This is a genomic window from Collimonas fungivorans Ter331 (assembly GCF_000221045.1).
GTDB lineage: Bacteria > Pseudomonadota > Gammaproteobacteria > Burkholderiales > Burkholderiaceae_D > Collimonas > Collimonas fungivorans_A.
Genome location: NC_015856.1, coordinates 4,411,857 through 4,469,527 on the forward strand (window position 1 = coordinate 4,411,857; position 57,671 = coordinate 4,469,527).

Here is a 57,671-nt window from a genome sequence, read left to right on the forward strand (position 1 = left end):
CGGGTGGTGCCGTTAGCCAAGGCCGCCAGCAGCAAAGTGCGGTTGGAAATGCTCTTGGAACCGGGCAGGCGGACCGTACCTTGCACCCGTGTTACCGGATGCAGGTCTAGGTATTTTGGATAGTGCAGCTTGCGTTGCGTAGTCATTAGTCACCGCCTTCTTTGTTCTGTTGTTCCGCCGCCTCGATGGCGCTGATCCAGCTGTGCCTTGCTTGCTGCGCATTGCTGTAGACAGCTTCCAGCGCCGGGCCGTCGCCGGCCGCCAGCAAGCCGCGCAAGCGGGTCAGCTGCAGCAGGTAGGCATCTAGCTCGCCCAGCAAGGCTGCCTGGTTTGCCAGTGAAATATCGCGCCACATTTCCGGCGACGAGCCGGCGATGCGGGTGAAATCGCGAAAGCCGCTGGCTGCGTACTGGAACAGCGACGCCGCATGCGGCTTGTTGGCGATATCGTCCACCAGCGCATACGCCAGCACATGCGGCAAATGGCTGACCGCGGCAAACACGGCGTCGTGCTGCTGCGGCGACAGGCGATGGATCAAGGCGCCGCACTGCTGCCAAGCGGCGGCAACCCGGGCGATATCCTGCTCGCCATTTTCCGGCAGCGGCGCCAGCACTACCTTCTTGCCGACATACAGCTCGGCCAGCGCCGCTTCGGGACCATTCTGTTCACGGCCGGCGATCGGATGTCCCGGTACAAACTGGGCAATCTTGCCGCCCAGCGTTGCGCGCGCCGCCAGCACCACATCGGATTTTGTGCTGCCGGCGTCGGTAACGATAGTGCCGGCTTGCAGATGCGGCGCGATGCTGGCCAGGATAGCGCCAGTCTGCGCCACCGGCGCTGCGATCAGGATCAGCTCGGCGCCGGCGACGGCATCGGCCACCGAACCGGCGATGGCGTCGATGATTCCCAGTTCCTGCGCGCGCTGCAAGGTCTCAAGCTGACGACCTACCCCGACCACCTGCTCCACCGCCCCGGCTTTTTTCAAAGCCAGGGCAAATGAACCACCGATCAGCCCCACGCCAAATATTGCGATTTTCTTGAACACGAATGATGCTTTAATAAAAATTAGTCGAAGCTAAGAGTCAACGTCGATGTCAGCTCAGCAGTTTTTTCAATGCATCGATGAAGGCTGCGTTCTCATCCGGCAAGCCGATAGTGACGCGCAACCACTGCGGCAAGCCATAGTTGGCGACCGGGCGCACGATGATGCCCTGCTTCAGCAGCGCCAGGTTGACGCGGGCGCCGGCAGCCTCGTCGGCGCCGACCTTGACCATGACGAAATTGCCGAACGAAGGCACGTACTCCAGGCCCAGCTCATCGAAAGTCTGCGTCAGCTGGCGATAGCCGTCACGGTTCAGCTGCGCGCTGCGCTGCAGGAAAGCGGTGTCGTTCAAGGCCGCCACTGCGGCGGCCTGCGCCAGCGAGTTGACGTTGAACGGCTGGCGGATGCGGTTCAGCAGGTCGGTGATCACCGGCTGGGCGATGCCGAAACCGATGCGCAAGCCGGCCAGGCCGTAGGCTTTCGACATGGTGCGCGAGACCAGCAGGTTGGGATATTTGCGTACCCAGGAAATCGATTCGTATTGCAGTTCCGGCGGCAAGTATTCATTGTAGGCTTCATCCAGCACCACCACGATTTGCGGCGGTACGCGCGCCAGGAATGCTTCCAGTTCGGCTGCCGGGATGAAACTGCCGGTAGGATTGTTCGGGTTGGCGATGAAGATCAGCTTAGTGTCGTCGGTAATGGCGGCAGCCATGGCGTCCAGGTCATGGCCGTAATCCTTGGCCTTGACCACGATGGCGCGGGCGCCGACAGCCTGGGTCGCCAAGGCATACACCACAAAAGAATATTCCGCATACATCGCGGCTTGCCCGGCCTGCACAAAAGCGTGGGTAGCCAGCTCAAGGATGTCGTTGCTGCCGTTGCCCAGCGTGATCCACTCCGACGGCACATCGTATTTGGCGGTGATCGCAGCCTTCAGGTCGAAGCCGTTGGCGTCCGGATAACGGCCGATATCGGCGACGGCCTTTTGCATCGCAACCTTGGCCGATTCCGGCATGCCCAGCGGATTTTCATTGGAGGCCAGCTTGATGATCTTGGCTTCGTCCAGGCCGAATTCGCGCGCCACTTCGGCAATCGGCTTGCCGCCCTGGTAAGGGGCGATAGCGCGTACATATTCCGGACCAAATTTAATTGACATTGTCTGCTTTCGAAACGTGTTGTTGACTGCTTATCGGCTATTTTTCAGAAACTGCGCGGATACGATCCCAGCAGCTTGTAGAACGCCGCATTCTGTTGCAGCTCGTCCAGTGCCTTGGCGACCTTGTCGTCGGCTGCGTGGCCTTCGACGTCGACATAGAAATAGTATTCCCACGCACCCATGCGCGCCGGCCGCGACTCAAAGCGGGTCATCGACACGCCATGCTTGGCGAGCGGCGCCAGCAGCTTGTAGACAGCGCCAGCCTTGTTCGCCACCGACAGCACCAACGACGTCTGGTCCTTGCCGCTGGCGCCGTTCTGCAGGCGGCCCACCACGGCAAACCGGGTACGGTTGTGCGGATCGTCCTGGATATTCGCGCTGACGACCTGCAGGTCGTATTTCTGCGCAGCCATCTCGCCGGCAATCGCGGCCACCGCTTCATTCTCGCTGGCCATGCGTGCCGCTTCGGCGTTCGACGCTACCGCCTGCCGTTCAATACTCGGGTAGTGCTGGTTGAGCCAGGCATTGCATTGCGCCAGCGCTTGCGAGTGGGCGCAGATGCGGGCGATGCCGGTCATCGTGCCTTCCTTGGTCATCAGGCTGTGATGCACCGGGATCGAGACTTCTCCGCTGATGTTGAGCGTGGTTTGCAGCAGCAGATCGAGGGTGCGGTTGATCACCCCTTCCGAAGAATTTTCGATCGGCGCGACACCGAAATCGGCAGTGCCGGCTTCGGTGGCACGGAACACTTCGTCAATCGACACGCAAGGCAGACCTTCCACTGCGTGGCCGAACTGCTGGTACACCGCTTGTTCGCTGAAGGTGCCGGCCGGGCCCAGATAGGCCACCGTCACGCGCTTTTCCAGCGCGCGGCAAGCCGACATCACTTCGCGGAAAATGGTTTGTACATCGGCGCCCTGCAGCGGTCCCGGATTGCGTTCGGCGACTTTTTGCAAGACTTGCGCCTCGCGCTCAGGGCGGAACACCGGCGCATTGGTCTCAGCCTTGACGTGACCGACCTCTTGCGCGATTTTCGCGCGGCGGTTCAGCAAGGCCAGGATTTCGGCGTCAATCGCGTCGATCTGCTGACGCAAGGGTAGGAGTTTGTCTTCGCTCATGTTGTTTCTATCTCTGGTTCTGCTAATTAGCCTGGCGCAAAGCGTTAGCCGCGCTGTTTTTCAAATTCCTGCAGATACGCCACCAGCGCCTGCACACCTTCCAAAGGCATGGCGTTATAGATCGAAGCACGCATGCCGCCCACCGATTTATGGCCCTTCAGCTGCAGCAAACCCCGTTCCTTGGCGCCGCTCAAGAAAGCATCGTTGAGCGCGTCATCGGCCAGGAAGAAAGGCACGTTCATGCGCGAGCGGCAATTGCTAGCGATCTTGGTGCGGTAGAAGTCGCTGGAATCGAGGTAGTCGTACAGCAGCGTCGCCTTGGCGATATTGCGCTGTTCCATCGCCGCCACGCCGCCCTGCTGCTTGAGCCACTGGAACACCAATCCGGCGATATAGATCGCATAGGTCGGCGGCGTGTTGTACATGGAATCGTTATCGGCCACGATCTTCCAGTTGAACGCGGACGGGCAGGCCGGCAAGGCATGGCCCAGCAAATCTTCACGCACCACCACCAGGGTCAGCCCGGCCGGCCCGATATTCTTTTGCGCGCCGCCGTAGATCACGCCGTACTTGGAAACGTCCACCACGCGCGACAGGATGTGCGACGACATGTCGGCCACCAGCGGCGCGTTGTTGGTTTCAGCGGCGACATCCGGCGTGAACTGGTACTCGACGCCGTCGATGGTTTCATTGGTGCAGAGATGGACGTAAGCCGGATCCTTGGACAGCTGCCAGCTGTCGCGCTCGGGAATCTGCGCGAAATGGCTGTCCTCGGAAGAGGCGGCGACATTGACGTTGCCGTAGCGCCGCGCTTCTTTCAGCGACTTGGTCGACCAGGAACCGGTATTGATGTAATCGCTGGTCGCCGGCTGGGCGCGGCCGCCGCGGCCTAGCAGGTTAAGCGGCACGATCGCGTTCTCGGCAATCGCCCCGCCTTGCATGAACAGCAGCTTGTAATTGTCCGGCACCGCGAACAGCTCGCGGAAATCGTGCTGCGCCGCCGCCAGGATAGACATGAACTCTTTACCGCGATGACTCATCTCCATCACGGACATGCCGCTGCCTTGCCAGTCCAGCATTTCGGCGGCCGCTTGCTGCAGCACCTCTTTTGGCAACACGGCAGGACCAGCAGAAAAATTATAGATAGGCATGATGAATGTCGTCAGATAAAGAACCGGAATTGCAGACACTAGGTAGAATTTCTTTGAATACTTTGGCCCAACAGATGGCGTTGCTGTGTTGTTACGGCATTACCGGTAAAACAGAAAATAATGCGCAGAAAACAATGCGCAGAAAGCAATGCGCGGCCCAGGCTGGCTGGACCGCGCTGCTTGCTTTATTACTCCGCTGCTGGCTCGGAAGCGTCGCCGGCTGCCGTGCTGCCGGTATCGCCTTCAGCACTGGCTTCCACTTCAGCATCGACCTCGGCGTCGGATTCGACCACGCGCTGCAAACCGCTCAGCTTGGTGCCGTCTTCCACCGCGATCAGCGTCACGCCCTGGGTAGCGCGGCCCATTTCGCGGATTTCCGCGACGCGGGTGCGTATCAGGACGCCGCCGGTGGTGATCAAGATGATTTCATCGCTAGGTTCCACCAGCGTTGCCGCCACCACCTTGCCGTTGCGCTCGCTGGTCTGGATCGCGATCATGCCCTTGGTGCCGCGGCCGTGGCGCGTGTACTCGGTGATCGGAGTACGTTTGCCGAAACCGTTTTCAGTCGCGGTCAACACCGATTGCTGTTCATTTTCCGCAACCAGCAAGGCGATGACCTGCTGGCCTTCTTCCAGGTTCATGCCGCGCACGCCGCGCGCGGTACGGCCCATCGGACGCACATCGTTTTCATCGAAGCGCACTGCCTTGCCGGAATCGGAGAACAGCATGACGTCGTGCTGGCCGTCGGTCAGCGCAGCGCCGATCAGGAAATCGCCTTCATCCAGGTCGACCGCGATGATGCCGGCCTTGCGTGGATTGCTGAAATCGGACAACGGCGTTTTCTTGACGGTGCCCAAGCTGGTCGACATGAAGACATAACGGTCTTCAGGGAAACTGCGGTTGGCGCCCGACAACGGCAGCACCACAGTGATCTTCTCGCCATCCTGCAGCGGGAACATGTTGACGATCGGCTTGCCGCGCGAATTGCGCGAACCTTGCGGCACTTCCCAGATCTTCAGCCAGTACAGACGGCCGCGGTTGCTGAAGCACAAGATGTAGTCATGGGTATTGCCGACGAACAGTTGGTCGATCCAGTCGTCTTCCTTGGTCGCCATCGCTTGCTTGCCGCGGCCACCGCGTTTTTGTGCGCGGTACTCAGAGACCGGCTGCGCTTTCATGTAGCCGGTGTGCGACAAGGTCACCACCATGTCTTGCGGCGTGATCAAGTCTTCCGTGCCGAGATCGGTAGGATTGTGCTCGATCTGCGAACGGCGCTCATCCTTGTTGCCGATGCCGTATTCGTTCTTGGCGGCAGTCATCTCGTCGGTGATGATGACGGTGACGCGTTCCGGCTTGGCCAGGATATCCAGCAAGTCGGCGATCTGCGCCATCACTTCTTTGTACTCGTTGACGATCTTGTCTTGCTCGAGGCCGGTCAGGCGTTGCAGACGCATCTGCAGGATTTCCTGCGCCTGGTCGTCCGACAGGCGATACATGCCGTCGGCCTGGATGCCGTAATGCTTGGGCAGGTTTTCCGGACGGAAGGCTTCCACGCCGCCGAGGTTTTCCTCGCCGGTGCGGGCCAGCATTTCGCGCACCATGGAGGAATCCCAGGCGCGCGCCATCAGTTCGGATTTCGCTACCGGCGGCGTCGGCGCAGCCTTGATCAGGGCAATGAAATCGTCGATATTCGCCAGCGCTACCGCCAGGCCTTCCAGCACGTGGCCGCGTTCGCGCGCCTTGCGCAGTTCGAACACGGTGCGGCGTGTGACGACTTCACGGCGGTGCGACAGGAAACATTCCAGCATCTGCTTCAGGTTCAGCAGTTTCGGCTGGCCGTCGACCAGGGCCACCATGTTCATGCCGAAGGTATCCTGCAGCTGGGTCTGCTTGTACAGATTGTTCAGCACCACCTCGGCCACTTCGCCGCGCTTGAGCTCGATCACCACGCGCATGCCGGACTTGTCCGACTCGTCGCGCAGATCGGAAATGCCTTCCAGCTTCTTGTCGCGCACCAGTTCGGCGATGCGTTCCAGCAAGGCCTTCTTGTTTACCTGGTACGGCAGCTCGTCGATGATGATCGCGGTGCGGCCTTCGCGGCCGAACTCTTCGAAATGGGTCTTGGCGCGCATCACCACACGGCCGCGGCCGGTGCGGTAACCGTCGCGCACGCCGGACACGCCGTAGATGATGCCGGCGGTCGGGAAATCCGGCGCCGGGATGATTTCGATCAGTTCATCGATGGTGCAATCGGCGTTGCGCAGCACATGCAGCGCGCCGTCGATGACTTCGGTCAGGTTGTGCGGCGGGATGTTGGTCGCCATGCCGACCGCGATGCCGGACGAGCCGTTGATCAGCAGGTTGGGGATGCGCGTCGGCAGCACCGACGGTTCTTTTTCCTTGCCGTCGTAGTTAGGCACGAAGTCGACAGTTTCCTTGTCGAGGTCGGCCAGCAATTCGCCGGCGATCTTGTCCAGGCGGCACTCGGTGTAACGCATCGCTGCCGCGCCGTCGCCATCGATCGAACCGAAGTTGCCCTGGCCGTCGACCAGCATGTAGCGCAGCGAGAACGGCTGCGCCATGCGCACCAGCGTGTCGTAGATCGACGCGTCGCCGTGCGGGTGGTATTTACCCATGGTCTCACCGACCACGCGCGCGCACTTCACGAACGGGCGGTTCCAGACGTTGTTCATTTCATGCATCGCGAACAAGACCCGGCGATGCACCGGCTTGAGGCCGTCACGCACATCCGGCAGCGCACGGCCGACGATCACGCTCATCGCGTAATCGAGATAGCTCTTGCGCATTTCTTCTTCGAGGGAAATTGGGATTGTTTCTTTAGCGAATTGATCCATTAGCGAGTCGGCGAGTCTTTAATTTTTCTAATTGCGGGACAGAGCCGCCCGGGTAGGGTTTAAGAGCCACCGAAGCGTGGCGAATTACCCTACCCGGGCGGCTCTGTCCTCAACTAATCAGATAAAACGGTTAAGTTACAAATAACAGCAATTGTGGCCAGAGTCATGACCAATGCAGCGCGGCGGATTTCTCCAATACTCTGTTCCCCCATTACCAAGGCTACCCGAGAATGATAGCCGTAAGACGTATGATTTTAGCACGGCGGGGAAGCCGGTTCCCGGCTTTTTACAGAAGGCACGAGGGAATCCTGTGTATCAAGGCCGAAAAACGGGCCTCCGGAAAAAATATGTTTAAATGCCGCCTTGCCCGGTAATCAGGCGATTCTGAAACAATTCCGCCTTTACCATTTCTATCAGGAAACAATTTATGCGTCATACCATCGCGCTGAGCCTATTGCTGGGTTCAGCCCTCGTCCTTGCGTCCCATCCCGGCTTCGCCCAATCCGCCGCATCGCAAGCCGCCCCTGAAACAAGTGCTTATGTGCGTGATGGAAACGGCCCCGTCGTCCGCAGCCAGGACGGTTTGTGCTGGCGCTCCGGTTATTGGGACCAGAATGATGCCGTCACCGGTTGCGATGGCGCCCTGGTGGCGCCGGTGATGAAAGCCAGCGCGCCGGCCCTGGTCGCCGATCCGATGATCGCCAGCAATGAAGTTGCCCCGCCAAGTGCGCCCCAGCAATGCGATGCCGGCGTAACGCTGGCCAGCGACCAGAATTTCAGTTTCGGCAAAGCAATCCTGACCAAAGCGGCCAAGCAACGCATCGACCAGCAGATCATTGCCAAATTGGCAAACTGCGCCAGCACGGACCTGATATTGGTGACCGGCCATACCGACCGCCTCGGCTCGGAGGCATATAACCGCAAGTTGTCGCTGCAGCGCGCCGGCAACGTCGCCAGCTATTTGAAGAGCAAGGGGGTCTCTAACAAGATAGAAACCGCCGGCGCCGGGGCGTCCGATCCCATGTTGCAATGCAGCAATAAGTTGAGCCGCAAAAAACTGGTCAGCTGCCTGGCCCCGAACCGCAGAGTGGTAATAAAAATGCAATCAAATTAAAATAAAATAGATAGTTTTCTTGCGCCGATGTAAGATGTCGCCCGTGGTGATGTTTTCATAATGTTATGTTGTATGAAAACAACGAAGCAGGCAAAACGTGAGCTGGATCATTTGGCATCCTTCGCTAGCGCTTGAAGCCTGTGGCAGAATGGTGGTCAAGTTCATTGCGTGTGGTCAATCCCACATGTAACGGCCTGAACCACGTGATACTATCCAATTTTTGATGTCGTATATTAGTTGCGCAGTTAATCTGCGGATATCTCAACCGAGAGGAGAAACATGAATAAATTAGCAAAACTCGTCTTCGCTGCGTCCGCAGTCGTCGCACTCTCTGCCTCCGCGCAGGAAATCAAAGATATCCAGGCGGCTACTCCTAACAGCGCCTACGTGCAAGATGCACGCGGTGTAATCGCACGTGACCCGTACGGTCTGTGCTGGCACACCGGCTACTGGACACCAGCTGACTCGGTCCCAGGTTGCGACGGCGAAATCGCTCAAGCAGCTCCGGCTCCAGCCCCAGCTCCAGCACCGACTCCAGTTCCGCCACCAGCTCCAGTATCGCAAAAGGTTACTTTCGCTGCTGACGCATTCTTTGACTTCGACAAAGCTGTCCTGAAGCCAGAAGGCAAAGCCAAGCTGGATGACCTGACATCGAAACTGGGCGCAATCAACCTGGAAGTCATCATCGCTGTTGGTCACACCGACTCGATCGGCTCCGTTGCTTACAACCAGAAGCTGTCGGTTCGCCGCGCTGAAGCTGTCAAGGCATACCTGGTGCACAAGGGTGTTGAAGCTAACCGTGTTTACACCGAAGGTAAGGGCAAGTCGCAACCGGTCGCTGACAACAAGACCGCTGCTGGCCGCGCTAAAAACCGTCGCGTTGAAATCGAAGTTGTTGGTACACGTACCAACTAATCGATTCAGACTCGATCAGAACCCCGCCTCGGCGGGGTTTTTTTTCGCACAAAAACAAGCGCAGCGAGCCAGCCCGGAAACTTTCGGCGATGGTTTTTAATCAGACAACAAACCGCAACACCGCACTTTCCAGCTATGATTCAACCTATGAACGCAGACCCATCAGAACTCAAGAAATTCAGCGACCTGGCCCACCGGTGGTGGGATCCCGAATCCGAATTCCGCCCTCTGCATGAAATCAATCCCTTGCGCCTGGAGTGGATCAACTCGCGCGCCGCGCTGGCCGGCAAGCAGGTGCTCGATATCGGCTGCGGCGGCGGCATCCTGGCCGAATCCATGGCGCGCAAAGGCGCTGTCGTCACCGGCATCGACCTCTCCGACAAAGCCCTGAAGGTAGCCGACCTGCACAGCCTGGAATCCGGGGTCCAGGTCCGTTATGAAAAAATCGCCGCCGAAGAAATGGCCGGCCGCGAAGCCGGGCAATTCGATGTCGTGACCTGCATGGAAATGCTGGAGCACGTGCCCGACCCGGCATCCATAGTGCGCGCCTGCGCCACGCTGGTGAAACCAGGCGGACAAGTGTTCTTCTCGACCCTGAACCGCAACCTGAAAGCCTACCTGCAGGCAGTGCTGGCGGCCGAATACCTGCTGCGCATGCTGCCCAAGGGCACGCACGACTACGCCAAGTTCATCACGCCGGCAGAACTGGCGCAATTCGTCCGCAACGCCGGGCTGACGGTAGATGTCATGCGCGGCATGAGCTACAACCCGCTGACCCAGATCTATTCGCTCAACCAGGACACCAGCGTCAACTACCTGATGGCTTGCACCCGGCCTGCTTAACTGGCCCGACTAATTGCTTCCAGCCGGCGCCGCACTTGACCAGCACCGGTCGTTTTCTCGTATTTTAGGAACCCCCATGCCCTTGCCAATGCCGCGCGCCATCCTGTTTGATCTTGACGGTACGCTTGCCGACACGGCCCCGGACCTGGCTGCCGCACTGAACCGGTTGCGCCGCGACCGCGGCTTGAGCAGCACCCCGTACGAACAACTCAGGCCGCATACCTCGGCCGGCGCGCGCGGCATGATAGGCGCCGCCTTCGGCCTGAAACCGGGCGATCCCGATTATGAAGAATTGCGGGTCGGCTTCCTCGACCATTACGCCGCCGCGCTGGCGGTCGACAGCACCCTGTTCGAGGGCATACCGGCCTTGCTCAGCGACCTGCGCCAGCGCCGGCTCGGCTGGGGTGTAGTCACCAACAAGGCGGCCCGCTTCACTGATCCGCTGGTTTCCCAGATCGGCCTGGGAGATGCGGATTGCATCATCTCCGGCGACACCACGCCCCATGCAAAACCCCATCCGGAGCCGCTGCTGGAAGCGGCGCGGCGCCTCAAGCTGCAGCCGCAGGAATGCTGGTATGTGGGCGACGACTTGCGCGATATCCAGGCTGGCCGCGCGGCCGGCATGGTTACCGTAGCCGCCGCCTGGGGTTATTGCGGTGAAAGCGCACCGGAATCCTGGGATGCGGATGCGCTGATCGACACTCCCCAGCAATTGCTGGCTTTGCTGCCGCAAGCAATCTCGAAGAATTGAATTAATCAGCGGGCAATACTGTCTGGCGGTATATTGTGGACATGCTTGCCCATAAGGAATAAAAATGGCAAATATCCCCCGTCCTTCCTGGCTGCCGCGCGCAATGCGCTGGACCGGCATCGCAGTCATCGTGTTGCTGATGCTGGCCCTGATCAGCTGGCTGGCGGTGCCGCCGGTCGCCAAGCACCTGGTGGAACAACAGATCGAAGCCCAGCTCGGGCGCAAGGCGACGGTCGGCAAGATCGCCTTCAATCCTTTCAACCTGGCTCTGACGGTATCCGATTTCACGCTCTATGAGCAGGACAAGACTACCGCCGCCTTCTCGGCGAAAACGCTGGTGGTCAATGCCTCCTCGGCGTCACTGTTCCGGCTGGCGCCGGTGCTCAATGAAGCCAAGCTGGTCAATCCCAGCCTGCATGTCGTGCGCACCAGCGCCGACGGCATCGGCCGCTACAATTTCTCCGACATCATCGACCGCATCCTGGCTAAGCCGAAGAACGACGATCCGACCCCGCTGTTTTCGGTATCGAATATCCAGCTGGAAAACGGCAGCATCAAGTTCGATGACAAGGTCACCAACAAGCTGGTCGACATCCAGGCGCTCAATATCGGCCTGCCCTATGTCTCGAATTTCCCGAGCAAGGTCGACACCTTCGTACAGCCGCATCTGTCGGCCAAGGTCAACGGCACGCCATTCGACCTGAAAGGCCGCAGCAAACCGTTCGCCGGCAGCCTGGAAACCTCGCTGGCGATCGATATCGACCAGCTCGATGTCGCCAGCTTCGTGGCGTTTTCGCCGGTGGCGCTGCCGCTGGTCATCCAGAGCACCAAGCTGTCGACCAATCTCGACCTGACCTTCCTGCGCAACAAGGACAAGCCGGAAGTATTGCTGTCGGGCGCGATCAAGCTGGCCGACGTCGCCCTGGCCGACAAGAATGCGGCGCCGCTGCTCAAGGCGCAGGCGATCAATGCCCAGATCAACAAGCTCAATGTGCTCACCGGCGCCGCCGCGCTCGACCAGATCGAGATTCAGCAGCCGGAAGTCTGGGTCAACCTGAACGCCAGCGGCAGCCTGAACTGGGCGGCCCTGAGCACTCCCGCCGCAAAACAGGAGGTGAAACAGGAAATCGCCAAGGATGCGCCGAAAAAGCCGGCCGGCGCGGCGCCGCAAATGAGCCTGGCCAAGCTCAGCATCCACAACGGCACGGTCAACTGGCTGGATGCCGCCAATGCTTCGCCGGCGCTCAACCTGCAGGTCAAGAACGTGGCGCTGCAAGCGAGCCGGCTGTCGATGGCGGCTGACGCCAAGCCGGCCACCGTGACCTTGTCCACCGGCGTGGAAAACGACCAGCATATCCAGTTCATCGGCCAGATCACTCCGGCCAAAGGCATCGTCGCCGGCAAGGCCAGCATCAATGCCCTGTCGCTCGCGCCTTACCAGCCTTACGTCAACCGCTCGCTGGCAGCCGTGCTGTCCGGCCAGCTGTCGCTCAATACCTTGCTGGCGATCGACGGCAGCCGCATCCGCCTGCACCAGCTGGGCATCGATGTCGACGATCTCAAGGTGGCGGCAAAAACCAGCGCCGGCGGCAGCATAGGCGCCAAGAAAATCAGCCTGGAAAACGCCAGCGTCGATACCGAAGCGCATATGTTCAACGCCGACGCCTTGCGCCTGGCCGGGATCCAGGGAGACGTCAAGCGCGATGCCCAGGGCAAGCTCAACCTGCAGCAATTCATCGCCAACACCGGCAACGCGAACAAAGGCGCCCCCACCCCTCCTGCAGCCGCCAAGAAAAGCGGACCGGAGTGGGTCGCCGCCATCAACAAGTTTGCCATCAGCGACAGCAGCCTGGCCTACCAGGACGACTCGGTCAAACCGGCGGTCAAGCTGCGCGCGGACGGCCTCAACCTGAGCGCTGACAATGTCTCCAGCAAACTCGACAAGACCATCAAGGTTGCGCTGCGCACCCAGCTCAACAAGACCGGCAAATTGTCGGCCGACGGCAGCATCGCGCCGCAATTGAAATCGATCGCGCTCGACCTCGATGTGCAAAACCTGCCGGTAGCCGCCTTCCAGCCGTATTTCACCGACTACCTGAACGTGAACCTGACCTCGGGCCAGGCCAGCACCAAGGGCAAACTGTCGCTGACGCCGCCCAGCGGCCGCCAGGAACTCGCCACTAGTTACAGCGGCAACCTGCGCCTGGCCAATTTCCGCGTGCTCGACAAAGAAACTTCCTCCGATTTCCTGAAATGGAAACTGCTCGACGTCAGCGGCATCAACGCCAATATCGGCGGCCCGCGCCAAAACGTCACGCTGGCGAAGATTGCGCTGAACGATTTCTATGCGCGCATCATCTTGTCTGAAACAGCCAAGCTGAACCTGCAAGATATCGTCGTCCAGAAAAACGCTCCGCCCGGCACGCCGGCGCCATCCCTGACTTCCGCCGAGGCGGGCGAAGGCATGGGCCAGGGGACGCCAAAAGTCACCAAGTCCACTGCCGAAGGCAAGGCTACCGTAGCCCCTATCGCTGCCGCGCCGCCCAAAGAGAATGCGCCGGTGATCAAGGTCGGCCAGGTTGTCATCAAGGGCGGCAACATCAACTACACCGATAACTTCGTCAAGCCGAACTACACCGCCAACATGACCGGCATGAACGGTACCGTCGGCGCCATCGCCTCCGACAAGCCGCAGCCGGCGCCGATAGACTTGAACGGCAAGATCGACAACGACGCCCCGGTAGCGATTTCCGGCTCGCTCAATCCGCTGTTCAAGCCGATGTTCCTCGATATCAAGGCCAGCGCCAACGGCGTCGAACTGCCGCGCCTGACGCCGTATGCCGCCAAGTACGCCGGCTACGCAATCGAAAAGGGCAAGCTGTCGATGGATGTCAGCTACCACATCGAAAACGACAAGCTGGTGGCGCAGAACAATGTGCGCATCGACCAGCTCACCTTCGGCAACAAGATCGACAGCCCGACCGCCACCAAGCTGCCGGTGCTGCTGGCGGTCGCCCTGCTGAAAGACCGCAACGGCCAGATCAACATCAACCTGCCTATTTCCGGCACCTTGTCGGATCCTGAGTTTTCGATAGGCGGCATCATCGTCCGCATCTTCATCAATTTGATCGTCAAGGCCGTCACCTCGCCGTTCGCGCTGATCAGCTCGGCCTTCGGCGGCGCCGGCGGCGACGACCTCGGCTATGCCGAATTCGCGCCCGGCTCGGCCACTCTCACGGCAGCTACGCAAAGCAAGCTGGACACCCTGGCCAAGGCCCTGATCGACCGTCCCGCGCTGAAGCTGGACCTGATCGGCCGGGTCGATCCGAAAAGCGATACCGACGGCGTGCGCCAGCAAATCCTCAACCGCAAGCTGAAAGCGCTGAAGCTCAAGGATTCGGTTGACGGCAGCGACGATGCGCAGTCGGACGATGTGACCCTGACCGACGCCGACAAGGAAAAATACATGAGCAAGGTGTATGGTTCGGAAAAATTCGACAAGCCGCGCAACATGGTCGGCCTGGCAAAATCGCTGCCGACCGCGGAGATGGAAAAACTGATCGTCGCCAACACCGCGGTGACCCAGGACGCCTTGAGCGCGCTGGCGACCCGGCGCGCCGAAACGGTCCGCAAGTACCTGGAAACCAAGGGCCAGATCCCGCTGGAACGGATCTTCCTGATCGCGCCGAAACTGACGGCCGACGGCATCAAGGACAAGGGCCAGCCGAACCGGGTCGATTTTGCGCTGAAATAGCGAGATTCCGGCAAGAGAGAAACTTCTCTTGCCGGAAGAACGACGGCAACATCACACGCGTTGCAGCCCCAGTGAAAACACCACGCCGTCCGCGACATTTAACACGCTAATGGTTCCGCCCATCTTGGCCATATACGTCTTGGCGACAAACAGCCCTTGTCCCCGGCTGCCATTCGCACCAGCATCAAGCTGATCCGACACGCCGTATTCGAAAATCTTGTCGATCAGTTCTTCAGCGATATTCGGCCCGTAATTATGGATGGCGATGGTGGCGGCGGTTTCCGTGGTTTTCAGGTCGATCGAAATCATGGAGCCCGGCAGGCGACAGCGGTCGGCATTGCGCAAGACGTGCGTGACCACATCCTCCAGTGAGTAATCGTCCGCCCTGACCATCACGCCTTCCTGCTCGCCGGAAAACCTGACATCTGCGATACCGACCAGCGGCGCATTGTCGGCCACGTTGCCGAGAAAAGCGCCAATGTCGATGGCAGTCACCTGCAACACTGTGGATTGAAACGCCTCGCTGGGAGAAGCGCTGCCATACAGCACCCGCACCGCCTGCTGCATGCGGTTGATGTAGCGGCTGCTCTGATTTTCCGCTGTGCCGTGCAAGGCCATCAGCGACTGCAGCGGCGACATGATTTCATGGCCCACCGCATGCCACATTTCCTTTTCCTGCTCGGCGCGGATTTCCTCTCGCTCGAGATCTTCCTTGACGCGCCTCAGCAGGTCATGCAGGCAGCTTGCCAGCACGCCCAGCTCATCGGCGCCGCGCAAATCGGTCAGGTCGAACTGGTCGAGGCCGCCTGAACCCTTGACGATCTTCGACACCTTGGCTGCACGCCGGGTCAGCATCGTGATGCGGCGGATGATGCCGATCTCGATGATCAGCCAGGCCACGAACAATGCCAGCAGCATCGCCCCGACAAACCACAGTACCCGTGCAGCCACCACGCCCAGGCTGCGATTGACGCTGCGTTCGTCGCCGATCAGGGTCACGTCATAGATCCCGGCCGAAGTGACGACCGATTCCCTGCTTTCGTTCGGCGGACCGACTTCGTCCACCGGAAGGCGGCGCACCAGGCGGCTGAGCAGGCGCGAGGCATCGTCCGGATGATCTTCGGCGCCGATCAGGCTGACCAGGTCAGCGCCGCCCACGGCGCCGCGCTTCTTGATGCGCAAGCTCTCGCCCGGCAACAGCAGCGAGGCCAGGTCGCCCACGGAAAATGCTCGTGCCGCGGCGGCGCTTTTACTGTCGAAAAGAAGCGGGCCGTCGCCCGGAGGCAAGACCTCGATGCGCACCTGGATGTTGTCCAGGTCGGCCGGCGGCCAGACCGGATTTTTTTGCTGGAACAGGGCGTCCTGCAAGACTCCCACCGGCAGGCGCAGCGAAAAAAATGCACTGCGCGGGCAATCGGCATCGCCGTCGCCCGGCCCAGGTTTGCTGCATGAGGTGCTTTGCCAGATCCAGCCGCGGAAATCCTTGACCGGCCTCGCTCCCACACGGCCGCTATCGTCGTCGAGAAAGCCGGTCAGGCGGCCATGTGCGCCCCGCGTCTGAACCGCATTCGGATCACCGTTCTTTTCAAACGGCGCAATCCAGCGATAGGTCTGCCCGCGCAGCGTCACGGTCACCCGCACCCGATGCGCGTCATCGATATCCTGCTCGCCGCGCTGGTGCGGCATCAGTTCGCCACTGACGAAACTGCCGGCAACATAAATGAAGCCGCCGGCCCAGGGGTTGTTGCCGATGGCGACGCATAGCGCGCCGTCGTCGCCATACTGCACCAGGCATCCGGACATGGTGATGGCTTGCCGCACTTTGTTCTGGTCGTCAAAATCGAGCGAGGGAAACGGCAGCAGCACCGGGTGCAGCGCAGCCGCGCCGCCATTCTCAGTGCGCGGATTCAGCAGCGCCAATTGGCCGGCGGGATGACGCAAGGTGGCCAGGATCTGGTCGCCGGTCTTGCGGAAACTGGCCTGGTAATTCTTGTAGCTCAACTGCTTTTCCTGCTGCAGCACATACAACGCCAGCGCAACGGCAGCCACCGCCAGCAGCAGGAAGGCGCCGCGAAACAGGATGCGCAAGCGGTATTGGGCGATATTCGGAAAGCTGATCTTCATGTGCAGTCATCCCCGCGGTTGAAGTGGCGGCACATCATTTTTCCTGGTCGACCCAGCGAAAGCCGCGCATCGGGATATTTTCAATGCAGGCAAACTCTGCGTCGACCTCGCGGAACGCATCGCGGATGGTGCTGACGTGCTTGCGGATATTGTCGCGGTTGCGCCCGCTCTTGACCACCTGGAACAACTGCTCATAGGTCACCACCTGGCCGCGATGCTCGTACAGCGCGGCCAGCAGGCGCTGCGCCGTCAACGGCAGGTTGATGCGTTGCGCGCGCCAGATCGGGGTTTTCTGGCGCAGCGGGTCGATCGACAGTTCATTGCTGCTGGCCGCAGGCGCGCTCTCCCTCGCGCTGTTGCGGTCCTTTGCCGCGCGCAGGATTTCCAGGAAGGTATCGATGAAATCGGATTCCTCGAAGGTTGCCTTTTGCAGGTAATCCCAGGCATCCAGCGCCTTCATGATGCTGCGGTAGATGGTGGCCGGCATGGCCGACACCACCAGCACCGGCGTTGCCTGGCCCTTGTTGATGGCATTGATGATGGCGACGCCGGCATGGCGCTCGCGCCCCAGTTCGATGTCAAGCACCACCAGGTCATAATTCTCGCGCGCCAGCGCCGCTTCGGCATCGTCGCGCGTATACCACTGGTCCACCAGGATGCCGGGCTTGGCCGATTCGATCCAGCCCTTGAGCTGGTTGCTGGTCGGGATGTCGTCTTCGATCACCGCTACTTTTTGTGCCTGCTTTGACATTTTTTCTCCGCTACATCCGCTATCAATGACGCCCATCGTCCTCGCTCTTTTCGTGGCCTGCAGGATGAAGGGTCATGAAAGTATCCACGCTTTCCCATGAAATGTCTGCGCCGCGCTGTGAGTATTTCTTCACACGGCTTACCGGAATGCGACGTTGCGGAGCATTCACCGCTCCCGGATAACGCGACTGCCCCTGCCCGGCCATTGTTACTTCCGCGGCCTGGGGCGCAAGATTCTTCCCAGGGAAAAGCACTGCATGCCGCTCCCAACCATCGAATTACCACATCAACCGGGGGAAATATCATGTCTGAACGGCTCGAATCACTGGCGCAGGGCCTGCTGGCGCTGCTCACCACAACCATTTCGGCAATCGGCGCTACGCTGGCCGGCCTGGCCCGCGCCGCACGGCGTGCCTGGATACTGTTGCTGGCGCTCGCGCTGATAGGCGGCAGCGGCTACGAATTGATTACCCATCCGCCATTCAAGACTCTTGAACCGGGCGAAGTCGGCATCCGCGCCAATAAGCTCACCGGCGGCACCACCGAGGTAAAAGACGGTCTGGTCGTGGTCATCCCCGGCCTGCATGAACTGCGGCGCTACTCGCTGCTCGACCAGGTCTATCGTCCGGTCCGCAGCAGCAAGGCAAACGGCGAAGCGCCCTTCCAGTCGATCGAGGGCCTGTCGCTGGGGGTGGACCTGACCATACGCTATGCCATCGACCCGGCCAGGCTGGCCGCTATCGCGGCGAAACTGCCTGCCGACATCAACGGCGAGATCGTCGAGCCGATGGTGCAGGGCGTGATCTACAAGTCCTTCACCCGCTATTCGGTGCGCGACATCTTTTCCACCCAGCGCGGCGAGATCCAGAAAGAAATAGAAAACGAGTTGAAACCGAAACTGGCGGCCGACGGCATCATCCTGCGCGGCGTACAGATGGGCCAGGTCGACCTGCCGCCGGAATACCGTCAAGGCATGGAAAAACTCCTGGCCGAGGAACTGGAAACCGAAAAAATGAAATACACGCTGGAGCTGAAGAGCAAGCGAGTCAAGCAAACCGAGCTGGAAGCCGAAGCCGACAAGGTGAAACGCGAAAAATCGGCGGAAGCGGCTGGCAACGAACAGATCATTGCCGCCAAGGCCCAGGAAGAAGCCATGAAACACGTGCTGCCATTCAAGCAAAAGCAGATCGAGCAGCGTCAGTATGAAGCCGAGGCAGAGAAGGTATCGCGCATCAAGACCGCCGAGGGCAGCGCAGAAGCGCGCCGCATCGAAGCTACCGGTGAAGCCGATTCACGCCATAAGCTGGCCGACGTCGAAGCCTATCGCCTGGAAACCATCGGCAAGGTCACCAGCGCCCAGCTTGAGCGTGACGGCGCGCTGATCTCGAAGAACCCCTTGCTGATCCAGAAAACCATGGCCGACAAACTGTCCGACAAGATTTCGGTCATCATCGCCGCGCCCCCGGCCAACGGCGGTTTCATCGGTTCGGCCTTGCTCGGCGGCGGCCAGGCGGTTGCCTCGCAAAATACACAAGCCAACGCTGCTCAGGAGACACAACAATGATGCTCGCCGCCCTGGCCCTGGTCGCCATCGTCACCCAGGATAGCGCCGCCCTGCGCGCCGCGCCCCGCGAATCGGCCCAGCAGCAAGCCGTGCTCTGGCAAGGCGACAGCCTGGAAGTGCGCGGCGAAAAGATGGACTACCTGCAGGTATACGATCACCGCCGCGAACGCGGCGGCTATATCCGCGCTTCGCAAGTGCGTACCCAGTCGCTGGAACCGAAAGACGCGCCCGACCTGCTGGCAGTGGTGCGCTTCCTGCGCGACACGCCGGGAGCCGAGGCGCTCGGCATCAGTTACGCCGCAGCCTACCTGAAGGCGGCGCCAGCCGAAGCCATCGGCCCCGAGCCATTCGATGCGCTGGGCGCCATGGCGGAGCGCCTGGCGCGCCGCGCCTCCGCCAAACGCGGAAAAACCGACGACGCCGTATTGGCGGCCCATCTTGAAGTGGCATCCAGCTATGGCATCGGCATGCAAGGCTTCGAGCGCGATGGGCGCATCCAGCTTTGCTACAACGGTGAAGCCTTCCGCCGCGTACTGGCCATGAAATCGGACGATGGCCAGCGCGCCCGCGCTGCCCTGGCGCTGACCCGGCCCGAATGCGTAGACCCGAATCTCACGCCTACCGACCGCAACAGCCTCGATGCCTGGCGCGGCGAGATCCTCGACCGTGTGCAATTGACCAACCTGCCCGAATACGAAAAAAACCGCCTGCGCCTGCGCCGCGCCGGCGTCTGGGCCAGCATCGCCTTCGAACGCGCCAGGCAGCGCCTGCCGGCCCAGGACGCCGCCAACCGCGCCTTGCAGGAACTGGCCGGCGTCAACAAGCAAGAAATCGCCGAACCGGATGCAGCCGCTTATACCGATGCCGCCGTGCGCGTCGCTGCCTCGCGCTGGGCGGCGGAACCCGAACCAGCTGCCGGCAGCGGCCTGGCGGTCGTCACCACGCCCGGCGAAACCGGCGAAACCTGTGTCGCGCTGGTGGATGCCAAACACGATCAAAAGAACCCGCTTTTCAAGCGCTGCACCTACGGCCTGGTCTGGAAAGCCTCGGCCAGCGTCAACGCCCAGCAAACCGCCCTGGCGCTCGCCGTGCAACCGCTCGATTCATGGCGCGAGCTGTGGGTATTCCATCAGGCAGAAAAAGGCTGGACCATCGATATCCTGCCGCCGGCCGCGAACACGCCCGATATCGGCTACCTGGAATTCGCCGGCTGGGTGCCAGGCAGCACGAAAATGCTGGCGGTGCGCGAAGCCCGTGTGGACGGGCGCTTCAAGCGCAGCTTTGAAGTGATCCGGATGGATACCATGGATGTCGAGAAACAGGCCGATAACCCGCGTTCCCTGAGCCTGTTTTACCGCTGGCAGGATCCGGCCTGGAAAAGGGGGACCTTGAGCATGCGGTGACAATTGGCTCCGTCCCAGTCAAGCCCCCGGGATGCAGGCCTCGGATCGAGCGATAAAGTGGTATACTGATGTTTGCTTTATAGCGTCGGGGGCGACCTGGTTTCGACGTGGGTTACAAAGCAGCGCAGGGCATACCGAGGACCGACTACCTCGTAAATACAATCGGAATAGATCTAACTGCAAACGATAACTCGTACGCACTAGCCGCTTAATAACCGGTTAGCTCTACACCATCTCGTCCCTGGGGTGGGCTGGTAAAACAGCAGTAGAGTCATATACAGGGAATCGCTTTTAGTCGGGTTACTTGGCTGAAAGTTAAATTTAGGTGACTCGCCTGAACGAAGCGTGTGCGTCCGCGTCGGCTGGGTTAAATCAAATGACAGCACTAAGTATGTAGAACTGTCTGTAGAGGACTTGCGGACGCGGGTTCGATTCCCGCCGCCTCCACCACCAATACAAAAGGTCACCCTTTAGGGTGGCCTTTTTTATTGGTGCTCGATATGACGGGTATCGAAGCCGCGGCCGGAACGGACGCGGGGCGAAGACAGGGTTTCGGCAAGCGTGCTTGCCGCTGTCTGAGCGGTTTTCGCCTGCAGGCGAAAACCCGGGAGATTCCCAGCGCCCCCAGAAATGAAGGCCGTTTTGTTTGGCGCTTCAATGGCCCGGCCCAATCCTCCGAAGCAAGGAAACAACAATTCGCCTCGAATCCGATGCGTTTTCCAAGCCTTTTCACACTTCCTGCCAACAGTTTTTGCATAAATTCGCAGGAAAGAAACAGCGCGACACAATTCCCGATTATTCCGTATACAAACTTTCTGCCCAGACATAGAATCCTGTGCGTAACAATCGTTGCAGCTGCAATGCGAGCCATTGAAAAATGGACATGAGTTCGTTCAATTGATTCTGGGAGTCTTCTTGTGAAGCGTTACGCCGGTGTATTTGCATGTCTTCTTGTCTATTCCCTTGCCTTGGCAACCACCTTGCTGCCGGCCCATGAGAGCCGCGCCGATGCACTGGAAGACGTGCAGAACCGCCGCGCGATCCGCATCGCGGTGCCAAAAGACACGCCGCCGTTCGGCGCCGCAAACCAGTACAAGGCGCTGGAAGGTTTCGATGTCTCGATCGCCAGGATGATTGCGCTGGAACTGGGCGTCAAGCTGGACATGGTGCCGCTCGACAGCGGCGAGCGCATTCCGTCGCTGCTGAACCGGCATGTCGACCTGGTGATCTCCAGCCTCGGCAAAAATCCTGAGCGTCAAAAACAGATCGACTTTTCGCAGGCTTATGCGCCGTTTTACCTCGGTGTATTCGGCGCGCCGGGCATCGACGTCAAGAACGCGGCCGGACTGGGCGGCAAGACTATCGCTGTGCTCAAAGGCTCGATCGAAGACGGAGAGTTGAGCAAGGTGGCGCCGGCGTCGGCCATTGTCAAACGCTTCGCCACCGAGCCTGAGGCCGTCAAATCGTATTTGCAGGGCGAATCCAAATTGCTGGCGGCCGGCAACGTGCTGATTTCCGCCTTTACCAAAGAGCAAGCGGAAGCAACCCAGCTGAAAATCGTGCTGAAAGACTCGCCCTGCTTTATCGGCATTAATAAAAACGAAACTGCATTGCTGAACAAGGTCAACGCCATGCTCAGCACCATCAAGCAAAACGGCATGCTCAATGTCAATGCACAGCGCTGGTTCAAGGCGCCTTTGCCAGACAGCGTGCTGCACAGCTCTGTCGAATAAAGCCGAACCGCGCTGTATCGGATAAAAAAAGGGATTCCGCAACCGGAGTCCCTTTTCTCTTTGTAGGATAAGCTGGTGCAAAATTGGCGGCGCGGCGCCGCCACAGCTTCCAACAATATCGACGAAACCAGGCATATGAGCCAATCCGGAATTCCATCCGCAGCGCACATAGAACTTCCCCCACCTGCAGTCAGTTTTCGGCAGGCCTTCCTGTTCTGGCTCAAACTGGGTTTCATCAGCTTCGGCGGACCTGCCGGCCAGATCTCCATCATGCACCAGGAGCTGGTTGAGAACCGACGCTGGATTTCGGAACGGCGCTTTCTGCATGCGCTGAACTATTGCATGGTGCTGCCGGGCCCGGAGGCGCAACAACTGGCCACTTACATCGGCTGGCTGATGCACCGTTCATGGGGCGGCATCGTGGCCGGCGTCTTGTTCGTGCTGCCCTCGCTGCTGATCCTGATCGCCCTGTCCTGGCTGTATATCGCCTTTGGCAATTTGCCGCTGGTCGCCGGCCTGTTCTACGGCATCAAGCCCGCCGTGACCGCCATCGTGCTGCAGGCAGCGCACCGGATCGGCTCGCGCGCGCTCAAGAACAATGCCTTGTGGGCGATTGCCGCAGCGTCGTTCGTGGCGATTTTCGCCTTGCAGCTGCCGTTCCCGGTCATCATCGCCGCCGCAGCGCTGACCGGTTACATCGGCGGCCGCATCGCGCCGGACCGTTTCAAGACCGGAGGCGCGCACGGCAAGGCAGACCAATCGTTTGGAGCCGCGCTGATCGATGACCATACGCCGACCCCGACGCATGCGCAATTCCGCTGGTCCACCTTGTCTTGGATAGCCATCGCGGGCGCCTTGTTGTGGTCGCTGCCGATGGGCTTGCTGACAGTGTTCTATGGCTGGCATGGCGCCCTGACGCAGATGGGCTGGTTTTTCACCAAGGCGGCGCTGCTGACTTTCGGCGGCGCTTACGCGGTGCTGCCGTATGTGTATCAAGGCGCGGTCGAACACTATGGCTGGCTGACGCCGACACAAATGATCGATGGCCTGGCGCTAGGCGAGACCACGCCCGGGCCGCTGATCATGGTGGTGGCTTTTGTCGGCTTCGTCGGCGGTTATGTCAAAGCCGTATTCGGACCAGACAGCCTGTTTCTTGCCGGCGCCGCCGCGGCGGCACTGGTGACCTGGTTCACTTTCCTGCCCTCTTTCCTGTTCATCCTGGCCGGCGGCCCGCTGATCGAAGCCACCCACCATGACCTCAAGTTTACCGCGCCTCTCACGGCGATAACCGCCGCTGTGGTGGGCGTGATCCTGAACCTGGCGGTATTCTTCGGTTACCACGTGCTCTGGCCACAGGGTTTTGGCGGCGCCTTTGACTGGTTATCGGCGCTGATCGCGCTGGCCGCGGCGGTCGCCCTGTTCCGTTTCAAGCGCAATGTGATCCATGTCATTGCGGCGTGTGCGGTAAGCGGCCTGGTCCTGAAAATGTGGGTGCTGTGAATCGAATCGCGCAACTTGTTGCGGCAGATGTGATAAGTTCGACAAATAATCTGGAATTCAAGCAGGAGAACATGATGCCAAGCGCGCGCCTGAATGGCGAAACCATCACCGATTGGGACAGCTTCCATACCGAATGCGCACAGGTATTCGGTTTTCCCGAATTCTACGGCCGCAACATGAATGCCTGGATCGATTGCCTCAGTTATTTGCGCGATGAAGACGGCATGAGCAAGTTCCGGCTGCGGGAAAACGAAGTGCTGAGCATCGAAATATCGCACAGCGAGAAACTGCGCCAGCAGGCGCCCGATATCCTCGAAGAGCTCGAATTTTGCATCGCCGCGATCAATGAACGCTACGACGACTATGGCGAAAAACCAGCGCTGAAACTGACGCTTCGCTAGCAGCCTGGTTTAATCGATCAGGCTGCCGCCATCGTAGAACGGATAGGGGCCGTCGAATTCGCCGACATAGGCGGTATGGCTGATCAAGCCGGTTTCCGCATCCCACAGGTGCAGCTGGAAAGCCGGCGGCTCCATGACGAACTGCGAGGCGGCTTGCGGGCTGAGATCCAGCGCCACCTGGTGCGCGACACCGGGACAGGTGGAGGCGATCGTACCGCCGAAGCGCACCTGGATGCTTCGGTGCAAATGGCCGCAAAGAATGCGCTCGACCTGCGGGTGGCGGCGCACCACCTCAGCCAATGCCTGCGGCTGCGCCAGACCTATCTGATCCATATGGCCGATGCCAGTCTTGAACGGTGGATGGTGCATCACAATGACTGTCGGTTTATCTGGCTGGGCTTGCAATACCTGGTCCAGCCAGGCCAGGCTGGCCGGCGCCAGCGCCCCGCCGCTGGCCTGCGGAATGACTGTGTCCAGAGCGACAATGCGCAAAGCATAGTCGTCGATGACATATTCGATCCTGCCTGCGCTTTGCCGCAGGTAAGCATGATCGGGAAACGCCGCACGCAAAGCGCTGCGCTCATCGTGGTTACCCGGCAGCAGGTAGTAAGGCATGGCCAGAGGCTGCAGCAGCTGGCGCAGGAATGCATATTCCTGCGGCTTGCCGAAATCGACCAGGTCGCCGGTCAGTACTACCGCATCGGGCCGCTGCCTGAGCTGATTGACCTGCGCCACGCAACGCCTCAGGCTTTCAGCCGTATCGACGATGCGGTACGATTTTTTGCCGCCTGCCTTGATGTGCAAATCGGAAATCTGGCAAAGAATCATGCGGCTGCTCCATGGTTAAAGTGCAGCAGCGCATGTTCCGCTACGCGCAATGCGATAGGTTCGCCTGCCCGCCAGGAAGCGCGCCTGCCGGTTTCCACGATGACCGGCTGTTCAGCACCAATATCGATCACCAGGCGCGTCCGGTCGCCCAGGAAGAATGTGGACAACACAGCGCCCTGCATATTCGCGCCGGCCACGCCATCGGCGACGACTTCCACATCTTCCGGCCGGAACATCAGCGTTGCCGCCGGCGCCGGCGACGTTGCGGCGAACGGCAGCATGCCGCCGGCAAATCGCAGGTAGCCATCGTGCACCCTGCCCGTCACCCGGTTCATGGTGCCGATGAAATCGGCTACAAAATGGCTGGCAGGGCGATAGTAGATATCCTGCGGACTGCCGATCTGCGCAATCCTGCCGCGCTCCATCACGACTACCCGGTCGCCCAGCGCCATGGCCTCGCCTTGATCGTGCGTCACATAGATTGCCGTGATGCCGAGCTTGCGCAACAGCTGGTTGAGATCGGCGCGCAAGGTTTCGCGCAGTTTGGCGTCCAGCGCGGTCAATGGCTCATCCAGCAGCAGCACCTTGGGTTCGACCGCCAACGCACGGGCCAGCGCGACCCGTTGTTTTTGACCGCCCGACAACTGGTCGATGCGCCTGTGGCTCAATCCTTGCAGGTGCACCATCTCCAGCAGCATTTCGATTTTTGCCTGGCGCTGGGCTGCCGGCATTTTGCGGATCTTCAAGCCATAGGCAATGTTTTCGCCGACCGTCATGTTGGGAAACAAGGCGTAATTCTGAAACACCATGCCGACGCCGCGTTTTTCTATCGGCAAAGCGGTGACGTCTTCACCGCCGAACAGGACCTGGCCGCCTGCGTCCGGAAACTCGAGTCCGGCAATCAGGCGCAAGGTGGTGGTCTTGCCGCAGCCGGACGGCCCTAGCAGGACGACGGTTTCCCCAGGCTGGATTGCCAGCTCTATCGGCTGCAGCGCCTGTGCGCCGTTGGCGAAGGTTTTACCGCACTGGATTAGTTGGATGGAAACAGCATTTTTCATAAACGGACTCTTGAGCGTGTGGCATGCGTCACCCATTGCATGGCGATCAGCAGTGGAATGATCATCAGGAAGAAGATCAGCGTATATGCGGAGCCGACTTCGAGCCGCATCGAGGCATAACTGTCGGCCAGCCCGACCGGCAGGGTCATGGTCAGGGGTGTATGCAGCATCCAGGTGATGTTGAATTCGCCTATCGACAAGGTCACCACCATCAGGGCGCCGGCAAGGATGCCTGAAAACACGTTGGGAATCACGATCCCGAAGAACCGCTGCCCCAGTCCCGCGCCAAGGCTGGCCGCGGCTTCCTCCAGCACCGACAATTGCGACGACTGCATTACCGCCAGCACCGGACGCACCATGAACGGCAGCGTAAACAGCACATGGCCGATCAGGATAAACAGCAGGCTGCCGCGAAACTCCCGGTACTGGCCGTACGCCATGATCAGGGCCAGTGCCGTCGCCAGCCCCGGCACAGCTACCGGCATCATCAGCAGTTCTTCGATCACGCGCGCCAGCCGGCTGTTGCCGCCCCGGTGCCGCGCCAGCATGTAAGCCAGCGGCACGCCGGCGGCGGTAGTGACTGCCAGGCAGGCCAATGCGATGGCAATCGAACGCCAGATGGTCTGCTGATAGGTGTCCCAGACCTGCATCACCCAGCGTAGAGTGAAACCGCTGGACCAGCCGACGAAGAAATTCTCGGTGACGCCGGCCAGCATCGACAATACGATAGGCACGATCAGGAATGCGCACACCAGCAAAGTGAATGCCAGCTGCAGGTAAAAGCGGAAAGAATGCTTCATGCCGCTGCTCCCGCCGCATTGCCTGACCATGAACGCGCCAGCGCCAGCACCAGCCAGGTGGTCGCTCCCAATACGATCGACAGCGCGGCGGCCATCGAAAAATTGGCATAGCTGGTAAATTCGTTATAGATCGCCATAGGCAATACATCAATATTGGTCGCCAGCGTGAAGGCGGTGCCAAAAGCGCCGACGCTGGTGGCAAAACAGATCGCGCCGGAGGACACCAGCGCCGGCGCCAAAGCCGGCAGCACGATATCGGCAAACACTCGCAGCGGATTGGCGCCTAGCGAGCGCGCCGCTTCTTCCAGCGCCGGATCGAGTTTTTCCGCCGCCGCCATCACCGTCAAGATCACGCGCGGAATCGAAAAATAGAGATAGCCCAGGAACAGGCCGCCCAGCGAATAGGCGAATACCCAGGCGTCGCCGAACAGCCAGTTTGTCACGGCGCCAATCAAGCCCTGGCGGCCGGCCAGCATGATCACCATGAAACCGACCACCACCCCGGGAAACGCCAGCGGGAAAGTCAGCATGGCCAGCAGCACCGCTTTGCCGGCAAAACGGTTACGCTGCAAAAACAGCCCGACCAGGGAAGAAATCATCAATGTCGCCAATGTGACTGCGGCCGACAACAGCAAGGTCAACATCAGGCTGGTGAAATAGTGGCGGTTGGTCAGCACGGCAAGATACGCTGCGGCGCCGCTCGGCCCGCTGGCGCCGACTTCCACCAGGCGCAGCATCGGCAGCAGCCAGAAGGCCAGGAACAAGGTCACGCCTGGCGCCGCAAACAGCAGGTAAACATGGCGCCCGGCTGGCGTGCGCCGCTTCTGGCTACTCCGCTTCACCGCAGTTCAGCCTGATAACGTTCGCTGAATTTGCGCTGGACCTCGGCCATCTTGCCGTAATCGACCGGCTTGGCGCGGGCATATTCCGCAGCCGGCAGGAAGCGTGACTGGGCTTCCTTGGAAATGGCGGAAGCACGCACCGGCCGCAGGTAGGCATTAGCCCAGATCGCCTGGCCTTCGTTGGATAGCAGGAAATCGAGTACCTTCTTGGCATTGGCAGGATTCGGGCCGTTCTTCACCAGGCTGACCACATACGGCACCGTCACCGTTCCTTCGCTAGGGATCACAAACGCGACGTTGGCTTTGTCTTTGTATTTGGCGCGATAGGCATCGAAGTCATAACCGAACAGAATCGGGATCTCGCCAGACAACAGGCGTGCATAAGAAGTCTGCTTAGGCACGATGGGCTGGTTTTTTTGCAGCGCCTTGAAATAATTCATGCCTGGCGTGAAATTGTCCAGGGTGCCGCCCAATGCCTGGTTGACCGCCACTGCACCGACATAGCCGACAAAAGCGCTGGCCGGGTCGAGATAGCCGATCAGCCCCTTGTATTCCGGCTTCAGCAAGTCCTGCCAGGAACGCGGCACCGGTTTCCCCTTGAGCGCATCGACATTCACCATCAGACCCATGGTGCCGGAATGGATAGTGAACCAATAACCGTCGGGATCTTTCAGGTCGGCCGGAATGTCATTCCAGCCGGCCGGCTTGTAAGGAGCCACGACCTCATTTTTCTTGGCTTCAATGCCGAAGGTCACGCCGACATAGGTGAAGTCGGCCACCGGGCTGGCTTTTTCAGCGATGATCTGCGACAGCGACTGGCCGCTGTTCTTGTTATCGGGCGGCACCGTGATGCCGGTCTTGTCCTTGATGGTCTTGATCTGCGTTGCCCAGTCAGCCCATTCGGGCGGACAGTTGTAGCAGATTGCGTTTTGCGCAAAGGCATGGGCCGATGCAGCGAGGGCGACGGCGGCGGCCATCGCATGGAAAACACGTGCTAAGCGCATGCTGGTTCCTTTCTTGAATTTAACTGTGAAAAGTTCTGACCGAACCGCCCAGACGGACGGTGTGAGGCAATAATTGCGTGGATGCCGGCCCCTGGCCGTCTTGCGGCTCCTCGATTGCACGCACCAGCGTGCGCAGCGCCAGCTTGCCGATCTGCTCGGATGGCTGGGCGACGCTGCTCAGCATCGGATCCATCAGCTCACCTAGCGGGATGCCGTCGAAACCCATCACCGATACATCGTCAGGCACGCGCAAGCCAATTGCGCGCAGATCGCGCATCACGCTCAGCGCCAGCAAATCGTTGGAACAGAACAGCGCGCTTGGCCGCCGCAAGGGATCCCGGAAGATTTGCAGGTGCTCGGAGGAGAGTGCGGCATAGGTATGGCGAGGAATTTCAATTGGCGTCAGCACTTGCAATCCATGCTCGTGCATTGCCTGCCGGTAGCCGTGATAGCGTTGCAGGGCCCGGTCGGAAGCGTGGAATTGTCCGGACAGCATCTGGATCCGGATATGGCCGAGATTGATCAGGTGGCTTACTGCCTCATGTGCCGCGGCCCGGTTATCGACTGACACGGATGGCCGTGCCGTCTGTTGCGGCTGGTTGTACACCAGTACATACGGGATGCGTTCGCGGTCTAGCACATCCAGCGTGCTGCTCGCGTCGGCGTTGGTGACGGTGAGGATGATGCCGTCGACGCGATGCGCCAGCAACAATTCGACGGCAGCGGACTCATCCTGCTGGCGATATTCGGTTGCGGTGAACATGACCGAATAGTCGCGCTGGCGCGCCGCCGTTTCCACTCCTTGCAGGCATTGTGCAAATACCGTGTTGGACAAGGTCGGCACCACCACGCCGACCGTGCGCGAGCGTCCGGCGCGTAAGTTGCGTCCGGTGAAATTCGGGCGGAAACCGAGGACTTCGATTGCCTGGTTAATCCTGCTGGCGGAATCGATGCTGACCGAATCCGGCTTGTTCAGCAGACGCGATACCGTAGCGATCGATACGCCGGCTTCCAGGGCTACCTGTTTGATGGATGGACGCACAATTTTATCCGCGATGTAAACGTTTACATCGTGCCAGCACTTTGTTACGCGCTGATGACCGTGCGCAGGTCTGCCGGGATGGATTGCTTAGTGTCGTATTGCCTGCTCGGCCGCTGTCCAGCGTTCGATGGATGGCGTGGCCGCTGGAGCAAGGCTATCGTGATGGACGAAGATAATAGATATCCCATTCCTCTTCCGCAAGGAATTCAAAGCCATGGCGCTGATAAAAACGGTTGGCATCGCTTCCTCTCAGGGCGCCGACACGCACCGGCAGTGACAGCGCGTCGGCTTCTTTAAAGACTTGCGCAAGGACAGCGGCGCCGATTCCTTTCCCCTGGTTGCCGGGGCGGATATAGAGATGATCGAGCAGTAATTGACCGTGAGCAGGTTTGACCACCACAAAACCCAGCCGCTGGCCGTCGACCGCTACATGCCGTGTGTGCATTGCCGAAAAACTGGAGCGCAATCGTTCCCTTGCGCGAACCGGGTCGAAGCGGCCGATGCGTTCCAGGCTTTCGCGCATGGCGTCTATGCGCAACGCCAGCAGTTCTTCAAAATCCGTTTCAATTGCCTGAACCAGGCTGATAGGCGGGGGATTTGCGGCAGACATGTTCGATTGCCCTTCAATTGGGCTGGTAATTGTAAACCGTTTTCCCAAAGCAAAAACCCTCTGCATGTTGAATGCAGAGGGTTTTTTAATAAAAGCCTGACGATGACCTACTTTCACACTGGTTGCAGCACTATCATCGGCGCAAAGTCGTTTCACGGTCCTGTTCGGGATGGGAAGGGGTGGTACCAACTCGCTATGGTCATCAGGCATAACTTGTATCGTTTTTGTTCTCCGGTTGGAGCAACAAAGAACGCAATTTAGAAGAAGTAGTTTTTTATACCGAGTTCACTAGGGTGAGTGAACCCGGTTGGGTATGAATGTCCAAACGGTGTTGCTATCGTTGAGGATAGTCACCTTGGCAAACAAAAAAGCTCATCATATAACCTGCTAAGGTTATAGGGACAAGCCTCACGGGCAATTAGTACTGGTTAGCTTAACGTATTACTACGCTTCCACACCCAGCCTATCAACGTCCTGGTCTCGAACGACCCTTTAGGGGAATCTAGTTCCCGGGAAATATCATCTTAAGGCAAGTTTCCCGCTTAGATGCTTTCAGCGGTTATCTCTTCCGAACTTAGCTACCCGGCAATGCCACTGGCGTGACAACCGGTACACCAGAGGTTCGTCCACTCCGGTCCTCTCGTACTAGGAGCAGCCCCCTTCAAATTTCCAACGCCCACGGCAGATAGGGACCAAACTGTCTCACGACGTTTTAAACCCAGCTCACGTACCACTTTAAATGGCGAACAGCCATACCCTTGGGACCGGCTACAGCCCCAGGATGTGATGAGCCGACATCGAGGTGCCAAACTCCCCCGTCGATATGAACTCTTGGGAGGAATCAGCCTGTTATCCCCAGAGTACCTTTTATCCGTTGAGCGATGGCCCTTCCATACAGAACCACCGGATCACTATGTCCTACTTTCGTACCTGCTCGACTTGTCAGTCTCGCAGTTAAGCACGCTTATGCCATTGCACTATTAGCACGATGTCCGACCGTACCTAGCGTACCTTCGAACTCCTCCGTTACACTTTGGGAGGAGACCGCCCCAGTCAAACTGCCTACCATGCACTGTCCCCGATCCGGATAACGGACCAAGGTTAGAACCTCAAACAAACCAGGGTGGTATTTCAAGGTTGGCTCCACGAGAACTAGCGTCCCCGCTTCAAAGCCTCCCACCTATCCTACACAGATTGGTTCAAAGTCCAATGCAAAGCTACAGTAAAGGTTCATGGGGTCTTTCCGTCTAGCCGCGGGTAGATTGCATCATCACAAACATTTCAACTTCGCTGAGTCTCGGGAGGAGACAGTGTGGCCATCGTTACGCCATTCGTGCAGGTCGGAACTTACCCGACAAGGAATTTCGCTACCTTAGGACCGTTATAGTTACGGCCGCCGTTTACTGGGACTTCAATCAAGAGCTTGCACCCCATCATTTAATCTTCCAGCACCGGGCAGGCGTCACACCCTATACGTCCACTTTCGTGTTTGCAGAGTGCTGTGTTTTTATTAAACAGTCGCAGCCACCTTTTTATTGCAGCCCTTTCGTCCTTCTGGCGCAGGCCAGTCAAACTACATGGGCGTACCTTATCCCGAAGTTACGGTACAAATTTGCCGAGTTCCTTCTCCCGAGTTCTCTCAAGCGCCTTAGAATACTCATCTCGCCCACCTGTGTCGGTTTGCGGTACGGTCTCGTTAGACTGAAGCTTAGAGGCTTTTCTTGGAACCACTTCCGATTGCTTCACCAATAAATTGGCTCGTCCCATACCCTTGAATTACGCTGCCGGATTTGCCTAACAGCCTTCTCTGATATAGGAACCGGGACTTCCAACACCCGGACAACCTTCCGCGATCCGTCCCCCCATCGCATCTAACGACGGTGCAGGAATATTAACCTGCTTCCCATCAGCTACGCATCTCTGCCTCGCCTTAGGGGCCGACTCACCCTGCTCCGATGAACGTTGAACAGGAAACCTTGGGCTTACGGCGTGGGGGCTTTTCACCCCCATTATCGCTACTCATGTCAGCATTCGCACTTCTGATACCTCCAGCATCCTTTACAAGACACCTTCGCAGGCTTACAGAACGCTCTCCTACCATATCAATAAATTGATATCCGCAGCTTCGGTGACTGGCTTAGCCCCGTTACATCTTCCGCGCAGGACGACTCGATCAGTGAGCTATTACGCTTTCTTTAAAGGATGGCTGCTTCTAAGCCAACCTCCTGACTGTTTTAGCCTTCCCACTTCGTTTGCCACTTAGCCAATCTTTGGGACCTTAGCTGGCGGTCTGGGTTGTTTCCCTCTTGACGTCGGACGTTAGCACCCGGCGTCTGTCTCCCAAGCTCGCACTCATCGGTATTCGGAGTTTGCAATGGTTTGGTAAGTCTCGATGACCCCCTAGCCATAACAGTGCTCTACCCCCGATGGTGATACTTGAGGCACTACCTAAATAGTTTTCGGAGAGAACCAGCTATTTCCAAGTTTGTTTAGCCTTTCACCCCTACCCACAGCTCATCCCCTAATTTTTCAACATTAGTGGGTTCGGACCTCCAGTGCGTGTTACCGCACCTTCATCCTGGCCATGAGTAGATCACTTGGTTTCGGGTCTACACCCAGCGACTGAACGCCCTATTCGGACTCGATTTCTCTACGCCTTCCCTATACGGTTAAGCTTGCCACTGAATGTAAGTCGCTGACCCATTATACAAAAGGTACGCAGTCACGGAACAAGTCCGCTCCTACTGTTTGTATGCACACGGTTTCAGGATCTATTTCACTCCCCTTCCGGGGTTCTTTTCGCCTTTCCCTCACGGTACTGGTTCACTATCGGTCGATATCGAGTATTTAGCCTTGGAGGATGGTCCCCCCATGTTCAGACAGGATTACACGTGTCCCGCCCTACTTGTTGCAAGCTTAGTTCCACAATGATCATTTCGTATAAGGGGCTATCACCCTCTATGGCCGACGTTTCCAAGTCGTTCTACTATGTCCACTGCTAAAACTTGCGGCTGTTCCCATTTCGCTCGCCACTACTTTGGGAATCTCGGTTGATTTCTTTTCCTGCAGCTACTTAGATGTTTCAGTTCGCCGCGTTCGCTTTGCATACCTATGTATTCAGTATGCAATGACCACTAGGGCCGGGTTTCCCCATTCGGAAATCTGCGGATCAAAGCTTGTTTGCTAGCTCCCCGCAGCTTATCGCAAGCTACTACGTCCTTCATCGCCTGATATCGCCAAGGCATCCACCATGTGCACTTATTCACTTGTCCCTATAACTTTAGCTTCTACCTGCGTTCACAAGTAAAAAGCGGTTATAGAGGTATTTCTATGAGTTTAGCGTTTGCCGTATCCAAAGTGTTTTCGCATTGTCCATGCAGCTTGCGCCCATGGACTCTTTTGAGAACTCTTTACATACTTTTTGATTTGATACAATCATACCCATCCACAACAATGTCTTGTCATGGACGAATCTTTACTACTTCTTCTAAATTGTTAAAGAACAGTTATTGCTTTTGATCTTAAAAAGACCAAACCTAAATCCCAATGCCGCTCCTGCGCACCGACTTAGGTTTGACATTTCTATTTCTCACCAAGGAAACTTGGTGGAGGTTGACGGGATCGAACCGACGACCCCCTGCTTGCAAAGCAGGTGCTCTCCCAGCTGAGCTAAACCCCCGGAAATCTTTGGTGGGTCTGGTTGGGCTCGAACCAACGACCCCCGCGTTATCAACACGGTGCTCTAACCAACTGAGCTACAGACCCGCTTGGATCAGTACGAGCCTACCATCAACTACCATGCATCTCTGCACGACAGCCTTTGACCGATACCTGTTCTTCTTAACTAACAGACGATAAGTGTGGACGCTTAACTTTCATGCAAACTCTAGAAAGGAGGTGATCCAGCCGCACCTTCCGATACGGCTACCTTGTTACGACTTCACCCCAGTCACGAATCCTACCGTGGTAAGCGCCCTCCTTACGGTTAGGCTACCTACTTCTGGTAAAACCCGCTCCCATGGTGTGACGGGCGGTGTGTACAAGACCCGGGAACGTATTCACCGCGACATGCTGATCCGCGATTACTAGCGATTCCAACTTCATGTAGTCGAGTTGCAGACTACAATCCGGACTACGATACACTTTCTGGGATTAGCTCCCCCTCGCGGGTTGGCGGCCCTCTGTATGTACCATTGTATGACGTGTGAAGCCCTACCCATAAGGGCCATGAGGACTTGACGTCATCCCCACCTTCCTCCGGTTTGTCACCGGCAGTCTCATTAGAGTGCCCTTTCGTAGCAACTAATGACAAGGGTTGCGCTCGTTGCGGGACTTAACCCAACATCTCACGACACGAGCTGACGACAGCCATGCAGCACCTGTGTTACAGCTTTCTTTCGAACACTCCCAAATCTCTTCGGGATTCTGTACATGTCAAGGGTAGGTAAGGTTTTTCGCGTTGCATCGAATTAATCCACATCATCCACCGCTTGTGCGGGTCCCCGTCAATTCCTTTGAGTTTTAATCTTGCGACCGTACTCCCCAGGCGGTCTACTTCACGCGTTAGCTGCGTTACCAAGTCAATTAAGACCCGACAACTAGTAGACATCGTTTAGGGCGTGGACTACCAGGGTATCTAATCCTGTTTGCTCCCCACGCTTTCGTGCATGAGCGTCAGTGTTATCCCAGGGGGCTGCCTTCGCCATCGGTATTCCTCCACATCTCTACGCATTTCACTGCTACACGTGGAATTCTACCCCCCTCTGACACACTCTAGCCGTGCAGTCACAAATGCCATTCCCAGGTTAAGCCCGGGGATTTCACACCTGTCTTACACAACCGCCTGCGCACGCTTTACGCCCAGTAATTCCGATTAACGCTTGCACCCTACGTATTACCGCGGCTGCTGGCACGTAGTTAGCCGGTGCTTATTCTTCAGGTACCGTCATTAGGACATCGTATTAGGACATCCCGTTTCTTCCCTGACAAAAGAGCTTTACAACCCGAAGGCCTTCTTCACTCACGCGGCATTGCTGGATCAGGGTTGCCCCCATTGTCCAAAATTCCCCACTGCTGCCTCCCGTAGGAGTCTGGGCCGTGTCTCAGTCCCAGTGTGGCTGGTCGTCCTCTCAGACCAGCTACTGATCGATGCCTTGGTGAGCCTTTACCTCACCAACTAGCTAATCAGATATCGGCCGCTCTATGAGCATGAGGTCTTGCGAGCCCCCACTTTCATCCGTAGATCGTATGCGGTATTAGCTAGTCTTTCGACTAGTTATCCCCCACTCAAAGGTACGTTCCGATATATTACTCACCCGTTCGCCACTCGTCAGCGGAGCAAGCTCCCTGTTACCGTTCGACTTGCATGTGTAAGGCATGCCGCCAGCGTTCAATCTGAGCCAGGATCAAACTCTTCAGTTCAATCTCTGTTTTGTGGCATTGCTGCCTAGCATCTCTGCTATCGCTCACTCAAAATACTGACAGTTCACTTGTTTAACCAAGCGACCTATTTTCTTCTTTTGTGAACATTTAATGTTTTAAGTTATACGCCACCCATTTACATGAATGACGCTGCACTTCCATCAAACGCCCACACTTATCGACTGTTAATTGTTAAAGAACCTTCTACTTCGCGTCACCTTCTTACCGGTTCGCGGCGCCGACAAATCGTTTTGTTTGTCAGCAGCAGAGAGATGAGATTATGTGGCGTTTCCAGCTTTTCGTCAACTACTTTTTTACGCATTTCCGAAAAACTTCTTACCAACCACATCACCTTCAACCCCACTTTTCCCCTCGCAAACTCCACCCACAAAACAGCCTCTTTTACCTCTCAGCTGCCTCGTTTGTTTCGCGTCGTTCTCAACGGGAGGCGAACTATAGCAACCCTTCCTCACCCCAGCAAGTACTTTTTCGTTGTTTCCTTAAAATATTTCTATTTATCCCTTTTTACCCACTGCTCCCGGGCCGGGCCGCTATGCATCAACGGAGTTCAGCACTGCCCAGCGGGCGGCGCTGACGCCCTTTTCCAGGCTGACCCGGCTCACTATCTGTTCCAGCTGCAGGTGATTGCTGGGTGAAGTGATCAGATCCGCCCGTACTTCCAGCTGGGTGCCGGAAGCCAGGTCTTCGCTGTGCAGCGACTGCACCACCAGGTGCGGCATGCCATTGAGCATATGCAGCATCAAGGTGCGTACCTGCACCTCGTCTTCCGGCCGGCATACTACAGAGAGGCGATACACCTGCTCGATTTCGGTCGCGCTATGCAGGTCTCGCTGGTTGATCATATTAGAGACGCCCCGCAACAGGACATTGGCCCCCAGGATCGCCGCGGCGCCAATGGCCGCTTCCAGCGCGTGGCCGAGCCCACACAACACGCCGACCGCTGCCGAACACCACAATGTCGCCGCGGTATTCAGCCCGCGCACATTGATCCCTTCACGCATGATGACGCCGGCGCCAAGGAAACCGATGCCGGACACTACATATGAAGCAATTCGGGTTGCGCCTTGCGGATCCGATTCAAATGCCGACACCATGACAAACAACGACGCGCCTATCGATACCAGCGCATTGGTCCGCAAACCGGCCATGCGCTGGCGCATCTGGCGCTCCGCCCCTATCAGCGAACCTAAGGTCAGGGCCAGCAATACCCGCAGGGTAAATATTTTCCAATCCATCTTCACTGCCTTTCTATGTGCGTCGCCATGGCGGATGGCGACATTCCATGGGTGCGCGCCGCTGCTTCATGCACTGAAGGTCAGCCGGCAACACAAACAAATGGGCGGGATAGGCGGCGATGCGGGATCGCCCGGGATGCTACAGCGCGTCAATTCACGCGCCGTAGCGTTGGACGACTAAAAGCGGGTGACTTGCATCGGGCTGCGCGCCCATCCACGGGTACTGGGACAACTGTCCAAAACCGGATCTCCTGTAAAGATAGTCCACCGGATTCTATGGAGGCGCCACGGGCAAGTCAAGCAGCGGCGGCTGCATCCGCCGCCAGCTTGCGCAGGACATGGCCGGCCGCAACCAGGCCGAAAGTGGCGGTGACCACCACTGCCGAGCCATAACCGGCGCAATTGAGGCCGGTAACGCCGGGCGCAGCGTCCGCATCGACAGCGCACACCTCTGCGCTGAGCGGCGCACTCAAGGGCTCGGTGGAAAACACCGCATCGATGCCGAAACGCACCTTGTCGCCGCGCGGGAAACGGTATTCGGAGCGCAAACGCTTGCGCACCTTGGCCAGCAACGGTTCCTGCTCGGTCTTGGCCAGATCGCGCACTTCGATGCAGGTCGCATCAACCTGGCCGCCGGCGCTGCCGATCGTGATCAGGCGAATCCCTTGGTCGCGGCAATAGGCGATCAAGGCCGCCTTGGCGCGCACATTGTCGATGGCGTCGATCACGTAGTCGTAGCGCTGCGTCCCTATCATTTCAGCCAAATTGTCTGCTGTAATGAAATCCTCCACCTCGGTGACATGGCAATAGGGGTTGATCTGGGCGATGCGCGCCGCCAGCGCGCTCACCTTGGCCTGGCCGAGCGTATCGGTCAGCGCATGGATCTGGCGGTTGATGTTGGATTCGGCCAGGTTATCCAGGTCGATCATGGTCAGGTTGCCGATCGCGCTGCGCGCCAGCGCCTCGATCGCCCAGGAACCGACGCCGCCGACGCCTATCACGCAGACATGCGCCTGCAGGAAGCGCGCCAGCGCGGCGGCGCCGTACAGGCGCGCGATGCCGCCGAAGCGGCGGTCGAAATCGATTTCGTCGAGGTCGACGGCAATGGGAGCAAAGGCGCCGGGAGCGCTTGGTACAACGGATGAGGACATGGCTGGAGACAAAAAAGATGCATGGGCAATCGCCAAAATATCCACGGACGGCCGGATATCGCTATTGGCGCTATTTTACCGGCTCCGCAAGACGGATTTATTTTGAAGTGCTTTAATATGAGTACATTGCCATTTATCGATGAGTTGCCAAATAAGCACCCAACCGCCCAAGGCGCCCCAGCTTAACCCACGAGACACAACATCATGCCAAACGCACTGATCAGCACGGCGCCGGATTTCAGCCAGCCGATAGCTGTCCTCAAGCACTGCCACGACAAGATCCGCCAGCAGCTCAGCACGCTGCAGAACCTGCTCGACCATGTGCCGCAGCACGGCAGCGACGCCCAGGCGCAACAAGCGGCCCATAACGTCATGCGTTATTTCAACCAGAGCGCGCCACATCATCACGCAGATGAAGAGCACGACCTGCTGCCGATGCTGCGCGCCACCGCGACAGGGGAAGATGCCGACCTGCTGCAAAAACTGACGCCGGAAATCCTCGCGGAACATCAGCAGATGGACCGCCTTTGGCTTTCCCTCAACCTGCAATTGACGCAGATCGCCGACGGCGCGCCTGTGCAGGCTGCACCGCTATTGTCGCCGCAAGACGTGCAGCAATTTTCCGCCATCTATTCCGCCCACATGGAAAAAGAAGAAACCTGGATCGCACCCATGGCAAAACGCATTTTCAATGACCAGCAGATGCAGCAGCTGGGAGCAGCAATGCAGCAACGCCGAGGTATTCCAGCATGAGTCAAAGCAAGGACCAATCTATCGCAGACCTGAGGATCGACTACAGCCAGGCCAGCCTGTCGGAAGCAGACAGCGCCGCCGATCCGATTACGCAATTCGGAACCTGGTTCGATGAAGCGATCCAGGCGGAAGTGCCGGAAGCGAATGCGATGAGCCTGGCGACTGTCGGCCGCAACGGCCGCCCCTCGTCGCGCATCGTGCTGATCAAGCAATTCGATGAACGCGGTTTCACCTGGTTCACCAATTTCGACAGCCGCAAGGGCCATGAGCTGCTGGAGCATCCCTACGGCGCGCTGCTGTTTCACTGGGTTGCGCTGGAACGCCAGGTGCGCATCGAAGGCAAGGTCGAACGCGTCTCGGAAAGCGAAAGCGACGCTTACTTCCACAGCCGGCCGCTGCGCAGCCGCCTCGGCGCGATCGCATCGGCACAAAGCCAGCCGATCGGCAGCCGCGACCTGCTCGAAGCAGAATATGCGAAGGCCGAAAAAGAGTTCGGCGATCACCCGCCGCGGCCGAATCATTGGGGCGGCTACAGACTTTTGCCGGATACGGTAGAATTTTGGCAAGGACGGCGGTCGCGTTTGCATGACCGGATTCTGTATACCCTGGACGCGGATGGCAACTGGCGGCGGCAACGCCTTCAACCCTAGTTCAGCGTTATCGGTCAAGGCCGGCCGCTTGAGTCCACTAGTACAAGTATTTAATCACCGGAGGAGAAATCGTGTTCTGGGAAAAGAAGCTTGAGAACTGGGTAAATGAAGTCCGCCACCGCGCCGCATTACCGTTGCGGCTGGAATTATGGAACGGCCAGAAGTTTGACTTTGGCAGCTATGCGACGCCTGACGTTACGGTACGCGTACCGCATGCCTCCGCCCTCACCTACCTGCTGACGCCATCCCTCGCCAATCTCGGCGAGGCGTATGTCGAAGGCAAGATCGAAGTCGAAGGAAAAATCAGGGAAATCATCGCCGTCGGCAATGCATTGGCGGCCAATACGCTGAAAGCGGACGGGAAATTCTCCCGCATCACCCGCACCTTCCGCCACAACAAGGAAAAGGACGCGGAAGCGATCCGCTACCACTACGACGTCTCCAACGATTTCTACAAGCTGTGGCTGGACCAGAACATGGTCTATTCCTGCGCCTATTTCGAGAACGGCGATGAAGACCTGGATACGGCGCAGCTGAAAAAAATCGATCACATCCTGACCAAGATCCAGGTCCAGCCGGGCCAGACCCTGCTCGACATCGGCTGCGGCTGGGGCGCCCTGGTATTGCGGGCGGCGCAGAAATTCGGCGCCAAATGCGTCGGCATCACGCTCTCGGAAAACCAGTATGCATTGGCCAAGGAAAGGGTAAAGCAGGCCGGCCTGGAAGACCGGGTAGAAATCCGCCTGCAAGACTACCGCGACATCACCGGCAGCTTCGACCGCATCACCAGCGTCGGCATGTTCGAGCATGTCGGCCTGAATAACCTGCCCATGTATTTCTCGCGCATCCGCAGCTTGCTGACGGACGACGGCATCGCCATGAACCACGGCATCACCACCACCGACATCGACAATGGCGAATCGCCCTACGGCGGCGGCGAATTCATCGACAAGTACGTATTCCCGCACGGCGAGCTGCCGCATATCGGCATGGTGCTGAAGACCATGCAGGAAGGCGGCCTGGAAGTATTCGATGTGGAAAACCTGCGGCGCCACTATGCCAAGACCTGCGGCATCTGGGCGGACAACCTGGAAGCACGCGCCGATGAAGTCAGGAAAACCGTGGATGACCGGCGCTTCCGCATCTGGCGCGTGTACCTGGCCGGCAGTTCCTACGGCTTCGAACGCGACTGGGTGTCGCTGTACCAGGTGGTGTGCCGCAAGGCCGGCCGCAGCGCGAGCACGCTGCCTTGGTCGCGCGACTATATTTACCAGGCCGCGCAATAATCAGCGCCTATCCACTGTTCCGCCTGGAACAGTGGATCATTGCTCAACTAGCGATAACCTTGTCGATAAAGATCTTGCGCAGCTTTGCCACTTTGGGCGCAACCACGAATGCGCAATAGCCTTGCAGAGGATGCTGGCGGAAATAATTCTGGTGGTAATCCTCGGCCTTGTAATAGGTCTCGGCAGGGCTTAACTCGGTGACGATGGGGGCATCCCAGACATTCGCCATTTCCGCCATCACTTTCTTGGCTTCGGTCTCCTGCTGCGGCGACTGGTAATAAATCGCGGAACGGTATTGCGTGCCGACGTCGTTGCCCTGCCGGTTCAGGGTGGTCGGGTCGTGGATCGTAAAGAAGATTTCCAATAACTCGCGGAAGCTGATCTGGTCGGTGTCGAATGTCACCGCGACTACTTCGGCATGGCCGGTCGTGCCTTCGCAGACCTGTTCATAGCTTGGGTTGGCTACCTGGCCGCCGGTATACCCCGATTCGACCTGCTGCACACCCTTTATTTCCTGGTAAACCGCCTCCAGGCACCAGAAGCATCCGCCCCCTAAAACTGCAACTTCCTTGGTCATGGCCGCTACTCCCTGGTTACTTTCCATTAACACTTTCACTTTAACGCAATCTGCCATCGCTTGTCGACGTAGATATACAGAATCTCATATGCGATCCGCGCAGGCAAAAAAATGCCCTGGCTATGCAGGGCATTTAATACAAACCTTATCCAGCGCTTGTCTGATGATTTAGAACTTGTAGCCGACAGTCAGCACCGAAACCAAAGGATTCAGAGTGATTTTGGTAGTGGCGTGGGTGGTTGTTCCATCGCTGTGATGGGTGCTCAGGTCAGCCTTGGTGTCCAGCGGGACATACGACAGGGAGAAGTTGGCGGACCAGTTCTTGTCGAAATTATAGGCAATACCGACGTTCGCGACTGGCACGAAAGAGCTGCTCAGGTCGGCGCTGGTTGAAGCACCGGCATCGCCGCCGGCAAGCAGTCCCGTCAGGCTGCTGGTCAGCTTGATATTCGAATACCAAACGTATGCAGCACCGGCGCCGACATAGGGACGGAACTGGCTGTTAGCGTCGCCGAAATAATATTTCGCCAGGATCGCAGGGCTCCATTGTGTTGCCGTACCGAGCTGGCCCAGGCCTTTGAGGGAACCCTCGCCGCTCAGCTTGAATTTCGGCGGGATGCCCAGATCCGCAGTGACAGCGATATTGTCGGTAAAGAAGTGGGTCATCTGCAGGATGGCGGTATCGGCGTTGGAAACATGCGCGCCGCTGTTTGGCACTGTGATGGTCCCGAGCTTCAGCGGCTCGCTGGACTGGTTCAGTCCGATGTGCGCCCAGCCGAGATTGACGACATTATCGCCAGCCTGCTGCGCCATGGCGGGAGCCGCGCATGCTGCCAGTACGGACAGCGCAGCCAGTTTCGGCAATACGTTGAATGGTTTTTTCATATGTCTTCTCCAAGTTACACTTCATTTTTAGTAGCGGGATTTTTGCCTGCAGCGAATACAGTACAAACCCATTTTTTTGGCGTTTTTCGGCTCTGGCCTAACCAGACAACGCTCTCTTATTCGACTGCATTTACCAGAATCGGCGTATCCGTGATTTCCGGATATCTTTGCTTTTGCCCTCGAAAAGAACGCGCGTGCTATTCTTTTTTTTACACTATGCCAGCTTTAGAATCATTTGACTATAGTTGTAGCTTTTTTACCTCAAATTATTTTTTGAAACCCGCCAGGACGGCAGAGGAATCGTGCGCGGCACGGCGTAAACGGTCGTTGACACCCTGCCAGGCCAGGCCGGACGGCGGTGCTTCAACCACTATCAGGTCGGCCGCTGCATGATCCATATTGCGCAGCGCCGCATAAAGATCGTGGGCATAGGCCTGGGCCTCGGCGGTCATCGGAAATTGTGCCGCCAAGGGTGGCATGCCAGCAGCTGGCGCAGAATAACTGATCAGCGCCAGGTTCTGCCCGGCCTGGTGCATTTGCTGCAGGATACCGGCCAGCTGCGCCGAAGGCACCAGCAGCACCGGGGTGCGCGGCGCATAGTGCGACTCCAGCGTGCCTGAAGCGCGCGGAGCGGCGGCGTCGGCGGCTTGCACCGCGACACCCAGCACTGCGCCGATTTGTGCGGCGCTGATATGGCCGGGCCGCAGCAGCACCGGTCCATGCGCAGCGATGCGGGATAAATCGATGATGGTCGACTCGATGCCGACTTCGCTCTGGCCGCCGTCCAGGATGCAGGCGATCGGACTGTCGCCTTCGGTATCGAATTCGTCGCGCACGTGCTGCGCCGTGGTCGGACTGACATGGCCGAACTTGTTGGCCGAAGGACCGGCGATGCCGCCCTTGCCACCCTTGAACTCGCGCAGCAAGGCCTGCGCCACCGGATGCGACGGGCAACGCAAGCCGACCGAGCTTTGACCGCCCGACACCTGGTCCGGGATATGGGCGGCGCGCGGCAAGATCAGCGTCAGCGGTCCCGGCCAGAAAGCAGCAATCAGCGCTTGCGCCTGCGGCGGCACCGACTCTACCCAGTAAGCGATGTCCGCTTCCGGCGCGACATGGACGATCACCGGATGGTTGGACGGGCGTCCTTTGGCGGCGTAGATGCTGGCCACCGCCGCCGCGTTCTCGGCATCGGCGCCCAGTCCGTACACCGTTTCGGTAGGAAATGCGACCAGCGCGCCGGCTTCCAGCTTGCGCGCTGCCAGCCGGATTGCCTGCAGATCGATGACCGGCGATTCCATTTATGGAGCGATGCCGAGGATAGCGCAAGCCTGCGCCAGTTGTTGCTGTGCTTCCGCCATGGTCGCGGCGATAAAGGTGATATGCCCCATCTTGCGCGCGCGGCGCGGCTGCGCCTTGCCGTACAAATGCAAATGCGCCGCCGGCAAGGCCAGGATCTTGTCCCATGCCGGTTCGCGCGCTTGCTGGCTGTCATCCCCCTCGAACCAGACGTCACCCAGGATATTCAGCATCACCGCCGGCGAATGCTGGCGAGTGTCGCCCAGAGGCATGCGCGCCATGGCGCGGACTTGCTGCGCGAACTGGCTGGTGACGCAGGCATCCATGGTGTAGTGGCCGCTGTTGTGCGGACGCGGCGCCATTTCGTTGACCACCAGCGAACCGTCCTGCAAGACAAAAAACTCGATGCACAGCACGCCGACATAATTCAGCTGGCCGATGATGGCCAGCGCCGCACGCTGGGCGCGCTCGGCGGTTTCACCGCAGACGTTCGGGCCGGGCACCGTGGTGGTAAACAGGATGCCGTCGCGATGCACGTTTTCGGCAATCGGATATACCGCGGCCTTGCCGTCGACGCCGCGCACCACCAGCACAGAAACCTCATAGGCCAGCGGCAGCATCTTTTCCAGCACGCAGGCAACGCCGTTCATGCCGGCAAACGCCTGGCGCACTTCGTCCAGGCTGCGCACCCGCGCCTGTCCCTTGCCGTCGTAACCGAGCCGCACCGTTTTCAGGATGCCGGGCAACAAGTCGACCGGGATAGCCTCGATATCCGCTGCCGATTCAATCAGGTGATGCGGCGCCGGCAGTACCGTGGAGGTTTTGGCGCATTCGGTAAAGAAGCGCTTTTCCACCATGCGGTCTTGGGCTACCGAGACCGAGGCGGCGGCAGGCGCGACAAAACTGCTGCGCGCCAGGATCGCCAGGCTATCGGCGGCGACGTTTTCAAACTCGGTGGTCACCGCCGCGCACAAGCTGGCCATCTCGGTCAAGGCGACTTCATCGCTGTAGTCGGCCAGGAAATGACGATCGGCGACATGGCCGGTCGGGCAATCCTGCTCCGGTTCCAGCACCGCCACCTTGTAACCCATGGCTTGCGCTTCGTGGGTAAACATGCGGCCCAGCTGGCCGCCGCCCATCACGCCCAGCCAGGTGGCCGGGGTGGTAGTGGGCGGGGTGGCGTGGACCATTGGTTCTGTCGAATCTTGCGCTTTTTCTTCCATACCACTCATACCGGAGGCAACTTCATATCAAGGGCAATTTGCGTCTGTTTGGCGCGGAACGCCAGCAGTTTGGCGGCCAGCGCATTGTCGGTAGTGGCCAGCATGGCGATCGCCGACAAAGCGGCGTTGGCCGCGCCGGCTTCGCCGATGGCGTAAGTCGCAACCGGAATGCCCTTCGGCATCTGCACGATGGACAGCAAGGAATCCTCGCCGCGCAGGTATTTGGACGGCACCGGCACGCCCAGCACCGGCACGATGGTCTTGGCGGCAATCATGCCTGGCAGGTGGGCAGCGCCGCCGGCGCCGGCGATGATGGCGCACAAGCCGCGCTCGCGTGCAGATTCGGCATAGGCGAACATCTGGTCCGGCATGCGGTGCGCCGAGATCACTTGCGCCTCATGCGCGACGCCGAACTCGGTCAGGATGGCGACGGCATGCTGCATCACCTCCCAATCCGAGGACGATCCCATGACGATGCCGATGATCGGCTTGCCGGCAGGCTGGCTATCCTTGCTCATCATCAATCCTTCAGTGTTTCGCCGGTCAGGCTGAACAGCGCTTCGCGATATTTGGCGCCGGTTTTTTCGATGACTTCCTGCGGCAAGGTCGGCGCCGGCGCGGTCTTGTTCCAGCTGGTGACGGTTTCCAGGTAGTCGCGCACGAACTGCTTGTCGAACGACGGCGGCGAAATGCCGACCTGGTAGCTGGACGCCGGCCAGAAACGCGACGAATCGGCGGTCAGCACTTCATCCATCAGGTGCAAGACGCCGTCCTGGTCGAGGCCGAATTCGAATTTGGTGTCGGCGATGATGATGCCGCGCGTAGCTGCATAGTCGGCTGCGGTCTTGTACAGTTCGATACTGATGCTGCGGATCTTTTCCGCCAGTTCCTTGCCGATGCGCGCTTCCATGTCGGCAAAACTGATGTTCTCGTCATGCTCGCCCATTTCGGCCTTGGCCGCCGGCGTGAAAATCGGCTCAGCCAGCTTGGCTGCCTGCTGCAAACCCGCCGGCAGGCTGATGCCGCAGATGGCGCCGGTTGCCTGGTAATCTTTCCAGCCCGAACCGATGATATAACCACGCACTACCGCCTCGACCATGATCGGCTGCAAGCGTTTCGCCACCACCGCACGGCCCCGCACCTGCTCGACCTCGTCGCCCGCCACCACCGATTCCGGCGTTATCCCGGTCAGATGGTTGGGGACAATCGCCGCCAGCTTGTCGAACCAGAAGTCGGACATGCGGTTCAAGACCTTGCCCTTGCCGGGTATCGGCTGGTTCATGATGACGTCGAAAGCCGACAGCCGGTCCGAGGTCACGATCAGGATCTTGTCCTCGCCGACTGCATAGTTTTCGCGCACCTTGCCGCGACCCAGCAACGGCAGGGAAGTAATGGTGGATTGGTAGAGGCTAGTCATGGTTATTCCATAAGTCAGAAAACCAGCCGCCGGACGGCTAAAGCGCCATCCCGCAAGCTGGTAAGTTATTGCGCCCGGCAGTACCGGACGCGATTACAACATCTATCTGTTACTGGACGATCTGCGCCAGTTCGCCCTTCTTGTATTTCTCTGCAATCTTTTCCAGCGAAACCGGCTTGATCTTGGCGGCCTGGCCTTCGCAGCCGAACGCCAGGAAACGGGCTTTCACCACAGCCTTGGCGGCTTCGCGCGCCGGCTTGAGGTAATCGCGCGGATCGAACTTGCTTGGATTCTCGATCAGATAACGGCGGATCGCGCCGGTCATCGCCAGCCGGATGTCGGTATCGATATTGATCTTGCGCACGCCGTGGCGTATCCCTTCCTGGATTTCTTCCACCGGCACGCCGTAGGTTTCTTTCATGTCGCCGCCGAATTCGCGGATTTCCGCCAGCAGTTCCTGCGGCACCGAGGAGGAGCCGTGCATCACCAGGTGGGTGTTAGGAATGCGGGTATGGATTTCCTTGATGCGCTCGATCGCCAGGATGTCGCCGGTCGGCTTGCGCGAGAACTTGTAAGCGCCGTGCGAAGTGCCGATCGCAATCGCCAGCGCATCGCACTGGGTCTGCTTGACGAAGTCGGCTGCCTGCGAGACGTCGGTCAGCAGCTGCTCGCGGGTCATCTTGCCGTCGGCGCCGTGGCCGTCTTCCTTGTCGCCCATCATGGTTTCCAGAGAACCGAGCACGCCCAGTTCCGCTTCCACGGTGACGCCGATCGCGTGCGAGAACTCGACCACCTTGCGCGATACTTCGACGTTGTATTCGTAGCTGGCGACCGATTTGCCGTCTTCCATCAGCGAGCCGTCCATCATCACCGAAGTGAAGCCGGACTTGATCGCCGCCATGCAGACCGCTGGCGACTGCCCGTGGTCCTGGTGCATCACCACGGGAATGTGCGGGAAAGCTTCGACCGCCGCTTCGATCAGGTGGCGCAAGAACGCCTCGCCGGCATATTTGCGGGCGCCGGCCGAAGCCTGCATGATGACCGGCGCGCCGGCTTCATCGGCGGCCTGCATGATGGCAGTGACTTGTTCCAGGTTGTTGACGTTGAAAGCAGGCAGGCCATAGCTGTTTTCAGCTGCGTGGTCCAGCAATTGACGCATGGATACTAGAGGCATGATGTACTCCGATAATAAAAACCTGTAATGGAACAGCGTTCAGGCCGCGCGCCATGCACAATGCCACAATGCATTACGCACTGCGGCGCAGCGTGCCGATTCTGCTCCAACGAATTCAATACTCGCCAATCTTCATGATCTTCAGCGCATTGGTGCCGCCGATCTGTCCCATCGGCTCGCCCCATGTGACAACCACCAGGTCGCCAAGTTGCACTACGCCATTAGCCAGCAGCAAATTCTGCGCAGCCTTCAACACCTCTTCGCGGTCGATCGACTTGGCCAGCTCGAAGGTTTGCACATTGCGGTACAAGGCAGCCTTGCGCTGGGTGGCGATGCTCGGGGTGATGGCGCAGATGGGGATATCGATATTGTGCCGGCTCATCCACAGCGGCGTCGAGCCGGATTCGGTCAGCGCCGCAATCGCCTTGACCCGCAGGTGATGGGCGGTAAACAGGGCGCCGTAGGCGATCGACTGGTCGACGCGGGTGAACTGGACATTCAGGAAATCGGCGTCGAGCTTGCAGTCTTCCGATTTTTCGGCTTCCAGGCAGATCGCCGACATCGCTTCCACCGTCTCTACCGGATATTTGCCGGAGGCAGTTTCGGCGGAAGTCATCACGGCGTCGGTGCCATCCAGCACGGCGTTGGCGACGTCGGACACTTCGGCCCGGGTCGGCACCGCATTGACGATCATCGATTCCATCATCTGGGTCGCGGTGATGGTCAGCTTGTTGGAAATGCGCGCCATCTTGATCATGCGCTTCTGCAGCGCCGGCACGGCGGCGTTGCCGACTTCCACCGCCAGGTCGCCGCGCGCCACCATGATGCCGTCGGAGGCATCGAGAATTTCCTGCAATACCGGGATCGCTTCGGCGCGTTCGATCTTGGCGATCATCATCGGCTTGTGGTCGTAGGCTTCGCCGGCCACATTGGCCAGCTGGCGCGCCATTTCCATGTCGGTGGCGTTCTTCGGAAACGACACGGCCACATAATCGGCCTGGAAACTCATGGCGGTCTTGATGTCTTCCATGTCCTTGGCGGTCAGCGCCGGCGCCGTCAAACCGCCGCCCTGGCGGTTGATGCCCTTGTTATTGGACAGTTCGCCGCCGATCTTGACGATGGTGTGGATCTCATTGCCGAGGATTCTTTCAACGACCAACACGATCAAGCCATCGTTGAGCAACAATACGTCAGCCGGTTTCAGGTCACGCGGCAACGCCTTGTAATCGAGGCCGACGCGTTCCTGGTTGCCCATGCCGCAATCGGCGTCGAGAATGAATTTTTCGCCATTCTTCAACTCGATCTTGCCTTGCTCGAACTTGCCGACCCGGATCTTCGGCCCCTGCAGGTCGGCCATGATGGCCACCTGCTTGCCGCAGGCTGCCGCTATTTCCCGCACCAGCTTGGCGCGGTCGATATGGTCCTGCGCCTTGCCATGCGAAAAATTCAGGCGCACCACATCGACCCCGGCGACGAACATCCGCGCCAGTGTGTCAGCATCGCTCGATGCAGGTCCGATAGTGGCGACGATCTTGGTAGCTCTTTGCATGGACAACCTTTCAGTACTTCATGAACAAACCGCTGGACAGTTGGTTGTGCAACCAGCTGTCCGATTCCCGGGTAAAACCGGGTCAAACTTAGCCGGTGGCGCGCTGCAACAGGATCTCGACCGCCGGCAAGGTCTTGCCTTCCAGGAATTCCAGGAAAGCGCCGCCGCCGGTGGAGATGTAGCCGATCTTGTCGGTAATCTTGTACTTGGCGATCGCGGCCAGCGTATCGCCGCCGCCGGCAATCGAGAAGGCCTTGGAGTTGGCGATGGCCAGCGCCAGGGTCTTGGTGCCTTCGCCGAACTGGTCGAACTCGAACACGCCGACCGGGCCGTTCCAGACCACGGTGCCGGCCTGGGCGATTTGCGCCGCCAGCGTCGCCGCGGTTTTCGGACCGATGTCCAGGATCAGGTCGTCGTCAGCCACATCGGCCACATCCTTGACCTGTGCTGTCGCCGTCGGCGAAAACTCCTTGGCGCACACCACGTCGACCGGAATCGGCACCGAGGCGCCGCGCTTGGCCATCATGTCGATAATGGCTTTGGCTTCCTCGACCAGGTCCGGTTCCGCCAGCGATTTGCCGATTTTCAGGCCGCTTGCCAGCAAAAAGGTATTGGCGATGCCGCCGCCGACGATCAGGTTGTCGACCTTGTCGGCCAGCGCTTTTAATATGGTCAGCTTGCTCGACACCTTGGAGCCGGCAACGATCGCCACCAGCGGCCGTGCCGGCTGGTTCAGGGCCTTGCCCAGGGCGTCCAGTTCGGCGGCCAGCAAAGGGCCGGCGCAGGCAATCGGCGCAAACTTGGCGATGCCGTGCGTGGTGGCCTCGGCCCGATGGGCGGTGCCGAACGCGTCGTTGACATAAATATCGCAGAGCTTGGCGATCTTTTGCGCCAGCTCGTCGCTATTCTTTTTCTCGCCCTTGTTGACCCGGCAATTTTCCAGCAGCACCACCTGGCCCGGCGCCACTTCCACGCCGTCGACCCAGTTCTGGCGCAATTCAACCGGCTGGCCCAGCAGTTCCGCCAGGCGCTTGGCGATAGGCGCCAGCGAATCTTCCGGCTTGAATTCGCCTTCGGTCGGCCGTCCCAGATGCGACGTCACCATCACCGCGGCGCCTGCATCCAGCGCCTGGCGAATCGCCGGCACCGAAGCGCGCACGCGCGTATCTTCAGTAATATTGCCTGCCGCGTCTTGCGGCACATTGAGGTCAGCACGGATAAACACGCGCTTGCCTTGCAGCTGGTGTTGCGCGATCAGGTCGCTAAGTCGATTGAATTTCATGTCGATCAGGCAATATCAGGGAGGAAAAGTCGCTATTTTACTCCAGCAGGCTCTGTCAAAACACCGTTTTCGGCGCATGGCGGGTCTCAAAACACAAGCGCCGAGACCAATATTCTACAGAGTAGGCTGCGTCGAATCCGTTAAAATGTCACTTTATACCCAAGAATGCACCCAAGATCGGCAATGAGCGATGACAGGTCAATAAGGGCCGCAATCTCATTCGCAGTCTCATTGTTTATCAGGCAATTCTATTCACCGGAGATTTAAACATGTCCATGGACGACCGCGACGGCAAGATCTGGAAAGACGGCAAACTGATCGACTGGCGCGACGCCAATATCCACGTCCTGACGCATTCGCTGCACTACGGCATGGCAGTCTTCGAAGGCGTGCGCGCCTACAAGACAGAGCAGGGTCCAGCGATTTTCCGCCTGAAGGAACATACCCAACGCCTGCTGAATTCTGCCAAGATCTTCCAGATGCAGGTGCCTTACGACCTGCAAACCCTGATTGACGCTCAAATCCAGGTGGTGCGCGAAAACCAGCTGGAATCCTGCTACATGCGGCCGCTGATCTGGATCGGCTCGGAAAAACTCGGCATCGCGGCCAAGGGCAACACCGTGCATGTCGCCATCGCAGCCTGGCCGTGGGGCGCCTACCTGGGCGAAGACGGGCTGGCCAAAGGCATCCGCGTCAAGACTTCCTCGTTCAGCCGCCACCACGTCAATGTGTCGCTGGTGCGCGCCAAGGCCAGCGGTTATTACATCAATTCCATCCTGGCCAACCAGGAAGCGCTGACCGACGGCTACGACGAAGCGCTGCTGCTGGATACCGACGGTTATGTATCGGAAGGTTCCGGCGAAAACGTGTTCATCGTCAAGAACGGCAAGATCTACACGCCCGACCTGGCCTCCTGCCTGGACGGCATCACGCGCGATGCGGTGCTGACCATGGCGCGCGACAGCGGCATCGAGGTGATCGAGAAACGCATCACCCGCGATGAGGTGTATTGCAGCGACGAAGCCTTCTTTACCGGCACCGCGGCGGAAATCACGCCTATCCGCGAACTCGACAACCGCGCCATCGGCGAAGGCAAGCGCGGCCCAATCACCGAAAAAATGCAAACCATGTTTTTCGATGTGGTGGCAGGCAAGTCGGACAAATATCGGCACTGGCTTACCGTTGTCGGAAAATAAGCTAGCGCCAACATCACTTGGTTGCAAGTTAAGTAGAAGCAAATTTGGAGAAACAGATGACTACAGTAGCAAATTCGGCAGCAAATACGCAAACCCCGGTTGAACTCGACGGCAAGGACCTGCCGGCGCATTGCCCTAATCCGGCAATGCCGTTATGGTCTTCGCATCCGCGCGTGTTTCTGGAATTCGACAAGAGCAGCGGCAACGCCAAATGCCCCTACTGCGGCACGCAGTACCGGCTGAAACCGGGCGCGGTGGTCAAGGGCCACTGATGACAAAAGGGAGCCTGGCTCCCTTTTTTGATGGCAGCAAGGTATGGTTACAATTCGTGGTGACAATTCGTTCAACAGTTTGAGCACGGAGGCGATATGCCGCACGTCAAATTCATGCACGGCTCGGCCGAAGAAACCGAAACCGCTTTTTACGACGCCATGAGCCGCGCCGATATCGAGGCCATGATGGCGCTATGGGCGGACGACGACGAAATCGTCTGCATCCATCCGAACGCGACGCGGCTGCATGGCCATGCCGCGATCAGGGCCGCTTTCGAAAGCCTGTTCGAGCGCGGCGGCGTGCACATCCGTGCGCGCCAGCTGCACGTGACGCATAATATGTCGACCAGCATCCATAACCTGGTGGAAGAGCTGCACCAGGCCAGCGAATCCGACCGGGAAATGCATATCCTGGCAACCAACATCTATATGAAGACGCCGCGCGGCTGGCGCATCGTGCTGCACCACGCCTCGGTCGCGCCGGGAGCAGCGCCGGAAGAAACCACTTCCAGCGCCACCCTGCATTGAACGAACCACACTGAAGATTTTGTATGCCTGCTGCTGCCTCACTTAGCTCCTACCCCGCGCCGCTATGGCTGCCGGGTGGCCATCTGCAAACCATTTACCCGGCCACCTGCATCAGCAAGCCGGCAGTCGCGTTCAGGCGCGAACGCTGGGATACGCCAGACGGCGATTTCATCGACATCGATTTTGTCGACGGCAAGCCGGGACAGCCGCTAGTGGTGCTGTTCCACGGCCTGGAAGGTTCGTCCGGCAGCCATTACAGCCGCGCCCTGATGGCGCAACTGAGTACGCTGGGCTGGTCCGGAGCGGTGCCGCATTTTCGCGGCTGCTCCGGCGAAATCAACCAGGCGCCGCGTTTTTACCATTCCGGCGATGCCGAAGAGGTCGACTGGATATTGCGCCGCCTGGTCGCCAGCCGCACAACTAAACAATTTGGAAAACTCTACGCGACCGGCGTTTCGCTGGGCGGCAATGCGCTGCTGCGCTGGCTCGGCGAATCCCAGCACCAGGCCGAAATCGTCGACGCCGCCTGCGCGATTTCCGCGCCGCTCGACCTGGCCGGCGGCGGCGCGGCCCTGTCGCGCGGCTTCAACATGGTCTACACGCGCTCCTTCCTGCGCACCATGAAAAGCAAGTCGCTCGACAAGCTGCAGCAATTCCCGCGCCTGTTCGACCGCGAAAAAATGCTGGGCGCACGCAACCTGTACGAGTTCGACAATATCGTCACCGCGCCGCTGCACGGCTTCCGCGACACCGACGACTATTGGCATCGCGCCAGCGCCAAACTGGTGATCAACGACATCACGCTGCCGACGCTGGTACTGAACGCCCGCAACGACCCCTTCCTGCCGCCCCAGCACTTGCCGCCCAAGGCCGCCGCCAGCGTCACCCTGGAATATCCTGAACAAGGCGGCCATGTCGGCTTCGCCACCGGCGGCCCGCCCGGCCGGCTCGACTGGCTGCCGCAGCGCATGCTGCGTTTTTTGCAGGACAACTAAGGATGGACCAGATCGTCGCCCAAGCCATGCAAAAGTGGCCCAACGTCCCCCACTGCTACGGCTGGCTGGCGCTGGACGCGCGCGGCGCCTGGCGCATGCGCGACGAACAGGCGCAGCGCCACAAGCTGCCCGGCGACAAGATCATGCATACGGCGCTGGTGGGCTTCATCAACCGCAACTATGGCGCGGATGAAAACGGCTGCTGGTATTTCCAGAACGGCCCGCAGCGCGTGTATGTCGACCTCGAACTGACCCCCTACATCGCCCACACCGACCCGATGCAGGGTTTTGTCTTGCAAACCGGTGCAGCGATGGCCACTGTCGAATCCGTCATGATGACCGAACAAGGCCAGCTGCTGCTGATCGCCCCAGGCCAGCTCGCTGCGGTCGACGACCGTGACCTGGCGCAATGCCTGGCCGATTTGCGCATGGACGGAAACACCATCAGCGATGAAGCCCTGCTCGACTGGATAGCGGCGCCGCAGCAAACCCTGACCTGGCAAAAATCAGGAACAACATTACCCGTCACACATATCGCCACGAAAAATATCGCCACCCATTTCGGTTTTACCCAACACCCCCGCCAGGTGTAGTTAAATGGGGTCAGAGTTTTTTTTCGCGGTCCTTTGCGAAAATTACTCTGACCCCATTTAACGGACCACGGAGCACACGCCCGCACATCAACGCTCTTTGGATGCAGCCAACTCCTCTTTCCACCGCTCCTGCAACTCCCTTTCCCGCGCATCAATCATAGACTGGTCATAAAACCCCGCATCCCCCGAATTCCGCGCAATCCGCAACTGATCCAGCGCCGCCGGCACACTCCCGGTCAACACATAAGATTCTGCCAAAGCCATATGCTGCAACGCCCGCTTGCCCTGCGCCGAATAGGCCTGGGCCAGCAGATCCTGCACATCCGCATCCTGGCGATACAGCCGGGCCTGCTCACGCAAATATTTGATAGCGTCGTCCAGTCTCTTGGAAGCAATCAGCGCCCGCGCATACTGATGCGCCAGCCCGCGCGACAGGGGATACTGGAGCTGTCCCTGCTGCACCAGTTTCAAGGCTTCCGCCTCGCGTTTGCTGGCCAGCATGATCTCAACGCCCAGGTCCGTCAGCACCAGGCTCTGCTTCGCCGGCAAAGCCGCCGCCACGGCCTGCTGCAGCAAATCCTCGGCCTTGTCGTAAGCGCCCTGCTTGAACGCCAGGAAAGCCATGCCATATTTAGCCGCAACAATCTGCTGCTTGGTATTCAGCTGCAGCTGCGCATCGAATACGATCTGGGCATCGCGCCGGCCCTGTTCGGTATCATCCTGCAGCACCCGCACGCGAGCGCGTATCAGCTGGAAATCCAGACTATCGGCGCGCTGCCGGTAACGCTGCTCGCGGATCCGGGCCTCGATGTCGGCAATCCGCTCGGTGGTCAGCGGGTGCGTCAGCAGATATGGTGGAACCACATCCGAATAATTGCGGGAAGCGGTCTGCATGCGCCCGAAAAAAGCCACCATGCCGCTGGTATCGAAACCGCCGGAATCCAGGATCGACAGCCCGATCCGATCCGCCTCACGCTCAGCATCGCGGCTGAAGTTCAACTGCCGCTGCATCGCCAGCCCGGTGCCGCCCATCATCACCGCCGCACCGGCATCGCCGCTGCCGCGCATCGCCAGCGCTCCCAGCAGCATGGACGCCAGCGCGATCATCGAATCCTGCTTCTGGCTACCCACCATGCGCGCGATATGGCGCTGCGCCACATGGCCGATTTCATGCGCGAGCACCGAAGCCAGCTCCGATTCACTCTGCGCCGCCAGCAGCAAGCCGGAATGAACGCCGATAAAACCGCCCGGCAAGGCAAACGCATTCAAGACCGGATCGCGCACCGCAAAGAAGAAAAAATCAAACCCCGCTTCGCCCCGCACCTCGGGCCGGGCGTTAACCAGGGTCCAGCCGAAATTGTTCAGGTATTCCAGCAGCGGCGCATCATTCAGGTAATCAGGATCGCGACGGATATCGTGCATTACCTCCTCGCCGAGCTTGCGCTCCATCAGCGGCGACAGCGATTCGCGCGAGGTGTCGCCCAGGGTGGGCAGGTTTTGCACCGCAAATGCAAGTTTCGCCGGCAGCACGCAGCAAGCGCTGATGAGCGCGGCAAGCAATATTCGCCTGGGTATTTGCAATGATCGATTCATTGAGTACTGGGTGGAGCCAAAATCACGATGCTATGATACTAACAGAGGACAATTGTTCCACCGTCGGCATGTACCGACAGCCTGCAAAATTCGACCAGCGACTGCATCATCTACAGAAAATACCGCCATGACCAATAAAACCCCTGTATCCGACAAGCTGACCCACTTTGACCAGACAGGCCAGGCTCACATGGTCGATGTCGGCGGCAAAAACGACACCCACCGCATCGCCGTCGCCAGCGGCTGCATCCGCATGAAGGCCGAGACATTGGCACTGATACAGTCGGGAACTGCAAAAAAAGGCGACGTGCTGGGAATTGCCCGCATCGCCGCCATCATGGCGACCAAACGCACCAGCGACCTGATCCCGCTGTGCCATCCGTTGGCGCTGACGCGGGTTACGGTCGACTTCAGCGTTGATGACGCGGACAGTAGCATTACTTGCAATGCGCAGGCTGAGACTGTGGGCAAGACTGGAGTGGAGATGGAGGCGTTGACTGCGGTCCAGATTGGACTATTGACTATTTATGACATGTGCAAGGCGGTGGACCGGGGAATGGTGATTACCAATGTGCGGGTAATGGAAAAACACGGCGGGAAGTCAGGAGATTGGACAGCCGGATCATGAATCGCAGCTGTCTCTCCCATCGTCAGAAATAGCCGCCCAGCCAGATCCGCGGACGCAGCACCGGACCGGGATAAAGCTCTTTCTGCAGACTTTGCTCTTCATACAAAGACAGGTTACGGATTTCCGGCCACAATCCATTGCCAAGCAGCCAGATCAATACCAGCACGCCAATTGCGCCGCCTGCTCGCATCGCGACAGACAAGCGCATTGTCGCCTCGGCTTGCGCCGGCCCAACCGAACAGATCCAGCCCCACGCACAACCGATATACAAGGCAATCCACAACTGGCTGCTAGGCATCACGAACAGGCCCGACACCAATCCATCTACCAGGATAGCCACTCCACCGGTCAGCCATGCTGCAAGTATCAGTTGATTTCTTCCATCCGCCAAAGCCGGGTACCGGCGTGTCGCCAGCAATTTCTTAAAAGCCAAAGCGAGGGCAGCAGCCAGGCAAAGAAAGGCCGGAATGCCCCATTCGCAGGCGATCTGCAGTATCCAGTTATGCGGGTGCGCGCCATTTTGCACAGTGCGTCCGAAATGAGCAAAATGCAAAGGTCCTGCTCCCAGCCATGGATGTGCCGCTATGATTTCCCATGCTCGTACCCACAGCGACCAGCGACCAGAACCGGGGTTCTCCATGCTTCGGTCAACCAGGGAGAACAGGAGTCCGAATGGCTGCAAGCCAAGCGTGACGGGGATCAGCACATAAAGCAGCAGATACACGCCAAGTCCGAGCAACGCTGAATACAGCATCACCTTGCACCAGCGCACAGCCTCTTTCCGCAGGAATATCGCGGTCACAATCACGCCGGCCAGCATGCCGATAAAAGTGCCGCGCCCGGCCGTGACGAAAAGGAGCGCCCACCATATTGAAATGACGGCCCAGGAAAATATTCTCCTCTTTGCATCATTGCTACGAATCGCCAACAATCCCAGGAGCGGCAAGGTAGCGGTCTGGACATGATTAAGGAAGCGATAATTATCGAAACCGAGAACCAGCACTTCCAGCTTTGGCTGGCCGCCGGTATTGATCACCGCGATATAGGTGATGATCTCCAGGAAAATATAGAGTGCGCATCCGAGGCCGCACAAGAGCAGTATCTTGTCCAGCAAGGCGTCGCCCTTGGTACGGATTTCGGATGCGATCAGCAGAGACATGACCGCCAGCGATAAAAAATTGGCCCATTCGAACAAAGCGTGGCGCGGCGAATAGGCGACAATGCTGGAGACTAGGCCAAACCCAAAGAACAGCGCCAAGAGAAACATCATGCGCGTATTCCATAAGCGCCGGATTCTTTCGCGACGGTACAAAATCAAGACGGCCGCGCCGAACAGGCCAGACAAGACCAAGCATAAAATTTCGAGGATGCGCTGGTTATCATGATAACCAGCGCCATTTGCCAAGGCAAAAGGCCACAACGGGCCGACTGCGGCAACAAGGACCGCCAATATTGAAACAGATGGCCTGGGCGAACCAGCCGCCGGCGCAACCTGTGTAGCCTGAATACCTGTCACATCGGGTCCTTTGAAAAATCGGCAAATCTTCTTATTTTTTTAACGCGGCCTCTGTGACCCATTTTG

49 protein-coding genes, 2 tRNA genes, 3 rRNA genes and 1 other RNA gene (2 of these 55 cut by a window edge) are annotated in these 57,671 nt (G+C 58.8%); 21 read left to right on the forward strand and 34 right to left on the reverse strand.

Annotated elements, in window-relative coordinates:
• The 6 genes from aroA to gyrA all read right to left on the reverse strand — a co-directional run.
• Positions 1-146, reverse strand: the 5' end (the start) of a protein-coding gene (aroA, locus tag CFU_RS19545) for a 3-phosphoshikimate 1-carboxyvinyltransferase (RefSeq protein WP_041742483.1). It extends 1,195 nt beyond the left edge of the window; the window shows 146 of its 1,341 coding nt (coding positions 1-146); the start codon lies at positions 144-146; its stop codon lies beyond the left edge, outside the window.
• Positions 146-1,045, reverse strand: a complete 900-nt coding sequence (locus CFU_RS19550) for a prephenate dehydrogenase (protein WP_014007728.1) — start codon at positions 1,043-1,045, stop codon at positions 146-148. The genes aroA and CFU_RS19550 overlap by 1 nt, the downstream gene beginning before the upstream one ends.
• Before the next feature lie 49 nt (positions 1,046-1,094).
• Entirely contained in the window at positions 1,095-2,201 is a 1,107-nt protein-coding gene (gene hisC, locus CFU_RS19555) for a histidinol-phosphate transaminase (protein ID WP_014007729.1), read from the reverse strand.
• A 44-nt stretch (positions 2,202-2,245) separates the two neighbouring features.
• Positions 2,246-3,319 carry a prephenate dehydratase gene (gene pheA, locus CFU_RS19560; protein ID WP_014007730.1) on the reverse strand — a complete coding sequence of 358 codons (1,074 nt, stop codon included), beginning with the start codon at positions 3,317-3,319 and terminating at the stop codon, positions 2,246-2,248.
• 44 nt (positions 3,320-3,363) lie between these two features.
• On the reverse strand, positions 3,364-4,470 hold the full coding sequence (serC, locus tag CFU_RS19565) for a 3-phosphoserine/phosphohydroxythreonine transaminase (protein ID WP_041742484.1): 1,107 nt from the start codon (positions 4,468-4,470) through the stop codon (positions 3,364-3,366).
• Between the two features lie 188 nt (positions 4,471-4,658).
• Complete coding sequence (gene gyrA, locus CFU_RS19570; RefSeq protein WP_014007732.1) at positions 4,659-7,325, reverse strand: DNA gyrase subunit A; 2,667 nt, start codon at positions 7,323-7,325, stop codon at positions 4,659-4,661.
• Between the two features lie 427 nt (positions 7,326-7,752).
• Here gyrA and CFU_RS19575 point away from each other — a divergent pair, with 427 nt between their 5' ends.
• The 5 genes from CFU_RS19575 (at position 7,753) to CFU_RS19595 (ending at position 14,702) form a co-directional block, all read left to right on the forward strand.
• Positions 7,753-8,439 (forward strand): OmpA family protein, encoded by a 687-nt coding sequence (locus CFU_RS19575; protein ID WP_014007733.1) that lies wholly within the window; start codon positions 7,753-7,755, stop codon positions 8,437-8,439.
• A 279-nt stretch (positions 8,440-8,718) separates the two neighbouring features.
• Positions 8,719-9,354 (forward strand): outer membrane protein OmpA, encoded by a 636-nt coding sequence (gene ompA / locus CFU_RS19580; protein ID WP_014007734.1) that lies wholly within the window; start codon positions 8,719-8,721, stop codon positions 9,352-9,354.
• A gap of 147 nt (positions 9,355-9,501) precedes the next feature.
• Positions 9,502-10,197, forward strand: a complete 696-nt coding sequence (gene ubiG / locus CFU_RS19585; protein WP_041742485.1) for a bifunctional 2-polyprenyl-6-hydroxyphenol methylase/3-demethylubiquinol 3-O-methyltransferase UbiG — start codon at positions 9,502-9,504, stop codon at positions 10,195-10,197.
• Positions 10,198-10,273: 76 nt separating this feature from the next.
• Positions 10,274-10,948: an HAD family hydrolase gene (locus CFU_RS19590; RefSeq protein ID WP_041742486.1), complete on the forward strand. Its 675-nt coding sequence runs from the start codon at positions 10,274-10,276 to the stop codon at positions 10,946-10,948.
• Positions 10,949-11,012: 64 nt separating this feature from the next.
• On the forward strand, positions 11,013-14,702 hold the full coding sequence (locus CFU_RS19595; RefSeq protein ID WP_014007737.1) for a DUF748 domain-containing protein: 3,690 nt from the start codon (positions 11,013-11,015) through the stop codon (positions 14,700-14,702).
• A 51-nt stretch (positions 14,703-14,753) separates the two neighbouring features.
• On the opposite strand, the gene CFU_RS19600 is transcribed toward CFU_RS19595, so the two are convergent.
• Both CFU_RS19600 and CFU_RS19605 read right to left on the reverse strand, forming a co-directional pair.
• Entirely contained in the window at positions 14,754-16,826 is a 2,073-nt protein-coding gene (locus CFU_RS19600; protein WP_014007738.1) for a sensor histidine kinase, read from the reverse strand.
• A gap of 34 nt (positions 16,827-16,860) precedes the next feature.
• Positions 16,861-17,577 (reverse strand): response regulator transcription factor, encoded by a 717-nt coding sequence (locus CFU_RS19605; protein ID WP_041742489.1) that lies wholly within the window; start codon positions 17,575-17,577, stop codon positions 16,861-16,863.
• 303 nt (positions 17,578-17,880) lie between these two features.
• On the opposite strand from CFU_RS19605, the gene CFU_RS19610 reads away from it, so the two are divergent.
• The 7 genes from CFU_RS19610 to CFU_RS19630 all read left to right on the forward strand — a co-directional run bounded on the left by CFU_RS19610 (position 17,881) and on the right by CFU_RS19630 (position 24,177).
• On the forward strand, positions 17,881-19,140 hold the full coding sequence (locus CFU_RS19610; RefSeq protein ID WP_041742490.1) for an SPFH domain-containing protein: 1,260 nt from the start codon (positions 17,881-17,883) through the stop codon (positions 19,138-19,140).
• Positions 19,137-20,543, forward strand: coding sequence for a hypothetical protein (locus CFU_RS19615; protein ID WP_014007741.1), 1,407 nt, complete (start codon positions 19,137-19,139; stop codon positions 20,541-20,543). The genes CFU_RS19610 and CFU_RS19615 overlap by 4 nt, the downstream gene beginning before the upstream one ends.
• Before the next feature lie 87 nt (positions 20,544-20,630).
• Positions 20,631-20,993: a transfer-messenger RNA gene (ssrA, locus tag CFU_RS24095) on the forward strand.
• A gap of 50 nt (positions 20,994-21,043) precedes the next feature.
• Positions 21,044-21,430 carry a hypothetical protein gene (locus CFU_RS24690; RefSeq protein ID WP_148264901.1) on the forward strand — a complete coding sequence of 129 codons (387 nt, stop codon included), beginning with the start codon at positions 21,044-21,046 and terminating at the stop codon, positions 21,428-21,430.
• Between the two features lie 30 nt (positions 21,431-21,460).
• The gene (locus CFU_RS19620; protein ID WP_014007742.1) at positions 21,461-22,276 is read left to right on the forward strand and encodes a transporter substrate-binding domain-containing protein; all 816 of its coding nucleotides are present in this window, start codon (positions 21,461-21,463) and stop codon (positions 22,274-22,276) included.
• Positions 22,277-22,411: 135 nt separating this feature from the next.
• Positions 22,412-23,776, forward strand: coding sequence for a chromate efflux transporter (gene chrA, locus CFU_RS19625; protein ID WP_041743713.1), 1,365 nt, complete (start codon positions 22,412-22,414; stop codon positions 23,774-23,776).
• A 74-nt stretch (positions 23,777-23,850) separates the two neighbouring features.
• Entirely contained in the window at positions 23,851-24,177 is a 327-nt protein-coding gene (locus tag CFU_RS19630; protein WP_041743714.1) for a barstar family protein, read from the forward strand.
• 9 nt (positions 24,178-24,186) lie between these two features.
• On the opposite strand, the gene CFU_RS19635 is transcribed toward CFU_RS19630, so the two are convergent.
• The 14 genes from CFU_RS19635 to tcdA form a co-directional block, all read right to left on the reverse strand.
• Positions 24,187-25,005: a phosphodiesterase gene (locus CFU_RS19635; RefSeq protein ID WP_014007745.1), complete on the reverse strand. Its 819-nt coding sequence runs from the start codon at positions 25,003-25,005 to the stop codon at positions 24,187-24,189.
• The gene (locus CFU_RS19640) at positions 25,002-26,063 is read right to left on the reverse strand and encodes an ABC transporter ATP-binding protein (protein WP_041742494.1); all 1,062 of its coding nucleotides are present in this window, start codon (positions 26,061-26,063) and stop codon (positions 25,002-25,004) included. The genes CFU_RS19635 and CFU_RS19640 overlap by 4 nt, the downstream gene beginning before the upstream one ends.
• The gene (locus CFU_RS19645; RefSeq protein ID WP_041742495.1) at positions 26,060-26,863 is read right to left on the reverse strand and encodes an ABC transporter permease; all 804 of its coding nucleotides are present in this window, start codon (positions 26,861-26,863) and stop codon (positions 26,060-26,062) included. The genes CFU_RS19640 and CFU_RS19645 overlap by 4 nt, the downstream gene beginning before the upstream one ends.
• Positions 26,860-27,705, reverse strand: coding sequence for an ABC transporter permease (locus CFU_RS19650; protein WP_014007748.1), 846 nt, complete (start codon positions 27,703-27,705; stop codon positions 26,860-26,862). The genes CFU_RS19645 and CFU_RS19650 overlap by 4 nt, the downstream gene beginning before the upstream one ends.
• On the reverse strand, positions 27,702-28,709 hold the full coding sequence (locus tag CFU_RS19655; protein WP_041742496.1) for an ABC transporter substrate-binding protein: 1,008 nt from the start codon (positions 28,707-28,709) through the stop codon (positions 27,702-27,704). The genes CFU_RS19650 and CFU_RS19655 overlap by 4 nt, the downstream gene beginning before the upstream one ends.
• Positions 28,710-28,728: 19 nt before the next feature.
• Entirely contained in the window at positions 28,729-29,751 is a 1,023-nt protein-coding gene (locus CFU_RS19660) for a LacI family DNA-binding transcriptional regulator (protein ID WP_014007750.1), read from the reverse strand.
• Positions 29,752-29,905: 154 nt separating this feature from the next.
• The gene (locus tag CFU_RS19665) at positions 29,906-30,361 is read right to left on the reverse strand and encodes a GNAT family N-acetyltransferase (RefSeq protein WP_041742497.1); all 456 of its coding nucleotides are present in this window, start codon (positions 30,359-30,361) and stop codon (positions 29,906-29,908) included.
• Positions 30,362-30,455: 94 nt separating this feature from the next.
• Positions 30,456-30,568 (reverse strand): 5S ribosomal RNA (gene rrf, locus CFU_RS19670).
• 190 nt (positions 30,569-30,758) lie between these two features.
• Positions 30,759-33,633 (reverse strand): 23S ribosomal RNA (locus CFU_RS19675).
• A 331-nt stretch (positions 33,634-33,964) separates the two neighbouring features.
• A tRNA-Ala gene (locus CFU_RS19680) sits at positions 33,965-34,040 on the reverse strand.
• Between the two features lie 9 nt (positions 34,041-34,049).
• Positions 34,050-34,126: transfer RNA gene (locus CFU_RS19685), tRNA-Ile, on the reverse strand.
• A gap of 125 nt (positions 34,127-34,251) precedes the next feature.
• A 16S ribosomal RNA gene (locus CFU_RS19690) occupies positions 34,252-35,782 on the reverse strand.
• The 16S, 23S and 5S rRNA genes sit together here with 2 tRNA genes alongside, the layout of an rRNA operon.
• 551 nt (positions 35,783-36,333) lie before the next feature.
• Positions 36,334-37,038 (reverse strand): MgtC/SapB family protein, encoded by a 705-nt coding sequence (locus tag CFU_RS19695; RefSeq protein WP_041742498.1) that lies wholly within the window; start codon positions 37,036-37,038, stop codon positions 36,334-36,336.
• A gap of 296 nt (positions 37,039-37,334) precedes the next feature.
• Positions 37,335-38,189 (reverse strand): tRNA cyclic N6-threonylcarbamoyladenosine(37) synthase TcdA, encoded by an 855-nt coding sequence (tcdA, locus tag CFU_RS19700; protein WP_041742500.1) that lies wholly within the window; start codon positions 38,187-38,189, stop codon positions 37,335-37,337.
• A 204-nt stretch (positions 38,190-38,393) separates the two neighbouring features.
• On the opposite strand from tcdA, the gene CFU_RS19705 reads away from it, so the two are divergent.
• The 3 genes from CFU_RS19705 to CFU_RS19715 all read left to right on the forward strand — a co-directional run bounded on the left by CFU_RS19705 (position 38,394) and on the right by CFU_RS19715 (position 40,878).
• Entirely contained in the window at positions 38,394-38,942 is a 549-nt protein-coding gene (locus tag CFU_RS19705) for a hemerythrin domain-containing protein (RefSeq protein WP_014007753.1), read from the forward strand.
• On the forward strand, positions 38,939-39,592 hold the full coding sequence (pdxH, locus tag CFU_RS19710; protein ID WP_014007754.1) for a pyridoxamine 5'-phosphate oxidase: 654 nt from the start codon (positions 38,939-38,941) through the stop codon (positions 39,590-39,592). The genes CFU_RS19705 and pdxH overlap by 4 nt, the downstream gene beginning before the upstream one ends.
• Positions 39,593-39,663: 71 nt before the next feature.
• Entirely contained in the window at positions 39,664-40,878 is a 1,215-nt protein-coding gene (locus CFU_RS19715; protein ID WP_014007755.1) for an SAM-dependent methyltransferase, read from the forward strand.
• Positions 40,879-40,921: 43 nt separating this feature from the next.
• On the opposite strand, the gene msrA is transcribed toward CFU_RS19715, so the two are convergent.
• The 9 genes from msrA to CFU_RS19760 form a co-directional block, all read right to left on the reverse strand.
• Positions 40,922-41,455, reverse strand: a complete 534-nt coding sequence (gene msrA, locus CFU_RS19720) for a peptide-methionine (S)-S-oxide reductase MsrA (RefSeq protein WP_041742501.1) — start codon at positions 41,453-41,455, stop codon at positions 40,922-40,924.
• 168 nt (positions 41,456-41,623) lie between these two features.
• Positions 41,624-42,340, reverse strand: a complete 717-nt coding sequence (locus CFU_RS19725; protein WP_014007757.1) for an OmpW/AlkL family protein — start codon at positions 42,338-42,340, stop codon at positions 41,624-41,626.
• Between the two features lie 266 nt (positions 42,341-42,606).
• Entirely contained in the window at positions 42,607-43,641 is a 1,035-nt protein-coding gene (locus CFU_RS19730) for an L-threonylcarbamoyladenylate synthase (protein WP_014007758.1), read from the reverse strand.
• The gene (locus CFU_RS19735) at positions 43,642-44,829 is read right to left on the reverse strand and encodes a 5-(carboxyamino)imidazole ribonucleotide synthase (protein WP_238531349.1); all 1,188 of its coding nucleotides are present in this window, start codon (positions 44,827-44,829) and stop codon (positions 43,642-43,644) included. It abuts the gene before it with no gap.
• A 38-nt stretch (positions 44,830-44,867) separates the two neighbouring features.
• On the reverse strand, positions 44,868-45,383 hold the full coding sequence (gene purE / locus CFU_RS19740) for a 5-(carboxyamino)imidazole ribonucleotide mutase (RefSeq protein ID WP_190275184.1): 516 nt from the start codon (positions 45,381-45,383) through the stop codon (positions 44,868-44,870).
• Positions 45,383-46,279 carry a phosphoribosylaminoimidazolesuccinocarboxamide synthase gene (locus CFU_RS19745; protein ID WP_014007761.1) on the reverse strand — a complete coding sequence of 299 codons (897 nt, stop codon included), beginning with the start codon at positions 46,277-46,279 and terminating at the stop codon, positions 45,383-45,385. Before CFU_RS19745 ends, purE begins: the two co-directional genes overlap by 1 nt.
• Before the next feature lie 109 nt (positions 46,280-46,388).
• Positions 46,389-47,453: a class II fructose-bisphosphate aldolase gene (gene fba / locus CFU_RS19750; RefSeq protein ID WP_014007762.1), complete on the reverse strand. Its 1,065-nt coding sequence runs from the start codon at positions 47,451-47,453 to the stop codon at positions 46,389-46,391.
• Between the two features lie 115 nt (positions 47,454-47,568).
• Positions 47,569-49,002 (reverse strand): pyruvate kinase, encoded by a 1,434-nt coding sequence (pyk, locus tag CFU_RS19755; RefSeq protein WP_041742504.1) that lies wholly within the window; start codon positions 49,000-49,002, stop codon positions 47,569-47,571.
• An 88-nt stretch (positions 49,003-49,090) separates the two neighbouring features.
• Positions 49,091-50,284: a phosphoglycerate kinase gene (locus CFU_RS19760; protein WP_014007764.1), complete on the reverse strand. Its 1,194-nt coding sequence runs from the start codon at positions 50,282-50,284 to the stop codon at positions 49,091-49,093.
• Positions 50,285-50,553: 269 nt separating this feature from the next.
• On the opposite strand from CFU_RS19760, the gene CFU_RS19765 reads away from it, so the two are divergent.
• From CFU_RS19765 to CFU_RS19785, 5 genes are all read left to right on the forward strand, one after another.
• Positions 50,554-51,480, forward strand: a complete 927-nt coding sequence (locus CFU_RS19765; protein WP_014007765.1) for a branched-chain amino acid transaminase — start codon at positions 50,554-50,556, stop codon at positions 51,478-51,480.
• A gap of 56 nt (positions 51,481-51,536) precedes the next feature.
• Positions 51,537-51,752: a zinc-finger domain-containing protein gene (locus CFU_RS19770; RefSeq protein ID WP_041742506.1), complete on the forward strand. Its 216-nt coding sequence runs from the start codon at positions 51,537-51,539 to the stop codon at positions 51,750-51,752.
• Between the two features lie 96 nt (positions 51,753-51,848).
• Entirely contained in the window at positions 51,849-52,280 is a 432-nt protein-coding gene (locus tag CFU_RS19775; protein WP_014007767.1) for a YybH family protein, read from the forward strand.
• 23 nt (positions 52,281-52,303) lie between these two features.
• The gene (locus tag CFU_RS19780) at positions 52,304-53,275 is read left to right on the forward strand and encodes a YheT family hydrolase (protein WP_014007768.1); all 972 of its coding nucleotides are present in this window, start codon (positions 52,304-52,306) and stop codon (positions 53,273-53,275) included.
• Between the two features lie 2 nt (positions 53,276-53,277).
• Positions 53,278-53,868, forward strand: a complete 591-nt coding sequence (locus CFU_RS19785) for a DUF2946 family protein (RefSeq protein ID WP_014007769.1) — start codon at positions 53,278-53,280, stop codon at positions 53,866-53,868.
• A gap of 87 nt (positions 53,869-53,955) precedes the next feature.
• Here the strand turns inward: CFU_RS19785 and CFU_RS19790 are convergent, their stop codons facing one another.
• On the reverse strand, positions 53,956-55,461 hold the full coding sequence (locus tag CFU_RS19790; RefSeq protein ID WP_014007770.1) for a M48 family metalloprotease: 1,506 nt from the start codon (positions 55,459-55,461) through the stop codon (positions 53,956-53,958).
• A 127-nt stretch (positions 55,462-55,588) separates the two neighbouring features.
• Here CFU_RS19790 and moaC point away from each other — a divergent pair, with 127 nt between their 5' ends.
• The gene (moaC, locus tag CFU_RS19795; protein WP_041742508.1) at positions 55,589-56,089 is read left to right on the forward strand and encodes a cyclic pyranopterin monophosphate synthase MoaC; all 501 of its coding nucleotides are present in this window, start codon (positions 55,589-55,591) and stop codon (positions 56,087-56,089) included.
• Between the two features lie 22 nt (positions 56,090-56,111).
• Here the strand turns inward: moaC and CFU_RS19800 are convergent, their stop codons facing one another.
• The gene (locus CFU_RS19800; protein ID WP_014007771.1) at positions 56,112-57,605 is read right to left on the reverse strand and encodes an O-antigen ligase family protein; all 1,494 of its coding nucleotides are present in this window, start codon (positions 57,603-57,605) and stop codon (positions 56,112-56,114) included.
• Between the two features lie 31 nt (positions 57,606-57,636).
• Positions 57,637-57,671 carry the 3' portion of a PglL family O-oligosaccharyltransferase gene (locus CFU_RS19805; protein WP_041742511.1) on the reverse strand. 1,648 nt of this gene lie beyond the right edge of the window, so only the last 35 of its 1,683 coding nucleotides appear in the window; the start codon falls outside the window, past its right edge; the stop codon is at positions 57,637-57,639.

Bases quoted from the DNA above. Each gene is read 5' to 3' on its own strand.
- pyk (WP_041742504.1), bottom strand. From the start codon at position 49,002: ATGCAAAGAGCTACCAAGATCGTCGCCACTATCGGACCTGCATCGAGC.
- CFU_RS19655 (WP_041742496.1), bottom strand. From the start codon at position 28,709: ATGCGCTTAGCACGTGTTTTCCATGCGATGGCCGCCGCCGTCGCCCTC.
- ompA (WP_014007734.1), top strand. From the start codon at position 8,719: ATGAATAAATTAGCAAAACTCGTCTTCGCTGCGTCCGCAGTCGTCGCA.
- CFU_RS19695 (WP_041742498.1), bottom strand. From the start codon at position 37,038: ATGGATTGGAAAATATTTACCCTGCGGGTATTGCTGGCCCTGACCTTA.
- CFU_RS19765 (WP_014007765.1), top strand. From the start codon at position 50,554: ATGTCCATGGACGACCGCGACGGCAAGATCTGGAAAGACGGCAAACTG.
- fba (WP_014007762.1), bottom strand. From the start codon at position 47,453: ATGCCTCTAGTATCCATGCGTCAATTGCTGGACCACGCAGCTGAAAAC.
- gyrA (WP_014007732.1), bottom strand. From the start codon at position 7,325: ATGGATCAATTCGCTAAAGAAACAATCCCAATTTCCCTCGAAGAAGAA.
- CFU_RS19600 (WP_014007738.1), bottom strand. From the start codon at position 16,826: ATGAAGATCAGCTTTCCGAATATCGCCCAATACCGCTTGCGCATCCTG.
- chrA (WP_041743713.1), top strand. From the start codon at position 22,412: ATGAGCCAATCCGGAATTCCATCCGCAGCGCACATAGAACTTCCCCCA.
- CFU_RS19770 (WP_041742506.1), top strand. From the start codon at position 51,537: ATGACTACAGTAGCAAATTCGGCAGCAAATACGCAAACCCCGGTTGAA.
- CFU_RS19635 (WP_014007745.1), bottom strand. From the start codon at position 25,005: ATGATTCTTTGCCAGATTTCCGATTTGCACATCAAGGCAGGCGGCAAA.
- CFU_RS19790 (WP_014007770.1), bottom strand. From the start codon at position 55,461: ATGAATCGATCATTGCAAATACCCAGGCGAATATTGCTTGCCGCGCTC.
- CFU_RS19735 (WP_238531349.1), bottom strand. From the start codon at position 44,829: ATGGTCCACGCCACCCCGCCCACTACCACCCCGGCCACCTGGCTGGGC.
- CFU_RS19760 (WP_014007764.1), bottom strand. From the start codon at position 50,284: ATGAAATTCAATCGACTTAGCGACCTGATCGCGCAACACCAGCTGCAA.
- msrA (WP_041742501.1), bottom strand. From the start codon at position 41,455: ATGACCAAGGAAGTTGCAGTTTTAGGGGGCGGATGCTTCTGGTGCCTG.
- CFU_RS19705 (WP_014007753.1), top strand. From the start codon at position 38,394: ATGCCAAACGCACTGATCAGCACGGCGCCGGATTTCAGCCAGCCGATA.
- CFU_RS19615 (WP_014007741.1), top strand. From the start codon at position 19,137: ATGATGCTCGCCGCCCTGGCCCTGGTCGCCATCGTCACCCAGGATAGC.
- CFU_RS24690 (WP_148264901.1), top strand. From the start codon at position 21,044: ATGACGGGTATCGAAGCCGCGGCCGGAACGGACGCGGGGCGAAGACAG.
- CFU_RS19630 (WP_041743714.1), top strand. From the start codon at position 23,851: ATGCCAAGCGCGCGCCTGAATGGCGAAACCATCACCGATTGGGACAGC.
- serC (WP_041742484.1), bottom strand. From the start codon at position 4,470: ATGCCTATCTATAATTTTTCTGCTGGTCCTGCCGTGTTGCCAAAAGAG.
- CFU_RS19590 (WP_041742486.1), top strand. From the start codon at position 10,274: ATGCCCTTGCCAATGCCGCGCGCCATCCTGTTTGATCTTGACGGTACG.
- CFU_RS19730 (WP_014007758.1), bottom strand. From the start codon at position 43,641: ATGGAATCGCCGGTCATCGATCTGCAGGCAATCCGGCTGGCAGCGCGC.
- CFU_RS19595 (WP_014007737.1), top strand. From the start codon at position 11,013: ATGGCAAATATCCCCCGTCCTTCCTGGCTGCCGCGCGCAATGCGCTGG.
- CFU_RS19775 (WP_014007767.1), top strand. From the start codon at position 51,849: ATGCCGCACGTCAAATTCATGCACGGCTCGGCCGAAGAAACCGAAACC.
- ubiG (WP_041742485.1), top strand. From the start codon at position 9,502: ATGAACGCAGACCCATCAGAACTCAAGAAATTCAGCGACCTGGCCCAC.
- CFU_RS19745 (WP_014007761.1), bottom strand. From the start codon at position 46,279: ATGACTAGCCTCTACCAATCCACCATTACTTCCCTGCCGTTGCTGGGT.
- CFU_RS19645 (WP_041742495.1), bottom strand. From the start codon at position 26,863: ATGAAGCATTCTTTCCGCTTTTACCTGCAGCTGGCATTCACTTTGCTG.
- CFU_RS19575 (WP_014007733.1), top strand. From the start codon at position 7,753: ATGCGTCATACCATCGCGCTGAGCCTATTGCTGGGTTCAGCCCTCGTC.
- CFU_RS19780 (WP_014007768.1), top strand. From the start codon at position 52,304: ATGCCTGCTGCTGCCTCACTTAGCTCCTACCCCGCGCCGCTATGGCTG.
- CFU_RS19640 (WP_041742494.1), bottom strand. From the start codon at position 26,063: ATGAAAAATGCTGTTTCCATCCAACTAATCCAGTGCGGTAAAACCTTC.
- pdxH (WP_014007754.1), top strand. From the start codon at position 38,939: ATGAGTCAAAGCAAGGACCAATCTATCGCAGACCTGAGGATCGACTAC.
- CFU_RS19785 (WP_014007769.1), top strand. From the start codon at position 53,278: ATGGACCAGATCGTCGCCCAAGCCATGCAAAAGTGGCCCAACGTCCCC.
- CFU_RS19605 (WP_041742489.1), bottom strand. From the start codon at position 17,577: ATGTCAAAGCAGGCACAAAAAGTAGCGGTGATCGAAGACGACATCCCG.
- pheA (WP_014007730.1), bottom strand. From the start codon at position 3,319: ATGAGCGAAGACAAACTCCTACCCTTGCGTCAGCAGATCGACGCGATT.
- hisC (WP_014007729.1), bottom strand. From the start codon at position 2,201: ATGTCAATTAAATTTGGTCCGGAATATGTACGCGCTATCGCCCCTTAC.
- CFU_RS19610 (WP_041742490.1), top strand. From the start codon at position 17,881: ATGTCTGAACGGCTCGAATCACTGGCGCAGGGCCTGCTGGCGCTGCTC.
- tcdA (WP_041742500.1), bottom strand. From the start codon at position 38,189: ATGTCCTCATCCGTTGTACCAAGCGCTCCCGGCGCCTTTGCTCCCATT.
- purE (WP_190275184.1), bottom strand. From the start codon at position 45,383: ATGATGAGCAAGGATAGCCAGCCTGCCGGCAAGCCGATCATCGGCATC.
- moaC (WP_041742508.1), top strand. From the start codon at position 55,589: ATGACCAATAAAACCCCTGTATCCGACAAGCTGACCCACTTTGACCAG.
- CFU_RS19665 (WP_041742497.1), bottom strand. From the start codon at position 30,361: ATGTCTGCCGCAAATCCCCCGCCTATCAGCCTGGTTCAGGCAATTGAA.
- CFU_RS19725 (WP_014007757.1), bottom strand. From the start codon at position 42,340: ATGAAAAAACCATTCAACGTATTGCCGAAACTGGCTGCGCTGTCCGTA.